The 57,411-nt window shown below is 64.4% G+C and carries 51 protein-coding genes and 1 tRNA gene (2 of these 52 running past the window's edge); 22 read left to right on the top strand and 30 right to left on the bottom strand.

The window, feature by feature from the left end; translation table 11 throughout:
• From OSH12_RS21075 to OSH12_RS21065, 3 genes are all read left to right on the top strand, one after another.
• Positions 1–354 carry the final stretch of a DUF4357 domain-containing protein gene (locus OSH12_RS21075; protein ID WP_266345594.1) on the top strand. Its footprint begins 825 nt before the window's first position, so 354 of the gene's 1,179 nt are visible here — the last part of the coding sequence; the start codon falls outside the window, past its left edge; the stop codon is at positions 352–354.
• A 65-nt stretch (positions 355–419) separates the two neighbouring features.
• On the top strand, positions 420–653 hold the full coding sequence (locus OSH12_RS21070) for an HTH-like domain-containing protein (RefSeq protein WP_266345593.1): 234 nt from the start codon (positions 420–422) through the stop codon (positions 651–653).
• Positions 653–2,752 carry a 3'-5' exonuclease gene (locus tag OSH12_RS21065; protein WP_266345592.1) on the top strand — a complete coding sequence of 700 codons (2,100 nt, stop codon included), beginning with the start codon at positions 653–655 and terminating at the stop codon, positions 2,750–2,752. Before OSH12_RS21070 ends, OSH12_RS21065 begins: the two co-directional genes overlap by 1 nt.
• 134 nt (positions 2,753–2,886) lie before the next feature.
• Here the strand turns inward: OSH12_RS21065 and OSH12_RS21060 are convergent, their stop codons facing one another.
• From OSH12_RS21060 to OSH12_RS20975, 18 genes are all read right to left on the bottom strand, one after another.
• The gene (locus OSH12_RS21060; RefSeq protein WP_266345591.1) at positions 2,887–4,191 is read right to left on the bottom strand and encodes a hypothetical protein; all 1,305 of its coding nucleotides are present in this window, start codon (positions 4,189–4,191) and stop codon (positions 2,887–2,889) included.
• Positions 4,192–4,283: 92 nt separating this feature from the next.
• Positions 4,284–4,778: a hypothetical protein gene (locus OSH12_RS21055; RefSeq protein ID WP_266345590.1), complete on the bottom strand. Its 495-nt coding sequence runs from the start codon at positions 4,776–4,778 to the stop codon at positions 4,284–4,286.
• A 63-nt stretch (positions 4,779–4,841) separates the two neighbouring features.
• Positions 4,842–5,828 carry a phage regulatory protein/antirepressor Ant gene (locus OSH12_RS21050; RefSeq protein ID WP_266345589.1) on the bottom strand — a complete coding sequence of 329 codons (987 nt, stop codon included), beginning with the start codon at positions 5,826–5,828 and terminating at the stop codon, positions 4,842–4,844.
• A gap of 731 nt (positions 5,829–6,559) precedes the next feature.
• Complete coding sequence (locus tag OSH12_RS21045) at positions 6,560–7,192, bottom strand: recombinase family protein (RefSeq protein WP_266345588.1); 633 nt, start codon at positions 7,190–7,192, stop codon at positions 6,560–6,562.
• A 399-nt stretch (positions 7,193–7,591) separates the two neighbouring features.
• Positions 7,592–8,515, bottom strand: a complete 924-nt coding sequence (locus OSH12_RS21040) for a metallophosphoesterase (RefSeq protein WP_266345587.1) — start codon at positions 8,513–8,515, stop codon at positions 7,592–7,594.
• A 735-nt stretch (positions 8,516–9,250) separates the two neighbouring features.
• Positions 9,251–10,276 carry an SIS domain-containing protein gene (locus OSH12_RS21035; RefSeq protein WP_266345586.1) on the bottom strand — a complete coding sequence of 342 codons (1,026 nt, stop codon included), beginning with the start codon at positions 10,274–10,276 and terminating at the stop codon, positions 9,251–9,253.
• Positions 10,273–11,250, bottom strand: a complete 978-nt coding sequence (locus OSH12_RS21030) for an eIF2B alpha/beta/delta subunit family protein (protein WP_266345585.1) — start codon at positions 11,248–11,250, stop codon at positions 10,273–10,275. The genes OSH12_RS21035 and OSH12_RS21030 overlap by 4 nt, the downstream gene beginning before the upstream one ends.
• The gene (locus OSH12_RS21025; RefSeq protein ID WP_266345584.1) at positions 11,243–12,211 is read right to left on the bottom strand and encodes a carbohydrate kinase family protein; all 969 of its coding nucleotides are present in this window, start codon (positions 12,209–12,211) and stop codon (positions 11,243–11,245) included. The genes OSH12_RS21030 and OSH12_RS21025 overlap by 8 nt, the downstream gene beginning before the upstream one ends.
• Positions 12,211–13,191, bottom strand: a complete 981-nt coding sequence (locus OSH12_RS21020) for an ABC transporter permease (protein ID WP_266345583.1) — start codon at positions 13,189–13,191, stop codon at positions 12,211–12,213. Before OSH12_RS21020 ends, OSH12_RS21025 begins: the two co-directional genes overlap by 1 nt.
• A complete protein-coding gene (locus tag OSH12_RS21015) occupies positions 13,188–14,168 on the bottom strand; it encodes an ABC transporter permease (RefSeq protein WP_266345582.1) in 981 nt (326 codons plus the stop codon). Before OSH12_RS21015 ends, OSH12_RS21020 begins: the two co-directional genes overlap by 4 nt.
• Before the next feature lie 80 nt (positions 14,169–14,248).
• Positions 14,249–15,235 (bottom strand): autoinducer 2 ABC transporter substrate-binding protein, encoded by a 987-nt coding sequence (locus tag OSH12_RS21010; protein ID WP_266345581.1) that lies wholly within the window; start codon positions 15,233–15,235, stop codon positions 14,249–14,251.
• A 72-nt stretch (positions 15,236–15,307) separates the two neighbouring features.
• Positions 15,308–16,060: an ATP-binding cassette domain-containing protein gene (locus OSH12_RS21005; RefSeq protein ID WP_266345580.1), complete on the bottom strand. Its 753-nt coding sequence runs from the start codon at positions 16,058–16,060 to the stop codon at positions 15,308–15,310.
• Positions 16,061–16,093: 33 nt separating this feature from the next.
• Positions 16,094–17,284 (bottom strand): carbohydrate kinase family protein, encoded by a 1,191-nt coding sequence (locus OSH12_RS21000; RefSeq protein WP_266345579.1) that lies wholly within the window; start codon positions 17,282–17,284, stop codon positions 16,094–16,096.
• A 539-nt stretch (positions 17,285–17,823) separates the two neighbouring features.
• Entirely contained in the window at positions 17,824–18,936 is a 1,113-nt protein-coding gene (locus tag OSH12_RS20995; protein WP_266345578.1) for a glycerol dehydrogenase, read from the bottom strand.
• Between the two features lie 109 nt (positions 18,937–19,045).
• Positions 19,046–19,840: an SDR family NAD(P)-dependent oxidoreductase gene (locus OSH12_RS20990; RefSeq protein WP_266345577.1), complete on the bottom strand. Its 795-nt coding sequence runs from the start codon at positions 19,838–19,840 to the stop codon at positions 19,046–19,048.
• A gap of 40 nt (positions 19,841–19,880) precedes the next feature.
• Positions 19,881–21,452 (bottom strand): GMC family oxidoreductase, encoded by a 1,572-nt coding sequence (locus OSH12_RS20985; RefSeq protein ID WP_266345576.1) that lies wholly within the window; start codon positions 21,450–21,452, stop codon positions 19,881–19,883.
• 61 nt (positions 21,453–21,513) lie between these two features.
• The gene (locus tag OSH12_RS20980; RefSeq protein WP_266345575.1) at positions 21,514–23,058 is read right to left on the bottom strand and encodes a UxaA family hydrolase; all 1,545 of its coding nucleotides are present in this window, start codon (positions 23,056–23,058) and stop codon (positions 21,514–21,516) included.
• Complete coding sequence (locus tag OSH12_RS20975; protein ID WP_266345574.1) at positions 23,058–23,750, bottom strand: GntR family transcriptional regulator; 693 nt, start codon at positions 23,748–23,750, stop codon at positions 23,058–23,060. Before OSH12_RS20975 ends, OSH12_RS20980 begins: the two co-directional genes overlap by 1 nt.
• A gap of 362 nt (positions 23,751–24,112) precedes the next feature.
• Here OSH12_RS20975 and OSH12_RS20970 point away from each other — a divergent pair, with 362 nt between their 5' ends.
• The 7 genes from OSH12_RS20970 to OSH12_RS20940 all read left to right on the top strand — a co-directional run bounded on the left by OSH12_RS20970 (position 24,113) and on the right by OSH12_RS20940 (position 31,294).
• Positions 24,113–25,225 carry an iron-containing alcohol dehydrogenase gene (locus OSH12_RS20970; protein WP_266345573.1) on the top strand — a complete coding sequence of 371 codons (1,113 nt, stop codon included), beginning with the start codon at positions 24,113–24,115 and terminating at the stop codon, positions 25,223–25,225.
• Positions 25,226–25,299: 74 nt separating this feature from the next.
• Positions 25,300–26,328 (top strand): sugar ABC transporter substrate-binding protein, encoded by a 1,029-nt coding sequence (locus tag OSH12_RS20965; protein WP_266345572.1) that lies wholly within the window; start codon positions 25,300–25,302, stop codon positions 26,326–26,328.
• Between the two features lie 56 nt (positions 26,329–26,384).
• Positions 26,385–27,896, top strand: a complete 1,512-nt coding sequence (locus tag OSH12_RS20960) for a sugar ABC transporter ATP-binding protein (RefSeq protein ID WP_266345571.1) — start codon at positions 26,385–26,387, stop codon at positions 27,894–27,896.
• The gene (locus tag OSH12_RS20955) at positions 27,893–28,906 is read left to right on the top strand and encodes an ABC transporter permease (RefSeq protein WP_266345570.1); all 1,014 of its coding nucleotides are present in this window, start codon (positions 27,893–27,895) and stop codon (positions 28,904–28,906) included. Before OSH12_RS20960 ends, OSH12_RS20955 begins: the two co-directional genes overlap by 4 nt.
• Positions 28,903–29,898 carry an ABC transporter permease gene (locus OSH12_RS20950; RefSeq protein WP_266345569.1) on the top strand — a complete coding sequence of 332 codons (996 nt, stop codon included), beginning with the start codon at positions 28,903–28,905 and terminating at the stop codon, positions 29,896–29,898. The genes OSH12_RS20955 and OSH12_RS20950 overlap by 4 nt, the downstream gene beginning before the upstream one ends.
• 57 nt (positions 29,899–29,955) lie before the next feature.
• A complete protein-coding gene (locus OSH12_RS20945) occupies positions 29,956–30,378 on the top strand; it encodes an RbsD/FucU family protein (protein WP_266345568.1) in 423 nt (140 codons plus the stop codon).
• A 67-nt stretch (positions 30,379–30,445) separates the two neighbouring features.
• Positions 30,446–31,294: an amidohydrolase family protein gene (locus OSH12_RS20940; RefSeq protein WP_266345567.1), complete on the top strand. Its 849-nt coding sequence runs from the start codon at positions 30,446–30,448 to the stop codon at positions 31,292–31,294.
• 274 nt (positions 31,295–31,568) lie between these two features.
• Here OSH12_RS20940 and OSH12_RS20935 read toward each other — a convergent pair whose 3' ends face one another.
• On the bottom strand, positions 31,569–31,769 hold the full coding sequence (locus OSH12_RS20935; RefSeq protein WP_266345566.1) for a DUF2934 domain-containing protein: 201 nt from the start codon (positions 31,767–31,769) through the stop codon (positions 31,569–31,571).
• A gap of 231 nt (positions 31,770–32,000) precedes the next feature.
• On the opposite strand from OSH12_RS20935, the gene OSH12_RS20930 reads away from it, so the two are divergent.
• Entirely contained in the window at positions 32,001–33,077 is a 1,077-nt protein-coding gene (locus OSH12_RS20930; RefSeq protein ID WP_266345565.1) for a sensor histidine kinase, read from the top strand.
• A 147-nt stretch (positions 33,078–33,224) separates the two neighbouring features.
• On the opposite strand, the gene OSH12_RS20925 is transcribed toward OSH12_RS20930, so the two are convergent.
• The 7 genes from OSH12_RS20925 to OSH12_RS20895 form a co-directional block, all read right to left on the bottom strand.
• Complete coding sequence (locus OSH12_RS20925; protein WP_266345564.1) at positions 33,225–34,250, bottom strand: aldo/keto reductase; 1,026 nt, start codon at positions 34,248–34,250, stop codon at positions 33,225–33,227.
• A 272-nt stretch (positions 34,251–34,522) separates the two neighbouring features.
• The gene (locus OSH12_RS20920) at positions 34,523–34,801 is read right to left on the bottom strand and encodes a hypothetical protein (RefSeq protein ID WP_266345563.1); all 279 of its coding nucleotides are present in this window, start codon (positions 34,799–34,801) and stop codon (positions 34,523–34,525) included.
• A 156-nt stretch (positions 34,802–34,957) separates the two neighbouring features.
• Positions 34,958–36,388: a basic amino acid/polyamine antiporter gene (locus tag OSH12_RS20915; RefSeq protein WP_266345562.1), complete on the bottom strand. Its 1,431-nt coding sequence runs from the start codon at positions 36,386–36,388 to the stop codon at positions 34,958–34,960.
• Between the two features lie 233 nt (positions 36,389–36,621).
• Positions 36,622–36,897 (bottom strand): hypothetical protein, encoded by a 276-nt coding sequence (locus OSH12_RS20910; RefSeq protein ID WP_266345561.1) that lies wholly within the window; start codon positions 36,895–36,897, stop codon positions 36,622–36,624.
• Positions 36,898–37,074: 177 nt separating this feature from the next.
• Positions 37,075–38,322: an NAD(P)/FAD-dependent oxidoreductase gene (locus OSH12_RS20905; RefSeq protein ID WP_266345560.1), complete on the bottom strand. Its 1,248-nt coding sequence runs from the start codon at positions 38,320–38,322 to the stop codon at positions 37,075–37,077.
• A 316-nt stretch (positions 38,323–38,638) separates the two neighbouring features.
• Positions 38,639–38,714: transfer RNA gene (locus tag OSH12_RS20900), tRNA-Ala, on the bottom strand.
• Between the two features lie 115 nt (positions 38,715–38,829).
• On the bottom strand, positions 38,830–39,222 hold the full coding sequence (locus OSH12_RS20895; protein ID WP_266345559.1) for a TIGR02300 family protein: 393 nt from the start codon (positions 39,220–39,222) through the stop codon (positions 38,830–38,832).
• Positions 39,223–39,454: 232 nt separating this feature from the next.
• Between OSH12_RS20895 and aroA the strand changes: the two genes are divergently transcribed.
• From aroA to trpB, 8 genes are all read left to right on the top strand, one after another.
• Positions 39,455–40,816 carry a 3-phosphoshikimate 1-carboxyvinyltransferase gene (gene aroA / locus OSH12_RS20890; protein ID WP_266345558.1) on the top strand — a complete coding sequence of 454 codons (1,362 nt, stop codon included), beginning with the start codon at positions 39,455–39,457 and terminating at the stop codon, positions 40,814–40,816.
• Complete coding sequence (gene cmk, locus OSH12_RS20885; RefSeq protein ID WP_266345557.1) at positions 40,813–41,436, top strand: (d)CMP kinase; 624 nt, start codon at positions 40,813–40,815, stop codon at positions 41,434–41,436. The genes aroA and cmk overlap by 4 nt, the downstream gene beginning before the upstream one ends.
• Before the next feature lie 286 nt (positions 41,437–41,722).
• Positions 41,723–43,423 carry a 30S ribosomal protein S1 gene (rpsA, locus tag OSH12_RS20880; RefSeq protein ID WP_266333722.1) on the top strand — a complete coding sequence of 567 codons (1,701 nt, stop codon included), beginning with the start codon at positions 41,723–41,725 and terminating at the stop codon, positions 43,421–43,423.
• A 198-nt stretch (positions 43,424–43,621) separates the two neighbouring features.
• Positions 43,622–44,626, top strand: a complete 1,005-nt coding sequence (gene sppA, locus OSH12_RS20875; RefSeq protein WP_266345556.1) for a signal peptide peptidase SppA — start codon at positions 43,622–43,624, stop codon at positions 44,624–44,626.
• Positions 44,623–44,907: an integration host factor subunit beta gene (ihfB, locus tag OSH12_RS20870; protein ID WP_266345555.1), complete on the top strand. Its 285-nt coding sequence runs from the start codon at positions 44,623–44,625 to the stop codon at positions 44,905–44,907. The genes sppA and ihfB overlap by 4 nt, the downstream gene beginning before the upstream one ends.
• 124 nt (positions 44,908–45,031) lie before the next feature.
• Entirely contained in the window at positions 45,032–45,364 is a 333-nt protein-coding gene (locus OSH12_RS20865; protein ID WP_266345554.1) for a lipopolysaccharide assembly protein LapA domain-containing protein, read from the top strand.
• A gap of 191 nt (positions 45,365–45,555) precedes the next feature.
• Positions 45,556–46,248 carry a phosphoribosylanthranilate isomerase gene (locus OSH12_RS20860; RefSeq protein WP_266345553.1) on the top strand — a complete coding sequence of 231 codons (693 nt, stop codon included), beginning with the start codon at positions 45,556–45,558 and terminating at the stop codon, positions 46,246–46,248.
• Positions 46,245–47,468: a tryptophan synthase subunit beta gene (gene trpB / locus OSH12_RS20855; protein ID WP_266345552.1), complete on the top strand. Its 1,224-nt coding sequence runs from the start codon at positions 46,245–46,247 to the stop codon at positions 47,466–47,468. The genes OSH12_RS20860 and trpB overlap by 4 nt, the downstream gene beginning before the upstream one ends.
• Positions 47,469–47,578: 110 nt before the next feature.
• Here the strand turns inward: trpB and OSH12_RS20850 are convergent, their stop codons facing one another.
• Positions 47,579–47,971: an endonuclease domain-containing protein gene (locus OSH12_RS20850; RefSeq protein WP_266345551.1), complete on the bottom strand. Its 393-nt coding sequence runs from the start codon at positions 47,969–47,971 to the stop codon at positions 47,579–47,581.
• A gap of 56 nt (positions 47,972–48,027) precedes the next feature.
• Between OSH12_RS20850 and trpA the strand changes: the two genes are divergently transcribed.
• The 3 genes from trpA to OSH12_RS20835 all read left to right on the top strand — a co-directional run bounded on the left by trpA (position 48,028) and on the right by OSH12_RS20835 (position 51,426).
• On the top strand, positions 48,028–48,870 hold the full coding sequence (trpA, locus tag OSH12_RS20845; RefSeq protein ID WP_266345550.1) for a tryptophan synthase subunit alpha: 843 nt from the start codon (positions 48,028–48,030) through the stop codon (positions 48,868–48,870).
• Between the two features lie 14 nt (positions 48,871–48,884).
• Positions 48,885–49,805 carry an acetyl-CoA carboxylase, carboxyltransferase subunit beta gene (gene accD, locus OSH12_RS20840; protein WP_266345549.1) on the top strand — a complete coding sequence of 307 codons (921 nt, stop codon included), beginning with the start codon at positions 48,885–48,887 and terminating at the stop codon, positions 49,803–49,805.
• Between the two features lie 301 nt (positions 49,806–50,106).
• The gene (locus OSH12_RS20835) at positions 50,107–51,426 is read left to right on the top strand and encodes a bifunctional folylpolyglutamate synthase/dihydrofolate synthase (RefSeq protein ID WP_266345548.1); all 1,320 of its coding nucleotides are present in this window, start codon (positions 50,107–50,109) and stop codon (positions 51,424–51,426) included.
• Positions 51,427–51,530: 104 nt separating this feature from the next.
• On the opposite strand, the gene trxA is transcribed toward OSH12_RS20835, so the two are convergent.
• From trxA to addB, 3 genes are all read right to left on the bottom strand, one after another.
• Positions 51,531–51,851: a thioredoxin gene (trxA, locus tag OSH12_RS20830; protein ID WP_266345547.1), complete on the bottom strand. Its 321-nt coding sequence runs from the start codon at positions 51,849–51,851 to the stop codon at positions 51,531–51,533.
• A 76-nt stretch (positions 51,852–51,927) separates the two neighbouring features.
• On the bottom strand, positions 51,928–55,437 hold the full coding sequence (gene addA / locus OSH12_RS20825; protein ID WP_266345546.1) for a double-strand break repair helicase AddA: 3,510 nt from the start codon (positions 55,435–55,437) through the stop codon (positions 51,928–51,930).
• Positions 55,434–57,411 carry the 3' portion of a double-strand break repair protein AddB gene (gene addB, locus OSH12_RS20820; protein WP_266345545.1) on the bottom strand. Its footprint extends 1,142 nt past the window's final position, so the window shows 1,978 of its 3,120 coding nt (coding positions 1,143–3,120); its start codon lies beyond the right edge, outside the window — the gene reads right to left on this strand; it ends in the stop codon at positions 55,434–55,436. The genes addA and addB overlap by 4 nt, the downstream gene beginning before the upstream one ends.

Here is a 57,411-nt window from a genome sequence, read left to right as displayed (position 1 = left end):
TTGGGTCAAGGAAAGTTCCGAACAGAGGTCCTGGCTCGCTGGGATGGAAAGTGTGCCGTGACTGGATGCTCGCTGGCCACCGTGATCCGAGCCTCTCATGTGTTGCCGTGGCGGGACGCAACAAATGAGGAGCGGCTCGATCCCGACAATGGATTGCCGCTGGTTGCTACACTCGATGCTCTCTTCGATGCCGGGCTGATCTCCTTCGACAATGAAGGTCTGCTTCTAGCAGCACGGCAAATGGACGGGCACGCCGATCTGCTGCAGCGGGGCATGCACTTATCCCGGAAGCTGACAGCTAGGATGCAGACGTTCCTAGCGACACACCGGGCAGCGTTCGGCTTCCCCGATTGAGCTTAGACCAGTCTCTGCAACGAACCGTTTTGAACAATGTTCGCAACTATTCGGGAGAGGTGAAAATGACGATTGATGAAGCTGCGACAGAGCTGGCCCGCATGTATCACCAAGGCATCCCCAATCGGGAACAGGCCCTGTCCGTGCATCTGTGCGGGATAACGTTCGCGACACAGCTTGATGGCATGCCTCTGAAAGAACTAGCCACGCGCGCCGGCATTCCTGTCAACTATGCGACCGAAATCAGAAAGGGCATGAATCTGGCTCGGTATGTCGAGACCAAGAAGGCTGAGGCCTGATGCCCACCATCCTCGCCGATACCTTCACTTCCTCCCTCGCCCGCCTTGCCAATGACGAGCAGAAGCAGGCGAAGCTAACGGCGTTCGATCTGCAGACCAATCCTGACCAGCCGAGCCTTCAGTTCCATCGCATTGACAAGTCGAAGGACCCGAACTTCTGGTCGGTACGCGTCAGCCGCGACCTCCGCCTCATCGTGCACAAGTCGGGCGACAGCTTGATGCTGGCCTACGTGGGCCACCACGACGAAGCTTATAAATGGGCCGAGCGACGGCGGATCGAGACGCATCCGACGACGGGTGCCGTCCAGATCGTCGAAGTGCGCGAACGCATCGAGGTCGCGCCGCCCGCGCAAGCCTCCCAAGAGAGCCTGCCCTTCGAGATTGTCAAAACGAGGGTGGCTCCACCTGCGCCTCCACTCTTCGAGAAGCTGACTTCGGGTGATCTGCTTTCCGTTGGCGTGCCGCAGGATTGGCTCTCCGACGTGGCCAGAGCCAATGAAGAATCGTTCTTCGTACTCGCCGGTCATCTGCCTCAGGAAGCATCGGAAGCACTGCTGGAGTATGCGGCGACCGGGATCCTGCAAAGAGCGGCAGCGCCCGTAGCCAACCCGATGGCGCATCCAGACTCAATGCGTCGCTTCCGCGTTCTGGAGGGGGTCGACGAGTTGCAGGCAGCCCTCGATGCGCCGTTCGAAAAATGGGCCGTCTTCCTTCATCCTCTCCAGCGCGGGGTGGTCGAGCGCGATTACTCGGGACCGGCCCGCATTGCCGGATCAGCAGGGACTGGAAAGACGGTGGTTGCTCTCCACCGCGTTATGCGCATTCTCCGGACGGATCCAAACGCCCACATTCTGCTGACGACTTTTTCCGACCCGCTGGCTGGGGCGCTTCGACGAAAGCTGGCGGTTCTTTCCGTCGATCACCAGAGCCTCGAAAGCCGTGTGACCGTGGCTTCGTTCCGTCGGATCTGCGAGGAGCTCTATGCGCTGACCACAGGCCGCAAAGCTCATATCGCCGACCGCGACCAAGTTCGTGAGTTGATCGAGAAGGCCCGACAGGATGCTGGTGTTCAAGGCTTTACCTCCCGCTTTTTGGCTTCGGAGTGGGAGAATGTCGTTGATGCCTGGCATATCGGCGACGCCGCTGGTTATGCCGAAGTGCCCCGCATGGGCCGCAAGAACCGACTAGGTCAGAAACAGCGCGAAGTGCTGTGGCAGGTATTCTCGCGAGTACGGGAGGCGTTGAAACAACGCGCGCTGTTCACGCTGGCATCGCTGTTCGAGGCTGTCACGACAACCTACGCCGCACGCTCGGACAAACCCTTCACCCATGTTATTGTCGACGAGGCGCAGGATCTCGGCGTTCCAGAACTTCGTTTCCTTGCGGCGATAACTCCAGACAAGCCCGATGCCCTATTCTTTGCCGGCGATATCGGTCAGCGCATCTTCCAGCAGCCATTCTCCTGGAAAGAGCTTGGCATCGATGTACGGGGGCGATCCTTCACGTTGAAGGTCAACTATCGGACATCGCAACAGATTCGGGTGATGGCCGACCGACTGCTGCCGCAGATGATCCGCGATGTCGACGGGCTAGAGGACGACCGGCGGGGTGCAATATCGGTTTTCGACGGACTGGACCCAACTGTCGTGATTGCCGAAGACGCGCAGGCCGAGCGCGCAGCTGCCGCAGCCTTCCTCAAGGCAGCACTGGCTGATGGCATCGCCCCGCAGCAGATAGCTATCTTCGTTCGGTCTCCAGAGTTGCTGCCCCGTGCTCGGGCCATAGCGGATGCCGCAAGCCTGCCATTTCGAACCGTGGCTGCACAGAAGCCCGGCGACGACGCTCTGGCTCTCGTAGGCATCATGCATCTGGCAAAGGGATTGGAGTTCCGGGCAGTCCTCATCATTGCTTGTGACGAGGGCGCCCTTCCGCTGGCGGCTCGTGTGGAAGACGTAGCCGACGAGTTCGAGCTAGACGAAGTCATAGCGACAGAACGACAGTTGCTTTACGTGGCAGCCACGCGAGCCAGGGACCGATTGTTCGTGTCGGGTGTGGCCCCTGGCTCGGAGTTTCTCGAAGATCTGATCTCCAAGCATTGATCGCCCGAAGCCTGCAGATCGCGAACAATGCCGAGGCGTGGGGCACATACCGGCGCGTGACGTGTCGTTCAGAACCGGCTCCCGAGACCGAGGCCTTACGGGTCTTATATATGGTAGGAGGGGGGTGGAGAGGGTCAGGCCTTCAAGGTGACGGGAATGCTCGTGCACGTGACCTCCCGAGATGCCACCTCCATCATCATCCTCCCCTCCTCAGCCCTTGAACGGGGAAGGAGCAGACCATCATGGAGGCCGAGAGCAACCAGCTTCTTCGCCTTCATCTCCTCCAGCACATGAATGAGGATCTGGCTCTCGGTGTGCATGAGCATCAGGCCGATACCTGCACCAAAGCACGGGCGGAGCGCGGGATGCTTCCGGAGGATGGCATCCTTGGTGCGCTTGACGGTCCAGCCGGGCGGCAAGATGGCCGTTGCGTCGCTGTCGTCGGCGCTCGTTACGAGTTCCTTCGGCCAAGCAGAGCGGTGGAAGTCATCCATGAGCAGGCAGTTCATGGCCATCTTCACAGCCCTGCGGTGTCCCTCCAAGCCGGGGATGGCATAAAGGTCTCCATCCGGCGCAGAGACGCCAGCATGAGAGTAGGCCAGCCGTGGGAACATGGAAGAGAAGTCGAGATTGGCGACGGCCTCTCCCTCGATCCGTATTCCCTGCCGCCGGTCCTTCCTGAGGTTCTGCCAGAAGCCGCCGAAGAGCCGCCCGTTGCGGTCGAACCGAGGGGCCCCTTCATCGTCCGTCAACGTGAAGTGACGGGCCATGGCGCGGCTATGAGGATCGACAGGGCCGTGACCATCATAGATGAATGCAATGTCAGCCTCCCCGAGGAAGGTGTTCACTCCGCGCACGGTGTTGCGTATGGCGATGGTCTCCGCCGTGTCGGTGTAGTCGACCAACTCCCTTGAAACTACCAGTCCATCACTGAAGCGATGACGGGTCTTGCGGGAGGCGATGACGACCTCCTCACCCGCCTGACGACCGAAGTCAGCCAGCGTGATGCCGGCAGTCCTCACGGCCTTTGCAAAGGACTCTGTAGGCACCAGAGACGACGCCTCACGGCGTTGCGGGGAGTTCCGCCATGCCGCCAGCCCGAGATCATCGAGGCCGTGCAGGAGCGTCCGGAAGGGCTTGCCGAGGGCGGGATTGTCATAGCGGGTCTGGCCACTTCTTCCGTTGCCGGTGAGGATGGCCAGCCGTCCCGTCTCCGGTGGCACAAGGACCGCGTGGGCTAGGTTCGCCACGGTCGTCTCCACGGCGGACAGATGGTGACGCTGATCGATTTCCCTGAATTTCCGGGTGCGGGTTCCTGCTGACTGTTCGCGGCCGTCGAGGGCCGTGGTGATATCGGCCACGAGCTTGCACAGCGCTGGGCCCTCTGCGCCTCGCCAGTCGTCAAACCAGCGGTGGCGTTCGAGTTTCTGAGGAAGCATGGGTCGTTCTCGCTCGGATTGTTGCGGAAAAGAAAACGGCCCCTCGGAGTGAACCGAAGGGCCGCGATGAAATGACGAAGGTAACGGGAGAGCTAAGGGTTGAAGGAGACCAGCTCATCGGTGAGGCCGAGGGCGGCAGCTTCCATGCCGACCTCCACGAGCTGCTTGCGGGCGTCGCCCAGGAGGGTGTGAAGGCGAAGCAGGTGCCAACGCCGGGTAGCGTCCGTCATCGGCTCCTCGGCGGCATAGATGTCCTCCTCTTCAACATCGTCCTCGGCCGCGTCCGCCGCTTCCCGCGCATAGAAAGCGCGCTCTTCTGCGTTGAGGCAGCGACGCTCGGCGAGTTCCAGCAAGAGCTTTGCCGGGAATGCCACCGAACGTGCCCACGTGCGCAGACCACTGTCGGCCGTCACCGCCGTGAGATACATCCGGAACACGTCTTCTTCCTGATCATATTCGATGCTGATCTCCTCGTGTTCGCTCAGCGGCGCGCGCCCGTTCAGTTCTTCAAGGGAGGCGTGGAGGCCACCGGCTCTCATCTCCTGGCCGGTGAAGGACAGTCCGGCATTCATTTCTGGGTTGGTCATAGTGATCTCGTTCTTGTTGGGATGGGGTGATGATGGGTAGGCGGCTGAACCGACCAGGAACAGCTACGGGTGGTTGCGCGCGTGCGCTCGAAACGTGGAGCGGGCATCGACCCGGCGGTAGAGCGCTGCAGACCGTTTTGACCGGGCCTGTGTGCTCCTAGGGTGGGCGGTAATTTCAGGTTGTGGTTTGCGTGAGTACACGGGAGGTTCCCGTGCTTTGGGAGGAGAGCGCGGTGCTCCCCTCCCGTCTGTTTCGTTACAGCCAGGCCAACTCCAGAGCGGGGCTCTGATTGAAGCAGTCGTTCGCCCAGCAAGGCCGCTCGGTGTCCAGGCGGTGTGCGTCCGGACCGAGTTGCCGTACCGCTGGGTGATCAGCTTGAAGTAGCCGCTTCGAGCAAAGGCGGCTCGGAGCAGCCACTGGCCGCGCCGACCCTTGCGCAGCACGCCCTCGGCATGGAGATGAGTGTGCAGGGCTTGAGCCGAGCGGAAGCCGAGGTGATTGGCGACCTCCGTCGAGCTGAACGTACCTTCCGCCGACATCAGGCTATCGAAGGCGTCAGCCTTCGGCGCCATGTGTTCCAGCTCCGCATTGGCCAGTTGCAGTTCGGCCTCGGTCCGTTCGCGCTTCTCCGCCTCGTCGGCAGCGAGACGCAGGGCCTCGGTCAGCGTGGTCGGGATAGCAGGCACTGCCGACCGCTCGGACCGGAGCAGCGCCTCCATCTGATTGAATGCGTCGATATAGGCGAGCTTGAAGTGCAGCGCCCTCGGGCCCGTGAAGCCCATCGCAAAGAGCGTGAAGCCGTCCCGTGTCAGGTCGAAGGAGCGGTACTCGCGGCCGCCGGAAACTGCAGAATACGGGCAAAACGCAAATTCCCGTTCTGCTGCAGGAGCCGCCATGAGCAGATCGTCAATAGAGCGAATGACGTCAGCATGCCGCTTGTCGAAGTAGTCTGCCACGTCACGGCTGTTGGCGAAGACGCCACCATCGCGGACGATGACGACAGGCAGGGCAATGGCATTGGAGGTGGAGATCTGCGTGAAGGCGTTCATTTGAATGTTCCTGTTCGACCTGCGGGGCGCAGGTTCGCGTTGTGAGGTTTGCTAGGGTGGGGGGTAATCGGCCTTGCAGCCCGGAAGCGGCAGCCAGATCGAGGTTCCGAAGGGCGTGTTGGCGCGCTTGACGGCGGCCGAGCGAGATCCGCTCAATGCAAGTCACGGGTCGTGCAGTCAGCGGGAGTCGATGAGGGCGCAACGCCCGTGGGGCAGATGGAGCGGGAGGTGACAGCTCACGGAAGCGCGGAGCCGCAGAAATCCATCACGTAGCGGAAGCTGTCCGCCTGTGAGAATTCCTAGGGTGGTCCCTAACCAAGAAGTTGCAGCTTATCTCTTTGCAACTGCCTCGCATTCGGTCCGAGTCCGGCGCGCCAACAAACAGTGCCTATGGCCGAACACGGGAGCGCGAACGGATCGGCAGGGCGACGCCCGCTAGAATTCCATGGGGAGGGACGGTCGGTATATCCGCGAGACGCGATCACTCGTCGACATCTGTCCGGCTTGACGAGGCTCGATATGCCGAAAGCGTTGCCTGCGATGGATCAGGGGTCCTGTGCGACCTCCCCTAGCGGAGGGCGGCCTACCTGCGATGTATGTGCTGCGGTCAATACGGGCCGTCGAAAACCCGGCGGCAACGTTCGGAGGATGTGCCGCTGGCGGCTAGCTCGCATCGGCCTGTGGCAACTCCGGTGGATACGGACGGATCTAGATCCGCCGGTGAAACGGCATCACCCGGCCGGTGCTGCCTCCCTGACGATCCTGTCGACCGTGCTGACGCCGATGCCCAGCTCCTTGGCAATCTTCACCTTGCCCTTGCCCACCGCGCGCGCCTCCAGCACGGCGGCATGAACTCGGGACCACTCGGCCGCCTTCTTCTTGTCCTTCTCGGTGCCTCTGGCGGGACGTCCGAGTTTTGTGCCGTTGGCCTTGGCGCGGGAGAGACCAGCGTTAACGCGCTCGCGGATCATCTCGCGCTCGAACTCGGCGAACACGCCCATCATCTGGAACATCGCCTTGCCGGCCGGCGTAGACGTGTCGAGGCCCTGCTGGTGCAGGTAGAGGTCGACGCCCTTGGCGTGAAGCTCGCCCAGGAAGGTGAGGAGGTCGGTCAGCGAGCGACCGAGGCGGTCCACGCTCCAGGCGGCTATGAGGTCGATCTCGCGGCGGGCGACCGCCTTCAACATGGCATCCAGGCCTGGGCGCTTGTCCCGTCCCTTGGCACCCGAGATGCCGGCATCCTCGAAGGTGGCGACCACCTGCCAGCCATGGCGTTGTGCGACCGCCTCAAGCTCGTGCCGCTGGTTCTCGACCGTCTGGCCGGTGGTCGAGACGCGGAGGTAGAGGGCGACGCGCTTTGGCATCTTGGGGTTCCTTACCGGGCACGATGGTGCTCATGCAATGGCAGGAGTCTAGGCGGCGCCTCATACTGAAATCAACTGATTTTCGTATGGCAAATCGGCCCTCCTGAACACCGCACATTTCCTCGGCTTCAGGCACGCGACAATGTACGGGTTTTCCGTATGGGTACGAAGAGCAGTCTCGTCTGGCTGCGATCCAGCTTCTCGATGTCGGCGATGGAGCCGCCCCCCCCCAACAAACGCAGTGTCCGCCTTTCAAGAGGAACGCTTCACGTGATCCATGGGCGGGGTACGGGGGGACGGAGGAACGCTACTCATCGAGGTCAGCTAAGAGATTTTTCTGCCGATACAAATCGATCACTGCCATGGGGTGATGGGTTAGCTTCGGTGGAGCCAACGGCTTCATGGAGCTTCAGGCTGTACCCACATCAAATTTTCGGACTGTAACTCGGCCTCACCAGACCAGCGGTAAGCGGCAAGGACCCCATCTCGGGCCACGCTGAAATCCAAACAAGACGCTCGCGGGCTGAGAATACGCGGCTCGCCCGACATCCAGTAATGACCGAACAAGACGGGCGTCTCGTCTGCATAGTGGAAGGCGGTGGGGACAGGACTCATGGGCAGGTCCGCCTCGCGCCCTTCCATCCCCAAAGCAGCGGACCGGAATGTAATTGCGGATGGATCCCACCAGCGCAGCCGCACGTCGTATCGAAGGTGCCCATCCTTATCGTGGAAGGTATGGCCTTCTGGTAGCCGGGCTTCGGGCCCTTTCAGAAGAACTTCTGCCGCTTGATAAGCGGCACTCCCCCGGTCGTGGACTTCATGCAAACCCTGCTCCGTCAAGCGAGCCTGCGCATCCACGCAGCCGGCCAGAGCCTTCCGTGAGGCTTGATGCCAGCAAGCGTGGACCACGCGCAGCCCGTTCAGGTCCAGCCACAGCGGCAAAGTCATAAACCATGCGACCGCCTCAGCGTGGGCGCTTGAGCCGGCCCCGACCTGCTCCAGAAAGACGCTATGCTGGTGATTGTTCTTGGGAGTTCTGGGCCGAAGGTGACTGCCCTTCCCGTCAGCGGTCGCCCAAGCAATTGCATTGAACTCGTGATTGCCCATGACGGCTTGAGCGGAGCCCATCTCCACCATCGGCCGCGCGACGGATAACACCTCTCGTTGCTGCGGGCCCCGGTCAATGAAGTCTCCCGCGAACACCACCGTGCGCGTGGGATGTCGATAGACGCCATCGCGTCGCTCGTAGCCCATAGCCCCGAGAAGCCGTTGCAGAGCATCCGCATGGCCGTGGATGTCCCCAATAACGTCGTAGCCTGCCATGCCCCTGTATCCCCTGCCCCACTGCCGGCATGCGTACTCGACGCTCCGTATCGACATTCTGCTGGATCCAGCACCTCACCGGCAAATCCAAAAGCCGGTGGATCAGTTGGATGATGCTCACACGTGAGCCTTCGTCCACGGCGTCCCTAGCGCAAAGCCAGCTTCTTCTGACCGGCGCGACAAAAGTCATTCCAATGAAAGCCCCCCCGGGAGGCGGGTCTTTTCGGACTGTTGCTCGCGCCCAACACGACTGCTATACAGACGTCATCGGACTCTCGAAATTCTTCAATGATTTCAATGTACTGATGGCGGATATGCCCGATCCTCTTCTGGGCACCAGTTCTGCAAAAAGCCCCGTATTCCGAATAGGATGCGGGGCTTTTGCTTTTTGGGATCCACCCGTCCCAGCGACGCCGAAGCGCATTTCGAAGGGTCGGAACCCGGGCGCCCACAGCGTATAAATACGCCGCTATCAGGCTCTCCAATTCGAGTTGAGGACCGCTTCTGTGGTCGACGCCCCCGCGGTGGCCCAAGAGGGACAATGTTCCTCTCGGGTATGGTCCCCGCGGTAGAAATGGCAGAAGAGCTCAACGCCTACAGGCAGAACGCTTCAGCTCGGACGGACCGATCCCGCGTTCGCGCGCTGCGTTGACAAGCATGTGGCGCACATCGTCGGGTAGCGCTTCCCCCCGCTGGAAACTCCGGGCCCGGCAAGGCGCTGAAGGGCCTTCTATTTCAGCTTTCCATTGCTCTCGATTGGGCGGCCAGATGTATTTTTCCGTTCTGGCAGCCCGCTCGCGGCTCTTCCAGCTTCAATCCCAGGCGATTTGCAGCGTGGAGGCAGGCGTATTGCAGGGTGAAGGTTTGATCGAGGAGCTGGGAGAATGCCACGGAAGCATCGTCCGCCTTGGCAAGCTCCTCATCGCCAACCGTCAGCAAGAAGGCCGTCGACAGCGTCTCGAACGCTTCGACGATTTCGCGGCCACGCCTCTTGGCGGCAGGTGACGAAGCAACGACGACGAGCGTATCTTCCGGCTCCAGCATGAAATTCATGCCGTGGACGAAATTCTCAGACTCCGCCGAGATGGCAACCAGCCCGCCAGCTTCATGGAATTTTGCAGCGGCGTAATCGGCCGTGCCTCGATCCTCTCCTGCACCCAGAAAGAAGATCTTGCCTTCCGACCGGTATGCGTCGGCGATGGGACGAGCCGCGGTATCGGCTTGCGCAAGTCTCGCGGCGATATCGGCAACGCTTGACGCCAAGGTGTCCGCAGGCAGGCCAGCCTGGCTTCGTCCGATTTCGGCGAGCGCCAGCAGCGTAATGGCATAGTCCAGCGTGTGCGGCGTCTTTCTGGATAGCGGCGCAAACGGCAGGATGACGGCGGCCGCGCTGGCCTTCGCGAGGGCGCTCTCGGCATTGCAGGTGACCGCGATGACACGGGCTCCGCTTGCCCTGGCGACATCTGCCGCTTCCACGGTCCGCTTTGTGCCACCCGAGATCGACGAGAGCACAACCGTGTCGTTCTCCTCGAAGCGCGTGAAATGGGCGAGTTGCATCGATGTGCGTGGCTCGATGGCAATCCCAAAGCGCCGAAAGACCTCGAGCAGCGCCTCGGGGGCAAAGGCGGAATCTCCGCAACCGCCCACCAGAATCCGGCCTTTTGCACGGGGCAACGCATCGGCAGCCGCAGCCAGAAGCGGCTGGAGACCTGGCAAAAGGTCCGCCTGCGCCGCAATCTCGTTCTTCATCATCGTGTTCATCGCGAGTTCTCGCCGATTCCAAATGTCAGACGGCCCAGGGACCAGATTGCCGACGGGGGCACGACGCCATATTCCGTGAAAAGAGCGGTCGTGAGGTCTGCCGGCACAACGTCCAGCTCGGGCGCGGTGGTGGTCGCGCGCTCCAGCCCGTCGATCGAGAGTCCGCCCTTGAGGATCGTATCGTAGCTCCGCAAGGCGGGTGTCGGCCGGTGGCCGCCATAGCTGCGCTGATCCAGCTTCATCAGATCCGTCGCGCCGTAGATCTCGACACCCATCGCCGCCGCCAGGCGAGCGATCATGCGGCTGCCGATCGTGTTGAGGAAGCTCCCATCCGCGCGCAGGGTCTCGACGCCGAACAGGGCCGCGTCGCACCGCATCAAACCATGCTCAATGGCGGCATCCGGGATGAAATCGACAGGCAAGCCGTGCGGCAGGAACTCCTCGAGATAGCGCGCGCCGCCGGCAATGGCCCGGCTTTCAGGCACGACGATCCGCACATCGCTCCTGTGCTCGACAAGAGCGATGACGATGGCGGAGACCGTGCTCGAATAGTCGAACGCCATGATGCCGCGCACATCGGAAAGATGGCGCACCGCCGTCTCCACCAGCGTTTTCTTGCGGGTGGCCGCGGCTTGATCCCAATTGGCGACAAGCGTCCTCAAGGTCTCCGCCTGCCGGTCGGCGGGGATGTCGTCCAATCCCGCCAGCAGGATACGGAGGCTATTGCCGATGACCGGCGTGTCATGGCCTCTCGTTCGCGAGATAAAATCCGCGACCAGCCTTGCGCGCCGCACGCCGTCATCGCCGCTGTCAATCAGGTGCAGGATGAGCTGGTTGGCTAGCTGAACGTGACGGCTCGCGCCGAGCACGCCCTCGTCGACGATCTGCCAGAGAAAGTGCATCGTGGTCTCGTCGGGCGGCGTCAGTCCGAGCAGTTCGAGCTCGCCAATATGGTCGAAGCGGCGCTCAGGCATGCAATTCTCCACTCAATTCTGACGTCTCGGCTGACGTCTCGCGGGAACGGCCGATCCGTTCCTGCATGAATGCCTCGACCGCCGCGCGGTCCGGCATCCCGGTCTGTGAACCCACCTCAAGCGTCGCCAGGGCGGCGGCCGCGTTGGCGCGTGTCATGGCGTCCACCGGCTCCACGCCCGTCAGCCGCGCTGCGAGATACGCGCCGGCAAAGCAGTCTCCAGCACCGGTCGTGTCCACGGTGCGAACCTCGAAACCGGGCACCTCCTCCACGCTGCCGGTCGCCAGCCGCCGGCATCCTCCAGCGCCGAGCGTCACGATGATTTCGCCGTTCTGGCGCAGATGAGCCGGAACCAGCGCTTCGCCCAGCGCGCTCTCGGCCTTGCCGAGTGCTTCGCGGTTGAGAAACAGCGTGTCGACCATGGGCAGGATCGAGCGGAGAAGGTGCGGATTGCGCACGATGTCCGGCGGCTCCAGATCGAGCGATGTGGAAATACCCCGCTCGGCCGCCATGCTGAGCGCGACCCGGGCAAGCTCGGGCTGGCCATAGGTCAAATGGAGATGGCGCACACCCTCGAAAGCATCCGCCGTCACCTCGCCGGGACGCGGCAGGTAGGCATCGGTTTCAAGCTTGATCAGCGACTTCTCGCCCGAGGGCGAGAGCATGACGACGCACATGAAGGTATCGGCGTCGTCGCGATAGACGAGATGATCGACATCGACGCCTTCGCCCCGAATCTTGCCGACAGCGAAAGCTCCGGACGCATCCCTGCCAACGGCCGCGAGCAGCCTGCTGTTCAGGCCGAGGCGCGCGACGGCGACCGCGCAATTGGCGGACATGCCGCCCGGCATCTGGCCGCGATTGCGGCCAGAAACTTTTTGGTCGAAGCCGGGGATTTCCGGAACCGAGATGAACATATCGACATCGAGATCCCCGATGCACAGAACATCGATCATGGACATTACGCTCTCGCGCCTTTCACCCGGCGCCATAGCGACAAGCGCGATACGGACACGATCAGGAGAACGCCGATCAGACCCAGTTGCCAGGCTGCGGAAATATTGGCGAGCTGCAGGCCGATCTGCAGGGTGGTGACGATCAGGATGGCGATGATCGTGCCGGGAACGCCGCCCGTTCCGCCGAAGATATGGGTACCGCCCAGAACCGCGATCGTCACGGCAAGCAGCTCCATGCCTTTGCCCGCGTCCGGTCGCGCCGCCAGGAACCATGACATGGCGATGATGCTGCCGAGTGCTGCGAGCACACCGGACAGGACATAGAGACCGACGCGAATTCGGACGACCGGCAAGCCCGAGAGATGGGCTGCGCGATCGTCATTGCCGCAAGCGACGATATGGCGACCGATCGTGGTTCGCGTGATCATGACATGCAGGATGACGGCCACCGGCAGCAGGACGAAGAGAAAGGCGTTCGGCAGGCCCAGCGTCCGTCCTTGCCCGAGCCAGCCGAATTCGGCGGGCAATCCGCCGATCGGACTGCCCAATGTCGTGGCAAGGGCCAACCCGCCAAACGCGAACATGGTCGCAAGCGTCGCCATCAGGGAGGGAATACGCAGGACGTTGACCAAAACGCCGTTCACGAATCCAAGCAGCGCGCCGAGCATCAAGCCGAGCGCCGAGGCGAGCCAGATGTCGACGCCGAGGACGAAAAGACCACCGACCGCGACGCCAACGAGCGAGACAATCGAGCCCACCGAAAGATCGATACCGGGCCCACCGCCGAGGATCACCAGGGTCTGCCCGAGCCCGAGCAGGCCGAGGATCGGCACATATTGCAGGAGGTAGGGAACGGTGCTTGCGCGCAGGAAGTAGGGAGATAGCAAGCTCATCACCACAATGGCGACGAGCCACAAGGCGAGCAGCATGAACAGGCGGGCCCGCAAGGGGTCGCCGGCACGAAGTCCGGCCAGGCGTGACATCATTGGGCCCTCGGATTGTTGCGATTGCGCAGAGCGTCGGCGGTCAGCACGCAGATCAGAAGCGATCCGATGATGACGGTTTCCCAGAGAGAGGAGATGCCCATAAGCACCAGGCCGTTCTGCATGATGCGTATGAAGACGACGCCCAGCAGCGTGCCAAGCAGGCTGCCGACGCCACCCCGAATGCTTGTGCCGCCAAGAATGGTGGCGGCAATGGCTTCGAGCGCGATGGTCGTGCCGATATTGATTTCGACATTGCGCATGCGCGCCACGTAGAGCAGCGCGGCGAGGCCCGCGAGAAGGCCAAGAAACGCATAGGTCAGGATCTTGGTGCGGTCGACATTGATGCCGACGAGGCGGGCCGATGGCTCGCTGCAACCGATGGCGTAGAGATGGTTGCCGTAGGGCAGTTTGCGCAACAAGACCCAGGCAATGGCATAGACGACGGCGATCACCAGCGCCGATGCCGGCAAGAAGCCCAGCCAGCCATTGACCAGCGGGGAAAGCGTGCCAGGCAAGCCGGAGATCCATGCGCCACCGATGACGAGGAACATGATCGCCGAGAAAATATACATCGAGCCGAGGGTGGCGATGATCGGCGGGACCTTGAGCTTGGTCGTCACGAAGCCGTTGAACGCGCCCAGCGCCGTTCCCGCCATCAGACCCAGCGGTGTCACCACATAGACCGGCAGGCCGGCCTGATAGGCCTTGCCGATCACGATCGCCGAAACGGCGACGATGCCCCCGACGCTGACATCAATGCCGCCCATGATGATCACGAGCGTCATGCCGGCCGAAACGATCGAGAGCTCAAGGCCAGCGCGCATCGTCTGGACGAGATTGTTGACGCTCAGGAAATAGGGGGAAGCCACCGTGAAGACGGTGCAGACCAGAATGATCGCCGCGATGAGGGCCAGTTCGCGCGATGCGGTCGGAGATACAAAGCGCAGCGCGGGCCGCGTATCCGCCACGGAAGCCATGTGAGATCCTTGCGAGAGGGCCGGCCGCCATGCAGGAATGCACGGCGGCTCGGGATTTCGTGTTCAGAAGTCGCGAAGACCTAGAAGTTGAACTGCGCGATGTTTTCCTTGGTGAAGACCATCGGGTCACCGAGAAGCAGGATCTTCTCGTCCTTCAACCAGCGCACCTTGGCGTCCAGACCCTCGATCTTCGGGCTTTCCTCGAAAGCCACGCCGTCAGCGACCTGCTTGCCTGCCCAAACGGTCAGATAGCCAAGGTCGGCCGGGTTCCACAGCACCGAATACGTCATCGCGCCGCTCATGACGTAGTCCTTGACCGTGTTCGGCGAGCAGAACCCTGCCGTGACGATCTGGCCCTGCTTGCCGGCGGCTTCCACGGCCTGGCCGATGCCTGGGCAGGTGGTGGAGGCGATGCCGATGATGCCACCGAGATCGGGGGTGCGGGTCATCGCGTCGGTTGCGAACTGGAAGGCGCGCGAGGCCGTACCATCGGTGTGGTCAACCGACACGATCTGAAGCTTGGGATACTTCGTCGTGGCGCGCTCCTTGATCGCCGCGATCCAGGCGTTGAGGCTTGCGATCGTCGGCGCGTCGGAGATGATCGCGATCTTGCCTTCGGCGCCGATCCGCTCGACCATTTCGTCGAGGATCGTGAAGCCGAGATCCTGATCCATCGCCTGAGCGACGTAGAATTCCCGCTCGCTGCCGACGGCATCGGCATCGGAGGTAATGACGTGAATGTTCTTGGCGCGGGCGCTTGCGATGGCCGGCTTGAGCGTTTCGACATCGACGGGCGATACGCCCACGACATTGACGCCCTGGCTGACGAAGCTCTCGAATATCCTGAGCTGGTCGGCGGAGTTCGTGCTGGTCGGCCCCTGCTGGATGTACTCGACGCCAAAGGCTGCCGCGGCCTTCTTCGCCCCCTCTTCCATCGCAACATAATAAGGGATGCCCTGGATCTGCGGGACAAAGGCCACCCGAACCTTGTCCGCCGCCGACGCCGTGACAGCCAACGCCGTCGCGGCGAGGAGGCCGAGTATGCTGCTCTTCAAAATCCTGTTCATTCTGGTTTTCCCTCTGGTTGATGTCGTTGCATCGTGGCGGACCGCTTTAGGCGTCCGTTGGATTTCTCGCGCTCACGAGGCGGCTGCGCGCACTTCGTGGGCACCGGTGATCAGGCCAATGATTTCCTGCGGGGTTGTCTTCGCGGTTTCTCGCACCGCGATGCAGCGTCCATGACGCATGACCGAGATACGGTCGGACACCTCGAAGACGTCCTGAATATTGTGGGAGATCAGCACGACGGACTTTCCCTGTGTCCGCAACGTCTTGATGAATTCGAGGACCTTCCGGACCTCGGCGACGGCCAGGGCAGCCGTCGGCTCGTCCATGATGATCAGTCGGGCATCCATGTTGAGGGCACGCGCGATCGCCACGCCCTGACGCTGGCCGCCGGACATCGATTCAACCCAGGAATCGATGCTTGGCACATGCACGTCGAGCTGTTGCAGCAGTTCTCCGGTGCGCTTTCGCATGGCCTGCCGGTCCAGGAACGGAATGCCGAGGACCGGCTTGCGGATTTCCCGCCCCAGGAAAATATTGTCGACGACGGTCATCTTGCCCGCCAGGGCGAGCTCCTGAAAGATCGTCGCGATGCCGCTTTCCCACGCATCCTGCGGCGAGCGGAAGCGGACGAGCTTGCCTTCCATCTCGATCGTGCCCTCGTCGGGGGCATGGGCGCCCGACATGGTCTTGATCAGCGTCGACTTGCCCGCACCATTGTCGCCGACCAGGGCCATGACCTCGCCAGAGCCCACTTCGAAATCAACGTGGTCGAGCGCGGTCAGCCCACCGAAGCGCTTCACGATTCCGATCATCTTAAAAACCATGACGCAGTCCTTCTCTTGCAGGGTCTTGGCGTGTCACGACGCTTGTTGCAGTTGGAAATCGGACACCGCTTCGAGCAGTTCCTCATGGCTTGATGTCCGGCCCTGGGCGCCCTCGGCCGTCACCGTCAAGCTGGCGCTCGCCGCCGCGTGCCTGGCCGCGGTGCTGAGCAAGGCGCCATTCAACCAGTAGGCGAGGAACGAACCGGCAAAGCTGTCGCCCGCGCCCGTGGTGTCGACCGGTCGAACCGGCAGGGCCGGCACAGTGAAAGGAACCTGGCCATCTCCCGGGAAAACGACAGCGCCGAGAGGGCCGAGGGTCAGGACGAAATGCCCGCGCGTGCCGATCTGCGCCAGTTGCGCGCCCACCGCATTGACGAGATCCTGGCCGGAGGCGCGGATATCGAAGATGTCGCGCACGAGTTCATCGCTGGCGAAGACGAGATCCAGCCGCTCGATGACCTCCAGAAAGCCGGAGGGGGTACGCGCGCTGCCTGGCAGGCCGGCGGAATGAAGGGAAACCTTCCATCCCTCCTGATGAAAGCGATCAATCGAGCCTCGCAGGCGCTCGTAGTGATAGCCTTCGATATGCAGGCACGAGGTGCGGTCGGCACGCTCGATGGCGAAATAGTCCGTCAAGTCCATCTCGGACAATTCGAACGGCTCGTTCACGATGGTGCGGCTGCCGTTCGGCTCGATGAAGACGATGCAGCGCGAAAGCCTGTTGTTGGTCGGCCGACGAATAGCGAGCGCATGAACACCCTTGGCCGACAACTCCGCGATCGCCCAATCGCTGTCGGGATCGTCGCCTAGCGCGGTAGCCAGTTCGACATCCATGCCGAATGTGCCGTTCGCGCCGATACCAGCCGCCGCCACCGCCAGATTGGCCGCGGGACCGCCGAGCCCCTTCTCGATGTGATGGGCCGTAATGCGATCATCGCGATGCGGCAAGACGTCGACACGGCACATGTAATCAACGCTGATGTAGCCAACCACGATGAGGCGCGGCATCGCTGCCCGATCCACCTGGGGCCGAGCCGGACTGTTTGCCGATAGCGACCGGGCAAACGCGCTTGGGCGATAGGCGAGCCGACGAACGGCATCATCAATCCGAAGCTTTGTCGCCGGCCGTACGTTTGCGGTGCCATTCAGATAGTTCGACACCGTCCCGACCGAGACTTCGGCGGCACTTGCAACGTCAGAAATGGTTGGCCGTTTGCGTCGCATTTCATCCTCGATCATTGAAGCGCTTCAATCATCACAGAGAAAATAGACGTAATCAAGCCACTTCTTAAGGCGGTCGAGCCCAATTCATGCCCAGGTGACGTAGCAGAAATTGAATATTCTTCAATACTGGCTCTATTTCATACTGAACCAAGGGCCAGAAGCATCGGCGCGTGGCGCGGACATGCCTCGACAATGCTGTGGCGGCTGCCGCCATGCGGCACACCGCACCGATGGTCGCCAGCGGCACAATCGATTGGGTTAGCCATGGCCCGACCGACGGGCGCTTTTTCCGGCATGGTGAGGTGCAGGCGCGATCGCAGGCGGCGGGCTGCAGGCGCCGGTCGTGCTCGACGGGGATGACGCCGAGCACGGCCCCGAGCTGACCGGCACCCGGGGCACGAGGCGAGCGACGGCAATCAGCCTGACAATTTGGGCCGATATGGGCGGGAACCCCTGCCCCGGTCGAGAGCAGTCAGGACCGGGGATCCGTCGTTTGGGCCGCGGGCCTTGGGTCCGCGGATTTTGGAAGGTGGAAGGCGTCAGACGCGCTGACGGCGGTGGGTTTCGGCCAGCGCGCTCGCCGTCCAGATCGCATCGGTGATCTTCGTCGCGGACAGTTCGACAGGGACCGAATGGATGACATTGGCCGGGTCCATCGCCGCCTCGCCGACCTCAGCCATTTCGGCCGCCGTCACGTCCTTCAGGCCGAGATCCGCCAGCGTCGTCGGCAGGCCGAGATCGATGCAGAAATCGAGCGCCTCCTTCAATTCCTCCGGTGGCCGGTTCTCCAGCACGAGCAGGCAGATCACGCCGAAGGCGACCTTTTCGCCATGGAAGAAATGATGCGTCGGTTCGAGCACCGTCAGCGCATCATGCACGCCATGCGCGGCGGAAACGCCGCAATTCTCGAAGCCGAGGCCGGAGAGAAGCGTGTTGGCCTCGATGATGTTCTCCACGGCCATGGTCAGCCGGCCGGCCTTGGCGGCGGCGAAGGCGGCGCGGCCATCGCGCATCAGGACATCATGGCAGGAGCGCGCGACGCCATAGCCGGCGACGGTCGCGGCATAGCCGTCGCCAATATAGTTGCGCGAGCGCGATTCGATGTTGGAGCGCGCCTCGTAAAACGTGGAAAGGGCATCGCCCATGCCCGAGACGAGAAAGCGCGCCGGCGCTTGCACGATCAGCGCGCTGTCGACCAGCACGACATCCGGATTGCGGCCACAGCGCACGACGCGGTCATAGACGCCATCCGGCGAATAGATGACGCCGATCGAACTGGTCGGCGAATCCGTCGAGGCGATCGTCGGCACGGTGACGATGCGCGCGCCGATGTGGAAGGCGGTGATCTTGGCGGTATCGAGCGCCTTGCCGCCGCCGATGCCGATCACAGCCTTCGCCCCGGCGGTTTTGCCGGCCGCGACGCAGCGTTCGATCTCGCCTTCCGAGGATTCGCCGCCAAAGCGGACGAAATCGACCTTCACGCCGGCCGCCGTCAGGCTCGCCTCGAGGGTCGGCCGCAGGCTGTCCCAGAAGAAGCCGTCGATGACGACGAGCGCGGAATCGCCCAGCGGCGCGGCATAGCGGCCGATATCGGCAATGACACCAGGGCCTTGGACATAGCGCAGCGGTCCTCCGTAGCCTCGTTGAGACATGGCGAATACTCCAGTGATTTCAGTGTTTTGAGACGTCTCGAAGGAGTCGGACCGGAAGTGGGAGGGAACTTCCGGCCCGACAGGCCAGCCGGCGGGGGGAGTTCCCGCGCTAGCGCAGTGTCAATCCGCCATCGACGGTGACGATTTCGCCGGTGGTGAACGAGGCGGCGTCGCTGGCGAGATAGACAACCGAGCCGGCCAGCTCGTCGACCGTGCCGATCCGGTTCATGACCGCGCCCTTGGCCCAATGGTTGGCGACGACGTCGGGATGCTCGCGCAGAACTTCCTCGGTCAGTTCGGTCATGATGTAGCCCGGCGCCAGCGCGTTGACGCGGATGTTGTGCTCGGCCCATTCGGTGGCGAGACATTTCGTCAGCATGTGGACCGCCGCCTTCGACACATTGTAGGCGGCGTGGCGGAACGGCCAGTTGACGATGCGGCCGGACATCGAGCCGATATTGATGATCGAGCCGCTCTTCTGCGCGATCATCATCTTGCCGATCGCCTGGCTGACGAGGAAGACGCCGTCGAGATTGACGTTCAACGTCTGCCGCCACTGCTCCAGCGGATAGTCCTCGGCATTGCCGGGCAGCACGATGCCGGCATTGTTGACGAGGATGTCGGCCCGGCCCCAGCGCGCCGCGACCTCGGCCGCCAGTCGCTCGACGTCGGCGGGAACCGAGACGTCGGCCTGGATGGCGAAGCTGTCGCCGCCCTCGGCGTTCAACTCGTCGGCAAGGCTCTGCGCCAGGTCGATCGACGAACGCACGACGATGGCGACGTCGGCGCCCTGCGCCGCGAGGGCCTCGGTCAGGGCGCGGCCGATGCCGCGCGAACCGCCGGTGACGATCGCCTTGCGGCCGGTGAGGTCGAACAGGCGCGTGTAGTCCCGCTTTGCGGACATGGTTGTTTCCTCCAGAGGCAATGTTTTTCGGGTGGGCGCCTTATGCGGCGGCTCTTCCGTCGGCGGTGGGCTGCGTCGCGGCGGGAACGGTCTCGCCGAGCTCCTTCAGGATGTGCTCGCCGGTCCGCAGCGCCTGCGCGACGATCGTCAGCGAGGGGTTGAAGCCGGTCGAGGACGGCAGGAACGAGGCATCGACGACATAGAGATTGTCGACGTCCCAGACCTTGCAGTTGGTGTCGAGCACCGAGGTCGCGGGATCCTTGCCGAAGCGGGCCGTGCCGCATTGATGCATCGCCACCGTGATATCCATCTTCTGGGTGATGATGATCGGATAGCCGAGCGAGCGCATGTGGCGGGTCCAGATTTTCACCAGCTCGCCATGCGACTTCAGATTGTTCTCGGTATAGGCGACGCGGATCTTGCCGTCGGGATCGACGCTGATGCGGTTGTTGGGATCGGGCAGATCCTCCGACATCAGCCACCAATCGACGCTGCGTTCCGAAAATAGCGCCATCAGGGCCTCGGGTGCCCAGCGCAGGTTCGCCGTCAGCATGCCGGCTTGCAGCTTGCCCAGCCCCTGGACGTTGCCAAGCGGATAGGGTCGCTCCTTGTTGGCGAGATAATAGTCGTTGATCGCCATCGACTTCTGGAACGTGACGCGGTTCTTCTTGAACGGCGAAACGGCCATCATCGCCGTGTTGTTGTGGGCCATGTAGTTGCGGCCGAGTTGGTCGGACGTGTTGTTGCCGAGGCCGTTCGGATGCTTCTCATTGGCCGAGCGCAGCAGCAGCGCCGAGGAATTGATCGCGCCGGCGGACGAGATGAAAATCTTGCCCGTGATCGTGCGGATCTGGCCCTCATGCTCCAGCTCAACCGAGACGACGCGCTTGCCGGACGGATCGGTGATCAGCCGCCGCACATAGCTCTCCGTCACCAGCGTCACGCCACCCTTGGCGAGCGCCGGATCGACCAGCCGCACTTCGGCATCGCCCTTCGCGCCGATCTTGCAGGCGAAGCCATCGCAGGTGGCGCAACGGATGCAGCTGCCGCCCTTGTGATAGTCGATGGCGATCGGCAGCGGGAACGGATGCAGGCCCTTTTCGCGCAGCTTCTTCTCGAAGAAAGCGATCTCGGGCTCGTGGCCGATGGCCGGAAAGGGCATGGGACCGCTGCGCGGCGGCTCGATCGGATCCAGGCCGGCCTGGCCATGGGTGCCCATCAGTTTTTCCGCGCGGGCGTAATAGGGCTCGAATTCGGCATAGGAGACCGGCCAGGCCGGGGCGACACCCGCCTCGTGCTGCAGGTCTTCGAAGTCTTCCTTGCGGAAACGCACCGTCGCGGCGCCGAAGAACTTCGAGTTGCCGCCGACATAGTAATAGGTGCCGGGGTTGAACAACGCGCCATTCTTGTCGCGCCATTGTTCCTTGGCGGCGTATTTGCGCTTGTGGAAGACGGCGTCGACGCTCCAATTGTCCGACTCGCGCGGCAAGCGGGTGCCACGCTCGATCATCAGGATGTTGCGGCCGGGGGCTGCGAGCGTATTGGCCAGCGCACCGCCGCCGACACCGGCGCCGATGATGACGATGTCGTAGCTGTCTTTGAGATCGCTCATATTTTTCCTCTCCCTGGATGCCGGCTCTGGTTGGTGTGGTGACCGGCTTCCAAGTTTCTCCTCACATCACGGCGCCGACTTGCCAGGGCACGAATTCATTGTCCCCGTAGTCGTGGATTTCGCTCAGCGTCTTCTCGCCCGAGGCGGTCGCCAGGATGATCTCGAAGATGCGCTGGCCGGCCGCTTCGATCGTCTCGTCGCCGGTGACGATCGTGCCGCAGTTGATGTCCATGTCGTCGCGCATGCGCTGGTACATGGGCGTGTTGGTCGCGAGCTTCAGCGAGGGCGCCGGCTTGAAGCCGGAGACGGATCCGCGCCCCGTCGTGAAGCAGATGATGGTGCAGCCGCCGGCGACCTGGCCCGTCACGGCGACCGGGTCGTAGCCCGGCGTATCCATGAAGACGAAGCCGTTCTGGTCGATCGGCTCGGCATATTCGTAGACGGCGTTGAGGCGCGAGGTGCCGCCCTTGGCGACGGCTCCCAGCGACTTTTCCAGGATGGTGGTCAGCCCGCCTTCCTTGTTGCCGTGCGACGGATTGTTGTTCAGCTCGGCCTTGCCCCGCGTGGCGTAATCGCGCCACCACTCGATCCGGTCGAGCAGCTTCTGCGCGACGGCGGGCGTTGCCGCGCGGCGGGTCAGCAGGTGTTCGGCGCCGTAGATCTCGGGCGTTTCGGCCAGCACTGCCGTGCCGCCATGGCGGACCAGCAGGTCGGCGGCGAAGCCCAGCGCCGGATTGGCGGAAATGCCGGAATAGCCGTCCGAGCCGCCGCACTCGAGCGCCAGCGTGATGTGCGAAGCCGGTTCGGATGTGCGCTCCATCGCGTTCATCGCCGGCAGCATGGCCTCGATGGCCTGGATTGCCGAGGCGATGGTGGCGCGGGTGCCGCCTTCGGTCTGGATGGTGAGCGTGCGGAACGCCTCTCCCGGCTCCAGCCCGTGCCGCTTCAGGAGCAGCGGAATCTGGTTGGTCTCGCAGCCGAGGCCGATCATCAGCACGGCGCCGACATTGGGATGCGTCGCATAGCCGGCGAGCACGCGGGTCAGGTAGCTATAGCCCTCGGCTTCGGTATTGATGGCGCAACCGCCGCCATGCGTCAGCGCGATGACGCCGTCGACATTCGGAAAGGCGTCGAGACGGCCCGTCGCCGGGGCGAAATGTGCCGCGGCCGCTTTGGAGACGGTGGCCGAGCAGTTCACCGACGAGACGATGGCGAGGAAATTGCGCGTGCCGACACGCCCGTCCTTGCGGCGAAAGCCCATGAAGCGGGCGCGCTCGGCTTCGGCTACAAAATCCGGCTCTTCCGCGCCGGCGCAGAACTCGTGGCGCAGTTCGAGTTCGGCCATGGCGAGGTTGTGCGTGTGAACATGCTGGCCGGGCGCGATATCCGTGCGCGCAAAGCCGATGGTCTGGCCATATTTCGTCACCGGGGCGCCCCTGGCGATCGGCTGCATGGCGATCTTGTGCCCCTGGCCGATGCGATCCAGCACCACGATGCCGTCGACAACGGGTGTCTGGGCCGGGTCCACCGTCAGCCGGGCAATCGAGACGTTGTCGGCGGGATGCAGCCGGATCAGAGGCGAGATGCCAGAGGGGGTATCGAGCATCAGAGTTCCTTGCGCTTGAAGAATTTGCCGTCCTCGTACATGGCGCTCATCACGGCAAAGGACGCGTCGAGGTGGATCTTCATCGCAAGCTCGGCCTGATCGGCGTTTCGCCGCTCCAGCGCCCGGACGATGGCAGCGTGCTGTTCCGTCACCTCGGCCAGATGGCCCGGTACCGGCGCGCTCAATTGGCGCATCCGGTCGAGATGCGCCTTGACCAGATTGATGAACTTCCACATCCGCGGATAGCGGCTGATCTCGGCAATGGTCGCGTGGAAGGCGTCGTCGACGATGATGTAATCGTTGAGCGCATCGCGGCGCAGGATGTCGCGCATCTCGGCGATGAGGGCGTCGAGGCGGGCGATCTGCGGATCGGTGACGAATTGCGTCGCCCGGCGAATGCTCTCGATTTCCAAAGCCCGGCGGATGACGAAACCCTCCTCCGCCACCTCGTAGGAGATCTTGCTGACATAGGTTCCCGAATGCGGAAACACGTCGACGAGATCCTCGTCGACAAGACGTTTCAGGGCTTCACGCACGGGGGTCCGCGACACGCCGAACTGCGCGCAGAGCTCTTTTTCGGAGATCGCGGCACCGGGCACCATCGCTAGGCGAACGATCGCTTCGCGCAGCAACCCATATATCTGCTCGGCTTTCTGGATCGGCCGATCGTTGGACTCTTTTGGCGGATTCAATGGGTTTTTCCCGATATTCATTGGTTTTCCCTGAGTTTTCAGGGGGTGTTGACATCGTGGAATTAGTCTGGCTTCAATAACTCATATATCGGTTGGTGAAGCAAGAGCGTTTTCACGGCGGGCATGGAGAGACGACTGGAGCGAGTCGGTCCCTGTCGCATCCCGCCATTTGCCAGGCTTCGACAAAAACCGAAATGACGGAGGAAACACGAAACGGACCGGCATCCCGCCGGGCTGAAGGACGCGTCGTGCCCAGTGGCCGGCGCACCAAATCCCAACATGAAGCAGTACCCGACGCGGCCCATCTGTGCCGCGAACGGGTTTGCTTATCCAGAATTCCAGCACCCGAAAGCACGTCCGCGATGGCCCTGATCACCTATCTGACCCGTATCGAGTTCGACGAAGGCGCGGTGGCAAAGCTTCCGGCGATTCTGGAAGGACTCAAGGTGGCGCGTCCGCTGATCGTGACCGATCGCGGGCTGGTTGCAACCGGGCTTATCGACCGGGTTCTGGCGCTGTTTCCGACGCGCCCCACCGTCTTTCAGGATACGCCGGCGAATCCCACCGAAACGGCGGTGCTTGCCGCCGCCGATCTCTATCGCGAAGCGGGTTGCGACGGCATTGTCGGCCTCGGCGGCGGATCGTCGATCGATCTCGCCAAGGCGGTTCGACTGCTATCCGGTCATGAAGGCCCGCTGGCGCAATATACCGCCGTCGAGGGCGGCGCTGCGAAGATCCACGGCAATATCTGTCCGATGGTCGCCGTTCCCACGACCTCGGGCACCGGCTCGGAGGTTGGCCGTGCCGCGGTCATCATCACCGCCGAGGGCCGCAAGCTCGGCATCGTCAGCCCGCACATGCTGCCTTCGGTGGCGCTCTGCGATCCCGAGCTGACCTATGGCCTGCCACCCTATCTGACGGCGGCGACCGGCATGGATGCGCTGTCGCACTGCCTCGAAACCTACATGGCCCCGTCGATCAATCCGCCGGCTGACGCGATCGCCATCGATGGCCTCAAGCGCGGCATGGGCGCGATCCGCCAGGCCGTCGCCGATGGTTCGGACCGTCGTGCGCGCTGGGAAATGATGATGTGCGCGCTGGAAGGCGCGATGGCCTTCCAGAAGGGCCTCGGCGCCGTCCATGCGCTGACCCATCCGCTCGGCGCGGTGCGCGAGCTGAACCTGCATCACGGCACGCTCAACGCCGTGCTGACCCCCGCCGTGCTGCGCTTCAACCGCGAGGTGATCGGCGCGAAGTGGGACGTGCTGGCGGAAATCCTTGGCGGCGAACCGGATGTCGTGATGGCGGAGCTTTCGGCTTCGATCGGCCTGCCGTCCGGCCTCGATGCCATGGGCGTTACCGAAGCGATGATGGAGCGCGTCGCCGGCGAGGCCCTCAAGGATCATTGCCACGGCACCAATCCGCGGATCGCCAGCCGCGAAGACTATCTCGAACTGATGCACCAGTCGCGCTGAGCGTCCGGTGGCCTGAACCCGGGGCCGGTCCTGAAGAGACCGGTTCCGATCTCAATCCCTGGGAGGAAGAGACCATGACGACATTGGAAGACGACAACAGCCCGCAGGCAGCCCGCCTGCGTCTCTCCCGCCGCGGTTTCCTGAGCGGCGCCGCCGCCCTGACCGTCGCGGCAGCACTCGCCCGTCCGGGCCGCGCCTATGCTCAGGATGCGCAGTTCTGCGCGTCGCTCGGCTGGACGGTCTGGGAATCGGGCCGCCACATCGTCAACGGCTACCAGGACGCGATCAGTCGTCTCGGCGGCACGCTGACCATCGCCGACGCCAATTACGACGTGAAGAAGCAGGCCGATCAGATCGCCGCTTTCGTGGCGTCGAAGCCGGCCGCGATCTTCATCACCCCGGCCGATGCCGCCGCCATTGCGCCGGCCGTGCAGGCAGCGGTCGCTTCCGGCGTGCCGATCTTCTGCGGTGACAGCTATGTGCCGAACACCACCGTCACCTCGACGGCGATGTCGAACAATTTCGGCCTCGGTGCCTATGGCGCGCAGTACATCGTCGATCGCCTGAAGGGCAAGGGCAAGGTCGCCCTCGTCAGCCTGCCGTCCAATGAATCGTGGGACCAGCGCACGCTGGGCGCCAAGTCCGTCTTCGTCCGCTACCCGGATATCCAGGTCGTCTACGAGATCGCTTTCGCGCTCGGCGGCACGACGACGCCACGCCAGGTCGTCGACAACATCCTGACCGCCAATGCGGAACTGGATGCGATCTGGTGCGCCTGGGACGGCGCGGCATCGGAAGGCACGCTGGCGATCAAGGCGGCCGGCCGCGACACCTTCATCACCGGCATCGACGGCGGCCAGCAGTCGTTCGAATACATCCAGGCAGGCTCGCCCTTCGCCCTGACCATGGCGCAGAGCTTCTACGAGATGGCCTACATGAATGCGTTCTACGCACATGAAGTCATCGCCGGACGCAAGGCGCCGCGCTTCGTCGTCACGCCGTCCTATGCCGTCACGCAGGAGAGCCTCGCCGACATCGAGATCCCGGACAACTACGACCAGCCCGGCGAAGCCGCCAAGCTCGGCTGGCAGCGCGTCCTCTGATCTACCGGCGCGGCGGCTGCCAGTCGCCGCGCCCCTATTCCCGAAGAGGGCGATACATGGCGAATGTTTTGAGGATGCTCGGCATCCATAAACGCTTCGGGCCGGTCAAGGCGCTGGGCGGAGTCGATTTCGAGCTGGAGGCCGGCGAGATCCATGCGCTTCTCGGCGTCAACGGAGCCGGCAAATCGACGCTGATCAAGATCCTGTCGGGCGTCTACACGCATGATGAAGGCACGATCGAGATCGACGGCCAGCCCGTGGAACTGGGTTCGCCGCGCGCCGCGATCCTCGCCGGCGTCGCAACCGTCCAGCAGCATCCGGAACTGGTTCCCGACTGCACCGGCGTCGAGAACATCTTTCTCGGCCATGAAGGTCGCAAGCCCGGCCTCTTCGCCCGCATTGACCGCACCGCCATGCGCGCCGCGGCGCAGAAGCTGCTGCAGCGCTTTCCAATCGAGATCGATCTCGAGGCTCGGGTTGGAGAAATGCCGGCGGTCGATCGCGAGATTGTCGCGATCCTGCACGCGCTGCGCAACGAGAACACCCGCATCCTCATTCTCGACGAGCCGACCTCGACGCTGACCGAGCGCGAGAAGGCGTCGTTGTTCCAGCTTATGCGCTCGCTGCGCGCGGCCGGCATCGCCATCATCTACATCACCCATCGGCTGGAAGAGGTCTTCGAGATCGCCGACCGCTTCACCGTCTTCCGAGGCGGCCGCAACGTGGCGACCTTGACCTCGCAGGAAGCGACCGAACGCGGCATCTCGATCCCCGAGCTGTTGCTTGACGAGAAGGCGGGCGACCTCTTTCCCGAGCGCGACGGCAAGGCCGACGGCGACGTCCTGCTCGAGGCGAAGGGACTCGGCCGCAGCGGGCTGTTCTCCGGCGTCGATTTCGAACTGCGGCGCGGCGAGATCCTCGGCATCTTCGGTCTCGTCGGCTCGGGGGTCGATGAGCTTTCCAAGACCCTGTTCGGCGCGATCCGTCCCGATGAAGGCACGATGCAGGTGAAGGGCAAGGCCGTTCGCTTCCGCGGTCCCCATGATGCGCTCAAGGCCGGCATCTTCCTGGTGCCGGGCGACCGCCGCACCGAGGGGCTGGCGATGACGCAGGACGTGGTGTTCAACACCACCGTCGCCCATCTCGGCCGTGCGTCTCGCCTGGGCGGCCTGCTGAAATTCGGCCGCAACCGCCTGGATACCGAAGCGCTCGCCCGCGACGTCGGCCTGCAGCCCTTTGAGCTCGACCGGCCGGTCAGCGCCTTTTCCGGCGGCAACCAGCAGAAGATCGTCATCGCCAAGGGCCTGTTCCGCGATTCCGACATCTACATCTTCGTCGAGCCGACCGTCGGCGTCGATATCGGTGCCCGCGCCAAGCTCTACACGCTGATCCGGGAGCTCTCGCGCCGGGCCGGCGTCATCGTCATGTCGTCCGATTGCGACGAGGTCCATGGCCTCGCCGACCGGGTGATGGCGCTCTACAAGGGCCGCCCCGTCGAGACAGGCGGCTGGAACGCCAGCCGCGATCAACTTCTCTCCGCCGGCATTATGGGAGCGCGCGCCGCATGAAAACGCTCGCAAAGAATCCGATCTATCTTCGCATCCTCGCCTTCGTCGTCCTGCTGGCCGTGGTGGCGGCGATCTTCCAGAGCCTGACGCCGGCCTATCTCTCCAGCAACAACATCCACGCCCTGCTGCGCCATATGGCGGTGCAGGGACTGGCCGCGCTCGGCCTGACCTTCGTCATCGTCGTGCGCCAGTTCGACCTGTCGTTTCCAGGCGTCGCCTCGCTCGGCGCAATGACGCTCGGATGGTTGATCGCCAGCAATTTCGGCGTCGGGGCCGGCATTGCCGGAGCGGTCGCCGTCGGTCTTGCCTGCGGCCTCGTGAACGGCATCGCGGTCTCGTATCTGCGCCTGCCGGACATCGTCGCCACCATCGCCACCGGCGGCCTCGCTATTGGCCTGTCCTATTTCTATTCGAATGGCACCTCGATCTCGAAAAACTTCTTCAAGTCGGGAATCCTCGACCTGAACGACGCCAAGTATTTCGGCCTCGACGCGCCGGTGGCGATCCTGGCGCTGACGGCCGCCATCGCGGCGCTGATACTGCATGGTTCGCGCTTCGGCCGCGCCTTTTATGCGACGGGCGAGAACCGGGTTTCGGCCGTCTATTCCGGTATCCGGGTCAAGGCCTATGTGCTGGCCGCCTTCGCGATCTGCGGTGCGCTGTCCTGCCTCGCCATCACGCTGCTGGTGGCATCCTCGGGAGCGGCCAATGTCACGGCTGGCAGCCAGTTGCTGATGCCGGCCTACGCCGCCGTCTATCTCGGCGCGGCGCTGTTCGGCGCGGCCTCGGTCCCGGCCACCATTGCCGGCACGCTGCTGATGTCGGCCATGCTGAACGGCTTCACCCTGATGGCAGTGCCATATTTCTATTCCGACGCGATCGTTTCGACCGTGTTGATTGTCGCCATCGCCGCCTTCGATCCAAAGGTGAGCGCGGCTCTCAAGCGCCTGCGCCCGGCCCGCTCGCCGAAAGCTCTGGCATCCACATCCCTGCGTGAGGTGCGGTCATGAGCGCCGTCCTGTCCTCCACTGCGTCCCGGCCGCCGCGCGGCGGATTTGATGCGCGTCGCTTCCTCGTTCGCTACGGCCTGTTTTTCCTGCTGGTCGCGCTGGTCGTGGCCTTTTCCTGGATGCGTCCGAGCTTTGCCAGCGCCGCCAACATCAACGACATCCTGCGGACGGCCTCGATCTCGGCGATCATGTTCCTGGGCCTCACCTGGATCATCGCGGCGGGCGAGATCGACGTTTCGTTCATGTCGGTGGCAGCCCTCGGCACGATGATCGTCGCGGGGCTGATCCAGACGGGAGCCGGTTGGCCGCTGGCTTCGGCCGTGGCGGTATTTTTCGGCCTCGTCTTCGGTTGCCTCAACGGCCTGCTGGTCGCGGTCATGCGTCTTCCGGCGCTGGTAATCACCATCGCGACCGGTGGCCTCGCCGGCTCGATCGCCGCGGCGATCGGCAAGGGCACGTCGATTCCGTTCAACTCGGTCGGCTTCGTCGGCATCGTCCTGAATGCCAATGTCGACATTGTGCCGGTCCTTGCGATCCTCGTCATCGCTCTCTACGGGCTCGCCCTGGTGCTTCAGGACCGGACGACCTTCGGCCATTACATCTATGCGATGGAGCAGAACCGCGAAGCGGTGGTCGAGGCGGGTGTTCCGGCCAGCCGTCTGCTCTTTCTTCTCTATGGTCTCTCGGGCGTTCTCTCCGCGGTCGCCGGCGTGTTTCTCGCCGCCGATCTCTCCTCGGGCCAGCCCTATATCGGCGCGTCCTATTTCATCGACGGCCTGACCGCGGTGCTTCTGGGCGGCATGGCGCTCAAGATGGGCAAGCCCAACGTGATCGGCACCCTCGTCGGCGTGTTGCTCCTGGCGTCCCTGCTCAGCGGCGCGGCCCTGCTCGGCTGGACGGACTCGCAGCGTCAGATCGTACGGGCGGCCCTGCTGATAACGGGCGTCGCCCTGGTGGTCTGGACCCGCCGCAAGACCCGCGCCCAGCTCTGACCTCTGGCGCCAAAGTTTAGTCCGCTTCGATACCTTCCGACGATTGAAAGAGTTCTGATGCTGAAATCCATCCATCCGTTGCTGAACGGCACCCTTCTCGCGCTCCTCGACGACATGGGTCATGGCAACGAGATCGTTATCACCGACGCCAACTTTGGTGCCGACAACGTTGCCACGCGCCTGGTCGACCTGCCCGGCACCTCGGCAACGGAATTGCTCGATGCCATTCTGACGGTCTTCCCGCTCGACGATTTCGTCGAGCAGCCCATGGCAGTCATGCAGGCGCCGGCGGAGACGCAGCCCATGTATGACGCTTTCCAGGCCAGCGCCGACCATGCCGAAGGCAGGTCGATCGGCATCGAGATCATGGATCCGGCAGCGTTCGTCGAGCGGACGCGCGACGCCTATGCCGTCATCGCAAGCGGCGAGCGTCGCCTGTACGGCAACGTCCTGCTGCGCAAGGGCGTGCTGCGTCCCTGAAATCCACAGCCGCTCCGGACGAAGCGGAGCGGCTGTTCTTCCATCTCCGCACAGGAAGGCGCCCGCCATGCTCGACAGTCATCAGCACTTCTGGAAAATCGCGCGTGGCGATTATGGCTGGATGGGGCCGCATGTCGCCCCATTGCTGCGTGATTTCCTGCCCGACGATCTGCGCCCGCTGATGGCGAAAGCCGGCATCACCCGGACCATCGTCGTGCAGGCGGCCGAGACAGAAGCCGAGACCGATTTCCTGCTGGATCTGGCGGCGAACACGGATTTCATCGCCGGCGTCGTCGGCTGGCTCGACATGGACGACGCGGCCTTTCCCGAGCGGCTCGCGCACTATCGGAAAAATCCTTACTTCGTTGGTCTTCGCCCCATGCTGCAGGGGCTGGAAGATGACGCCTACATTCTACGGCCGCGCGTGCTGAAGCATCTCGGCCTTGTCGCCGAGGCTGGGCTTGCCTTCGACATACTGACCTTCACGCGACACCTGCCCCATGTCGCCAAGGCTCTGGCGGCAACGCCGGGGCTGCGTGCCGTGGTCGATCACATCTCCAAGCCGGAGATCGCGGCGGGCAATCTCGATCCCTGGCGCGAGCGCATCGCCGAGATCGCGGCGTTTCCGAACGTTTCCTGCAAGGTGTCCGGGATGGTGACGGAGGCCTCGCCTGACGGCTGGACGCTGGAGCAGTTGCGCCCCTATGTCGATCATGTTGCCAAGGTCTTCGGGCCGGAACGGCTGATGTTCGGCAGCGACTGGCCGGTGGCGACACTTGCCGCGAGCTATGGCGAGGTCAACGACGCTGCCCGGACACTTCTTGAAGCTCATTTCGGCATCGAGGACATGGCGAAGATCTTCGAGACCAACGCCGCCACCTTCTATCGCGTCGACGGCGAGGCCACGGCGACCTGAGGACGTAGGTCCGCACGAGGGCTTGCCCTGCCTCGTTCGAGCCGCCTTGCCCCTCACCTCTCCCTGAGGGAGAGGTCGGAGCGCAGCTCCGGGTGAGGGTTTAGGAAACCATCCGGAGAGGCCGTAAACCCTCACCCGCCAGCCTTTGGCTGTCGACCTCTCCCTCAGGGAGAGGTGAAGGAACGGACCGCGCTACTATCGGAGATCGGGCACAGCGCCGGAAGGCTAGCCTGCCGCGAGCCGTGCGCCTTGAACGGAATGTCAGCCGCTCCGATCAGAGTTCCGAGGCGATTTTTTCGGGCGAGGATTGCTCGCCCGCCACGGCGCTCTGGCTCTTGGCCGCCTCCGGATGGCGAGCTTTGAGATTTTCAATAGCCTGCTGCCAGTGGCTGGCCGCCCGACCTTCCGGACTTCCCTCTTCCAGCCAGAGCCGGTGCGCCTCGTCCGCGATTTCCTGTTCGGTCAACTGGGTCATCTTCGGTCTCCCTTCGGGAACGCGGCGTTGCGCCGGCGCCCCTGAATCAATCCCATCCGAGGGGATCCGTTCCGACGCCGACGCGACCAAAAAACTGTGAAGTCGGAGCTAGGAACGAGGGAAGATAAACCAGCCAAAACGGGCCTTTTCGCTCGGAGATGCCGGGGATGAAGAGCCATCCGGCTCAACCGGCGACTTGCCCTTCCGCTCGCGAAAGCGCTTCATTCCGCGATGAACGCGCTCAAAAATGTCGCTGACGCTCAAACGCTCGCGCAAGCCATCGTCAACACGATTCCCGAGCCCTTCCTGGTGCTGGACGAGAACTTTTCCGTGTTGGCGGCGAGCCGCTCATTCTACAAGACGTTTGGAGCGGAGCCTCACCTGACGCTGGGCTCGACCTTCTATGCGCTGGGCAATGGCGAGTGGGACATTCCCGCGCTTCGGCTTCTACTCGAGACGATCATTACCGAGCAGACGGAAATGAACGATTTCGAGGTCGAGCACGACTTTCCCGGCCTTGGCTGGAGGGTCATGCTGCTGAATGCGCGCAGGGTTCTCTATGACGACAGCCCCGCGACGACGATCCTGATGGCCTTTCGGGATATCACCGTGACGCGCGCCCTCGACCGCGAAAAGGCGGCTCTTCTCGCTCGCGCGGAGGAGTTGCTGCAGCAAAAGGACGTCTTGCTGCAGGAAATGCGGCATCGGGTCGCCAACAGTCTGCAGATTATCGCCAGCATCCTGATGCTGAAGGCGAAGGCCGTCACGTCGGAAGAAACCCGGTTCCACCTCCAGGATGCCCGCCAGCGCGTGTTGTCGGTTGCCGCGGTGCAGATGCATCTGCATGCCTCCGACGGTATCGACCGGATCGAGTTCAGCACCTATCTGTCGACGCTCTGCTCCAGCCTGGGGGAATCGATGATCGGCGAGAGCCAGCCGATCGAAATCCGGGTCATCGCGCAAGCCGGGACAGTCGAGTCTGCCAGGGCCGTCAGTCTGGGCCTCATCATCACGGAGCTGGTGATCAACGCGATCAAATACGCGTTTCCCGTCCGCCGCACCTCGGCGCTGATACTCGTCACCTACGAGATCGATGGCGCCGACTGGAGGCTGACAGTCTCCGATAATGGTGTCGGCAAGCCGCCAGGCGACCAACCCGCCGCCGCCAATGGCGGTCTGGGCACGATCATCGTCCAGGCGCTGGTCAGCCAGCTTGATGCCCAGTTGAAGATCGAAAACAGCCCGACCGGCGTGTCGGTATCGATCACACGGGCCACCTTTACGTCCACCATGCCGAAGGCCACGTAGAGCGCATTTCCCGAGCGGAGCCACATCGATCGTCGGGAATGCGGCTCCGGCTCGCTGATTGGGTGCGAGCGAACCGCACGCTTCGCTCGAAGCGCTCCAGCCCAGACCCGCAGAGCAGAGGCAAAAATGCCCTGCGGGTGGCATGGGTCAGGCCGGTGTCGGCGCGTCGGGGCGGAGCAGCCCTGCCATCTTCAGATCCGACCAGAGCGCCGCCGGAATTTGACGGTCGAACGCGGCGCGGTTGCGACGGGTTTCCTCGGCCGAGACGGAGCCCATCACCAGCGACGCCACCGCCGGATGGCCGAGCGGGAACTTCAGCGCCGCGTCGGCGAGGGTTACGCCATGCGCCTCGCACACCTTCTGGATTTCAGCCACGCGAGCGAGAATTTCCGGCGGCGCATCGCGGTAGTTATACTTGGCGCCCGGCACGGGGCCGGTGGCGAGAATGCCGGAATTGAACACGCCGCCCAGCATCATGCCGATGCCCTTTTCCTGCGCCAGCGGCAGGAAGCTGTCGAGCGCCGGCTGTTCCAGCAGCGAATAGCGACCGGCCAGCAGCATGGCGTCGAAATCGCCGGCGCGGGCAAAGCGCTCGCACATGTCGGCCTCGTTCAGCCCAACGCCGATCGCGTCGATCACCTTCTCGGAACGCAGCTTCTCCAGCGCCTTGTAGGCGCCCTCCATCGCCGCCTTGAAATGGCCCTCGACGGCATCGGCGCCATGCGAATAGACGTCGACGTCGTGGATCAGCACGATCTCGATCCGGTCAACACCGAGGCGGATCAGCGATTGCTCCAGCGAGCGCATGGCGCCGTCATAGGAATAGTCGAGGCGGGCGGGATGCGGCTGACCACCGACGAAGTTCGGCGGCTGGGTATTGCCATCCGCCGGCTGGTTGAGCGGGTCCATCCAGCGGCCGACCTTGGTCGATAGCGTGTAGGACTTTCGGGGCGCGCCGCGCAGCACGGTGCCGATGCGGTGCTCGGCCAGGCCGTGGCCGTAGAAAGGCGAGGTGTCGAACAGCGTGACGCCGGCCTCGAGCGCTGCCTCGACCGCGCCGCGCGCGGTGTTGTCGTCGAGCCGGTGAAAAAGGTCGCCCAGCGGGGCGGAGCCGAAACCAAGCGTCGTTACCGGAATCCCCGTGCGTCCGAGCGGCCGCGTTTCAAGTGCCATGGCGTTTCATTCCCTTTGTCTTTTTGGAACGCGGGGAAAGGCTGCCATCAGGCGGCGACAGCGCCGGTCGGCGCGCGCCCGTCTGTGGCGAACACGCCCCCATCCTCGCGGCGACAGGTTCCACGCTCTCCGCCACCCGCGTCAAGGGAATGCGCGACATCGGACGGGAAGAATTTTCGTGGCGGCGCGCGAAAGGAGCCTCTCGACAGCAAGAAGGCCGCCCGGAGGCGGCCTTGCTCGCGTGTGTCAGCGTGTTTCGCTGAGGCTGGAGGTTACTGGCTGGTCTGGCCACCGCCGTCCGAATAGCTGCTGTCTTCCTGGAGGCCGATGCTGCCATTGTCATTCTTGGTGACGATCACATGCTCGCCGCCCCAGACGCCCCGCAGCAAGGAGGGTTGGCTAACCGCGAAGGTGCCGGCACCCTGCACCGAGACCGTTCCGGCGGAAGGATTCACATTCGTGACCACGCCACCATAGGTCTCGGCAGCCAGCGCCGGACCAACGGCCAGAAGGCCGGCGACGGGAAGAAGGAACAAGATCTTGCTCATCATTTTCATCCGTTGTTTGCCCCACGAATGAAACATGGCGCGGCGCGACGGATCGACAATCGGTCCGGATCATCATGAACAAATTTTAATCCTGCATCCATATAATGGAGCCGGCACTCCTATTTCGATACGCCCCGAAAATCGGCGGAGAAGCTGGGTTCAGACCCCGATCGCCCCGGTCGCCAGCCCGTAGATGGCGGTAATGGCGCCGGCTGCGGCAAGCAGGAAAAGCCCCCATTCGACGGGCGTGAAAACACGCTTGCCCTGCTCGCGGCGGGCGATCCAGAACAGGATCGTTCCCGGCGCGTAGATCACGGTCGATAGCAGCAGGAATTTGAGCCCGCCCGCATAGATCAGGCCGACCGCGTAAAGCGTCGCCAACGCCGCGCGCAAGAAATCGAGGCGGCGGGCGGCGGGGTCGGTGGCGTAGGTTTCGCGCGTCCAGGCCAGCTTCAACGCGTAAGCCGCCACCAGCAGATAGGGCAGCAGGATCATCGAGCTCGTCAGCTTCAGCGCCAGCAGGAAGGCTTCCTCGGCGAAGAAGGTGAAGACGAGGAAGAGCTGGATCAGGCTGCTGGTCAGCCAGAGCGCGGCGGACGGCACCTGGTTGCGGTTCTCGCGCGCGAGGAACCTTGGCATGCTTTCCATCCGCGCGGCGGAAAACAGCACTTCGGCGGCCAGCAGCGACCAGGAGAGATACGCGCCGAGCACCGAGATGATCAGCCCGATGCTGACGAAGACGGCGCCCCAGCGCCCGACCACCGCCTGCAGCACGCCCGCCATGGACGGATTGCGCAGCGCCGCGAGATCGGGCCGGAGCAGCACGCCATAGGAGAGCATCGTCACCAGCACCAGCAGGCAGAGCACGCCGACAAAGCCCAGCACCGTGGCGACGCCGACATCGTTCCGGTTCCTGGCATAGCGCGAATAGACGCTGGCGCCCTCGATGCCGACAAAGACGAACACCGTCACCAGCATGGTGCCGCGCACCTGCGCGAACACATTGCCGACGGTCGCCGCCTCACCGCCCCAGAAATTCAGCGCGAAGATATCGGCCTTGAAGCCGAAACCGACGAAGACGAGGAAAATCAGGATCGGGATGATCTTGGCGACGGTGACGATGGTGTTGAGGCCGGCCGCCTGCTTGACGCCACGCAGGATGAGAAAATGCACCACCCAGAGAATCAATGACGAGCTGACGATCGCCTGGATCGTGTTGCCCTCGCCAAAGGCCGGCACCAGCGCCCCCAGTGTCGACTTGATCAGCACGAAATAGGAGACGTTGCCGAGGCAGCAGACGGTCCAGTAACCGAGCGCCGACGCGAAGCCGAGATAATTGCCGAAGCCGGCCTTGGCATAGGCGAAGACACCGGCGTCGAGGTCAGGCTTGCGGCGCGACAGGCTCTGGAACACCAGCGCGAGCATCAGCATGCCGGTGCCGGCGATCGCCCAGGCGATCAGCGCCCCGAAGCCGCCGGTGACCCGCCCAAAAGTCTGCGGCAACGAGAAGATGCCCGCCCCGACCATGGAGCCGACCACCATGGCGCTCAGATTGGGCAGCGACAGTTTCTGCGCCGTCGACGATGTCATGCGATCCCCCCGGAATGGCGCCGCCTGCCTGCCGCAGAGTCAGGCGGTGACATCGCTCATCCCTGCTTTGGATGGCGAATTCAACCGAATTCTACTTGCGGGTCTACTTGGGGGAAAGAAACGACGCCTTGAGGGGAGGTAAACGACGCCCCGGGGCGGACGGCACATCCGTCCCGGGAATCAAGGATCGGTCAGGACAAGCTGTCGTCACGAAAGGAACAGGCGGGATCGTATCAATAGCCGCCGTCACCAGCTCCGGCATAGGACGAATCTTCCTGGATGCCGACGGAGTTGTTCTCATTGATCGTGACGATGACATGCTCGCCCGGCGCCAATCCGCGCAGCAAGCTTGGCTCACTGACCTGGAACGTCGTACCGCCCAACAGTTCAACATGACCGCTGTTCGGGTCGGTCCGCGCGACCACACCATTGTAGGTCTCCGCTGCCAGGGCAGTGCCGGACACAAACATAAGGCCGGCGAGTGGGATGAAGAGCAGGTTCTTTTTCACGACGTTTCTCCAACTTGAGTTGGCAGCGCCCCTGCCGCCCATTGCCAGGCGACAGGTGTCAAGATGGGGTCTTTCGACCGAAGCACCAGAAAATCTCAAGGGATTGTGAAACGCCGTGTTGGCGCTCTTCGCGGTGCGATGGCGCTGAAGCAACGCGGACCCAAGTGTCTGCCCGGATCAGCGATCGAGGGCAAAATCCTCGAACCAGGCGCGCGGCTCTCCGGCGACCATCGCCGCGATCATGCGCGAGGCCATGAAGCTGAAAGTGATGCCGTTGCCGCCATAGCCATAGGCGGCCAGCATGCCCGGGGCGCCGGGGACGGGGCCGATCAGGGGCAGCCCGTCCACCGTCTCGCCGAAGGCGGCCGTCCAGGCGCTGGAAACCTCATAAGCGAGCTGCGGCTGCAGCGTCCGCATCCGTTTGACCAGCGCCGCCGCCTTTTCCGGCATCCGGCGTTCCCGTTCCGCCGCGTCGAGAATTTCCGCATCCTCGCCGCCGACGATCAGCCGGTTTTCCGCGTCGAGACGGGCGTAGAGATAGGGCTCGCCGGCCTCCCAGATCAGCGCCCGGTCGCGCCAGAGCCGCGCCGCGTCCTGCGGCGGCGTCGCGATGCACCAGGTCGAGACGATCCGGTGCAGGTCCGAGGCCACGAAATCAGGCATGTCGTAGCCGGTCGCCAGGATGATGGTGCCAGCCTCGATGAAAGCGCCGGAGGCAAGCCGCGCGGCGCCACCCCGAGAAAGCCGGTCATATCCCACCACTTCATCCGCCACGAACCGGGCGCCGCGCTCGAAGGCGCGCGACAGCAGGCCATGGGCAAGGAGAAGCGGATCGGCTTCGGCGGCGCCGCCGGCCATCAGCGCGGACGGGCGATCGATGCCGAACCGCGCCATCAGCGCCCCTCGATCCAGCGCCTCCCCCGGCAGCCCCGCGCGCCGCCGCGCCAAAAGCTCGGGCAGCAGGCTGTCGGGCGCGGCGGACGGCTCGGCCAGATAAAGCGACGGGCGTGGCGCGTAGCGGCAAGCGAGCCCCAACCCCTCCACCAGCGCGCCAAGATCATGAACCGCCGCCAGGCTGCGCCTGTAGATCGATGCAGCCTTGTCGAAGCCATAGAGGTCCGCCAGTTCGACCAGCGGCGTGTCGATTTCCCAAAGCAGCATGGCCGTGCTGGCGGCGGTGCTGCCGCGACCGGGCATGGCGCGATCGACGACCAGCACGGAAAGGCCCTGCCGGGTGAGCGCCTCGGCCGTCATCGCGCCGGTGATGCCGGCGCCCACGATCAGGACGTCGCAGGCGGTGCCGCCCGAAAGGTGAATCGTGGCCAGTTCTGTCTCGGGCTTCCGCCAGGGCGCCGCGCCGGACCGGACCGGATGGATTCCCCCACCGCCAGAATCGGGATCGGATTCGGAATCGAACGAGATCATCGCGCCGCCACCGCCCCGGCACGATGGCCTGTGCCGGAAGGGGCCAGAACGCGACGGGTCCAATGGACGGCTGAAAATTGTGCTGTCGGCAAAACCGCTCCCCCCTGTCAGCGCAAACGGCAGCACGCAACAACGGTTCCAGCCCTTTTCACGAGGCGCGAGTTTTGAGACGCGGGTTGCCAATGCGGCGCGAGCGAGTCCGCCGGCAGGTCGAGCGATGTTCGTGAACGTGGGGCGCGCCCTGGTGGGGGCTAGAAAAACGAAAAGCCGCCCGGAGGGGCGGCTTTCGTTCACTTCAGTTTCCTGAAGGGGAGGATGGTGGAGCCAATCGGAATCGAACCGACGACCTCTTGAATGCCATTCAAGCGCTCTCCCAACTGAGCTATGGCCCCACTGTCTCGAAGTCGGAGGGGTTGGGACCCCCCCGGAACGGCGCAACTCTTAAGCCGCGCTCTTTTTCAAATCAAGCGCCAATTCAAAAAATCGAACCGGTGCCTGTGGATAGCTTTAGGACTCTTCGTCCTCGACGCCACCGATGATATCGGCCACGTCGTCGCCATCCTCTTCCTCGTCCTCGATGAAGACGTCATCCGCCTCGTCATCGGCGATCTCGACGTCGTCGTCGTCATCGCCTTCGACGGCAACCTTGCCACCGGCGGCTTCTTCATCGGCTTCTTCGAGGCTGACGAACTCGGCGCCCTTGGCGACCTCGTCCTCGACCTCTTCTTCTTCTTCGTCCTTCACATTGGCCGGACGGGCCTTGGCCGGACCGGACTCGAAGAACGACCGGGGATACGAAACGCCCGTGAAGGGCGAGACGATTGGATCTTTGTTCAGGTCGTAGAACTTCTTGCCCGTCTCCGGGTCGACCCGCTTAGTGCCGAGTTCCGCTTTCGCCACGTCGTGCCTCATCGGTTAAAAGAGCCGGTGTCCCATAATGAGTAGAATCGGCGCTGTCAAAAGCAATTCTGAGCCGCGCCCCAACTTGCCATCCGCTCGCCGCCCCCTTCGCACGCAACTTGGGTGACGGCGAGGGACAGCCGTGCTATCCGACGACCGTCCATTCTGGTCTCTGAGCCCGCATGCGCGACCCCGAATTCGCCCTTGCCGAATGCCCGAGGAGCCCGACCCTATGCCGTCCGAACGTCCTTCGCCCGTCCCGCTGACCGCGACGGCAACCGGCCCCCTCAAAGGGCGCGTCCGCGTACCGGGCGACAAGTCGATTTCGCATCGTGCGCTCATGCTGGGGGCGCTGGCAATCGGCGAGACGACGATCCAGGGCCTGCTGGAAGGCGACGACATTCTGGCGACCGTCGCCGCCATGCGCGCCTTCGGCGCCATTGTGTCGCGGACGGAGCCGGGCCACTGGCGCATAAAGGGCGTCGGCGTCGGCGGCTTTCTCGAGCCGGAGGACGCCATCGACTTCGGCAATGCCGGCACCGGCGTCCGCCTCGCTCTCGGGCTCGTCGGCAGCCAGGCGATATCCGCCACCTTCACCGGCGACGCGTTGCTGCGCGGCCGGCCGATGGGGCGCATTCTCGATCCGCTGCGCCGGATGGGCGTGCAGGTGCTGGCCAGATCCAAGGACCGGCTGCCCCTGACCATCAAGGGCCCCGACATCACCCTGCCTATCGAATATCGCCTGCCCGTTCCTTCGGCGCGGGTGAAATCGGCCATCCTGCTCGCCGGGCTCAACACGCCCGGCATCACGACGATCGTTGAGCCCACGCTGACGCGCGATCACACCGAGCGCATGCTGACCGCTTTCGGCGCCTCCATCGAAATCGACAGCAACGAGGATGGCGAGCGCATCGTCCGCCTGGAAGGCCGGCGCGACCTGAAGGCCCAGCAGATCGTCGTCCCCGGCGATCCGAGCTCGGCCGCCTTTCTGATCGTCGCGGCGCTGCTGATCGAGGGCTCCGACCTGACGATCGAAGCCGTGCTGCTGAACCCCATGCGCATCGGCCTGATCGAGACGCTGGTGGAGATGGGCGGCGATATCGCCATCGACAATCGTCGCACGGTCGGCGGCGAGGCGGTCGGCGACATCCGCGTCCGCGCCAGCCGCCTGCGCGGCGTCACCGTGCCGCCGGAACGCGCGCCCTCGATGATCGACGAATATCCGATCCTCGCCATCGCCGCCGCCTTCGCCGAGGGCACGACGGTCATGGAGGGCCTGGCCGAATTGCGGATCAAGGAATCCGATCGGATTGCCGCCATCGCGGCCGGCCTGCTCGCCAATGGCGTCACCGTTGAGGAAGGGCCGGAATCGCTCGCCGTCACGGGCGGCGCCGCCCGGATCGGCGGCGGCGCGACTGTCACCACCCGGCTCGACCACCGCGTCGCCACAAGCTTCCTCGTACTGGGCCTCGCCGGCCAGGCGCCGGTGACGATCGACGATTTCGGTTCGATCCAGACCAGCTTTCCCGAATTCCAGGCCCTGATGAACGGGCTTGGCGCGCATTTCGAAAGGGCGGGGCCCGCCGCAGCATGATCATCGCAATTGACGGACCGGCCGCCGCCGGCAAGGGCACCATCGCCCTGAAACTGGCGAAGCATTACGGGCTGAACCATCTCGACACCGGTTTGCTCTATCGCGCCATCGGTCGGCTGATGACCGAACAGGGACTCGACCTCGACGACGCGGCGCAGGCCGGCGAAGTCGCGCGAAAGCTCACGCCGAAGGATTTGCACCATGCCGACCTGCGCGGCCGCGAGGCGGGCGAGCTCGCCTCGCGCGTTGCCGTGCATCCGGAAGTCCGCGCCGCGCTGGTCGATTTCCAGCGCGATTTTGCCCGCGCGGAGCCCGGCGCCGTGCTCGACGGCCGCGACATCGGCACGGCGATCTGCCCGGAAGCCGATGTGAAGATCTTCGTCACCGCCTCGCCGGAAGTCCGCGCCCGCCGGCGCACCGACGAGCTGAACGCCAAGGGCCGCGACGTGCCCTATGAGCGGATCCTGGCCGAGATCCTGGAACGCGACGAACGGGATTCGCACCGCTCGGCCGCGCCGCTGCGGCAGGCCGACGATGCCGTCCGGCTCGACACCACGGCGCTCGACGCCGAAGCCGCCTTCCAGGCCGCCTTGGCGATCGTCGAGGCCGGACACGAGTGATTGATCGGTTCTCGTCGTCGGAAGGGCGGAAACCGGCCAGTTTTACCTTGCCGAAACGGCCCTGAAGCTATATAGAGCGCCACGTCTGTGACGTTTTGGCGTTGGCACGCATCCCCGGATGTGGCGTCGGCGCTGAAATTTCATGGAAAAACACCCGAATCCCGGTCCGGAAGCGTCGGTCCGCCTCATGCGGTTGCCCCGATTTCCGTCGATGGGCAGGATCGTGATCTTGGGTTTCAGCAACGCCAACCGCCGACGCACGCCAGAAATGGCACCAGGAGAATTTATGGCTGTTACCAATCCGTCCCGCGAAGATTTCGCCGCCCTTCTTGAAGAGTCCTTCGCCAACGAAGACCTCTTTGAAGGCAGCGTCGTCAAGGGCACGATCGTTGCCATCGAGAAGGACCTCGCCGTCATCGACGTCGGGCTCAAGACCGAAGGCCGCGTCGCTCTCAAGGAATTCAACGGCCCGGGTCGCGACAACGCGCTCAAGGTCGGCGATGTGGTTGAGGTTTATCTCGAGCGCGTTGAAAATGCCCTCGGCGAAGCCGTTCTCTCGCGCGACAAGGCTCGCCGCGAAGAGAGCTGGATCCGCCTCGAGGAGCAGTTCAACAAGAACGAGAAGGTCACGGGCGTCATCTTCAACCAGGTCAAGGGTGGCTTCACCGTCGATCTGGACGGCGCCGTCGCCTTCCTGCCGCGTTCGCAGGTAGACATCCGCCCCGTGCGCGACGTCGGCCCGCTGATGCACACGCCGCAGCCCTTCCAGATCCTCAAGATGGACAAGCGTCGCGGCAACATCGTCGTTTCGCGTCGTACCGTCCTTGAAGAGACCCGCGCTGAGCAGCGTTCGGAGCTCGTCCAGAGCCTCGAAGAAGGTCAGATCATCGAAGGCGTCGTCAAGAACATCACCGATTACGGTGCGTTCGTCGACCTCGGCGGCATCGATGGCCTGCTGCACGTCACCGACATCGCGTGGCGCCGCATCAACCATCCGACCGAGGTGCTCTCGATCGGCCAGACCGTCCGCGTGCAGATCATCCGCGTCAACCACGAGACGCACCGCATCTCGCTCGGCATGAAGCAGCTCGAGGCCGATCCGTGGTCGGGCATCGAAGCCAAGTACCCGGTTCAGGCCAAGTTCTCGGGCCGCGTCACGAACATCACCGATTACGGTGCGTTCGTTGAGCTGGAGCCGGGCATCGAAGGCCTGATCCACGTCTCCGAGATGTCCTGGACGAAGAAGAACGTTCATCCGGGCAAGATCGTCTCCACCTCGCAAGAGGTTGAGGTCATGATCCTCGAAGTCGATCCGGTTAAGCGTCGTATCTCGCTCGGCCTCAAGCAGACCCTGTCGAACCCCTGGGAAAGCTTCTCCGAGAAGTTCCCGATCGGCACGATCGTTGAAGGCGAAGTCAAGAACAAGACCGAGTTCGGTCTGTTCATCGGCCTCGACGGCGACGTTGACGGCATGGTTCACCTGTCGGATCTCGACTGGAACCGTCCCGGCGAGCAGGTCATCGACGAGTACAACCGTGGCGATATCGTCAAGGCGCAGGTTCTCGACGTCGACATCGACAAGGAGCGTATCTCGCTCGGCATCAAGCAGGTTGGCGGCGATCCGTTCGTCGAAGCTTCCGGCGAGCTGCGCAAGGGTGCCGTTGTCACCTGCGAGATCACGGCTGTGACCGAAGGCGGCCTGGAAGTCCGGATTGCGGATTCCGACCTGACCTCCTTCATCCGTCGCGCCGATCTGTCGCGTGATCGTTCGGAGCAGCGTCCGGAGCGTTTCGCCGTTGGCGAGAAGGTCGACGCACGCATCACCAACTTCGACAAGAAGGCCCGCAAGGTTGCCGTCTCGATCAAGGCGCTTGAAATCGCCGAAGAGAAGGAAGCGGTTGCCCAGTTCGGTTCGTCGGATTCGGGTGCGTCGCTCGGCGACATCCTCGGCGCAGCCCTCAAGGCACGTCAGGGCACCGACGAGTAATCGTCACCGCCCAACGAATAAGGAAACGCCCCGGCTCGTCCGGGGCGTTTTCGTTTTGGCGGTGTTTTTGCGAAATCGCCTGTCCAGACAATCGCTTGGCACGGACTTGTTTGATTTCGTGGTGCAAAACATATAACCCGTTCCAGGTCCTCGAGACTGACTGGGTCTTCGAGGCCGAGATCGACCGGGAGCGCTTGGATGAGCATCGACGCCGACCAGATCCTTGATCGCCGACGCCTGCGGCGAAAGCTGACCACCTGGCGCGTGCTCGCCTTCGTGGCGGCGGCCCTCGCCATCGTCGGCGGCGGCCTGTTGGCCGTCGGCCCGGACGGCCTCACCGGTAAGTCTCGCCCGCACATCGCGCGGCTGACCATTTCCGGCTTCATCTCGGAAAACCGCGCCGAACTCGACCTGATCGACAGGATCGGCAAGAGCGACGCCGTCCAGGGCGTCATCGTCTCGATCAATTCCGGCGGCGGTGCCACCGCGGGCGGCGAAGCGCTCTATGAGGCGATCCGCAAGCTCGCCGCCAAAAAGCCGACCGTCGCGGCCATCCGCACCGTCGGCGCCTCGGCCGCCTATATGAGCGCCATCGCCGCCGACCATGTCGTCGCCTATCGCACCTCGATCACCGGCTCGATCGGCGTGCTGTTCCAGTCGCCCGAAGTCAGTGGCGCGATGGAAAAGCTCGGCATCAAGCTGACCGAGGTGAAGTCGTCGCCGCTGAAGGCCGCGCCCTCCCCCTTCGCACCGCCGACGCCGGAAGCGCTGGCCGTGATCGATGACATGATCCGCGACACCTACAACTGGTTCGTCGACATCGTCGCCGAGCGCCGCAGCCTCGACCGCGCCAAGGCCTTGCTGCTTGCCGATGGCCGCGTCTATTCCGGCCGCCAGGCGTTGGAGGCCGGCTTGATCGACGAGATCGGCGGCGAGGAAGCCGCGATCGGCTGGCTGACGACGAAAAAAGGCGTCACGGCCGAGCTGCGCGTGATCGACTGGGAGCCCGCGAGCAGCGCCAGCCCCTTCTCCTTTTCCAGCGCCGCCTTCATCTGGCTGGCGCGCCAAGCAGGCTTTTCGCCTGAGCTGCTGCAGGCTTCCGGCCTCGCCGGCTTACTGCCATCCAGACTCCAGCTTGACGGTCTCCTATCCGTTTGGCACGCTCCATCGGGTCTGAACGACGCTGAGGGGGCGCCGCGGTGATCAAGTCCGAACTGGTGCAGAAGATCGCCGAACAAAATCCTCATCTCTATCAAAGGGATGTGGAGCATATCGTGAACTCGATTCTTGACGAGATCATCGATGCGTTGGCCCGTGGCGATCGGGTCGAGCTCCGTGGTTTTGGAGCGTTTTCCGTCAAGAACCGACCGGCGCGACAGGGGCGAAACCCGCGCACCGGTTCGAAAGTCGAAGTTACGGAAAAATACGTGCCTTTCTTCAAGACTGGCAAAGAGATGCGCGAGCGTCTCAACGACGACGAGTAGATCGCGGCTGGTTCAATCGACGCGTCCGTTTCGATTGAACCAAACGTGACTCGAGCGCTCTATTGGCGCATGATCTTGACCGGACAGGCTACGGACTTCCGGCGCCCTGCTTGAGGCGGTACTGATGAAAAAGATTCTTGCGATCGTCATCCTCGTTCCGGTCGCAATCATCGCGGTGGCGCTTTCGGTGGCCAATCGCCACCCCGTCGCGCTGTCGCTGGATCCGTTCAATTCCGTCGATCCGGCCGTCGCCATTTCCATGCCGCTCTTCGTGCTGGTTTTCGGCGCCATCGCCGTCGGCGTGGTGCTCGGCGGCGTCGGCACATGGCTCGGACAGGGCCGATGGCGCCGCCAGGCCCGCCACCTCCGGCACGAGGTTCGGGACGTCAAGCGCGAGAACACGCAGTACCGCGCCGCGACAAGCCCGGGCACGACGCTTCCCGCGCCGCGCGGCTGATCCGCTCGTCGCGACCTCTGCGCCGCCCCTGCCTTCACGACCGGCCCATCCCGCACGGGACGGCCGCGCGTCGGCCCGCCGTCCCTCGCGCGAAGCAGGGCAAATCAGGACTTTTCTTGGACTTGGCCTCACTTTCGTGCCAAACGTTCCGGCAAGTTCGACCGTGAAAAAATGCTCAGAACCGTGACACCATGACCGTCATCGTGAAAATCTGCGGTCTATCGACCGAAGAGACCCTCGACGCCGCGCTTGCCGCCGGCGTCGATATGGTCGGCTTTGTGTTTTTTCCAAAAAGCCCGCGCGCTGTTTCGATCGAACGCGCCAGCGTTCTCGCCAGCCGCGCCCGTGGCAAAGCCGAGATCGTCGCGCTCACCGTCGACATGGACGATGCCGCGCTCGCCGGGATCGTCGACACGGTAAAGCCGGACTGGCTGCAACTGCATGGCAGCGAGAGTGTCGAGCGTGTCGCCGAGGTTCGCGCCCGCTTTGGCCTGCCCGTGCTGAAGGCGCTGGGCATTCGCGACGCCGGGGATGTTTCGCGCGCAGCCGACTATGCCAGCGTGGCCTCCCGCCTTCTGCTCGACGCCAAGCCACCGAAGGGCGCGGCGCTTCCCGGCGGCAATGGCGTTTCGTTCGACTGGCATCTTCTCGATGCGCTTGACCCCGGCCTTTCCTATATGCTTTCCGGAGGGCTCGACGCCGACAACGTCGCCGAGGCGCTCGCGCTGACGCGCCCCTTCGGGATCGACGCATCCTCGGGCGTGGAAAGCGCGCCCGGAATCAAGGATCCCGACCGGATCCGAGCCTTCATCGCCGCGATCCGCGGCTTTCGACCCAACCCTGACCAAGGCCGGATCATCGCCGGCGAGAGGATTTCGTCGTGACCGTTTCCGGTGAGCCCAATTCCTTCAAGACCGGCCCGGACGAGCGGGGCTATTTCGGCATCTATGGCGGACGTTTCGTCGCCGAGACGCTGATGCCGCTGATCCTCGAGTTGCAGCAGGCCTATGACGACGCCAAGGCCGACCCGGCCTTCAAGGCCGAGTTGCAGTCGCTCTCGACCTATTATGCCGGCCGGCCCTCCAAGCTCTACTTCGCCGAAGGCCTGACCCGGCATCTCGGCGGCGCGCGCATCTTCTTCAAGCGCGAAGACCTGAACCACACCGGCAGCCACAAGATCAACAACTGCCTCGGCCAGATTCTGCTCGCCAAGCGGATGGGCAAGACCCGCATCATCGCCGAAACCGGCGCCGGCCAGCATGGCGTGGCGTCCGCCACCGTCGCTGCCCGCTTCAATCTGCCCTGCGTCGTCTACATGGGCGCCACCGACGTCGAGCGTCAGGCACCGAACGTTTTCCGCATGAAGCTGCTTGGCGCGACCGTCAATCCGGTCACCGCCGGCAACGGCACGCTGAAGGACGCGATGAACGAGGCGCTGCGCGACTGGGTGTCGAATGTCGAGAACACCTATTACATGATCGGCACGGCGGCCGGTCCGCACCCGTATCCCGAGATGGTGCGCGATTTCCAGGCGGTGATCGGCATCGAGGCCCGCGAACAAATTCTGGAGCAGGAAGGTCGCCTGCCGGACATGATCATCGCCGCTGTCGGCGGCGGCTCGAATGCCATCGGCCTGTTCCATCCGTTCCTGGATGACAAGGACGTCGAGATCGTCGGCGTCGAAGCCGGCGGCCATGGTCTGGAATTCGAGAACGGCCACGCCGCCTCGATGACCGGCGGCCGCCCCGGCGTGCTGCACGGCAACCGCACCTATCTGCTGCAGGACGCCGACGGCCAGATCCTCGAAGGCCATTCGGTCTCGGCTGGCCTCGATTATCCCGGCGTCGGACCGGAGCACAGCTGGCTGCGCGACACCGGCCGCGTCAACTACGTTCCGATCGTCGATCAGGAGGCGATCGACGCCTTCCAGGTCTGCACGCGTGTCGAAGGCATCATCCCGGCGCTGGAATCGGCCCATGCGATCGCGCAGGCGATCAAGATTGCGCCGACCATGTCGAAGGACAAGATCATCATCGTCAATCTCTCCGGCCGCGGCGACAAGGACGTCCACACTGTGGGCAAGCTGCTCGGTATGGATGTCTGATTGATGCTGCGGGCGAGGCAAACGACGCTTTCTTCACCTCTCCCTGAGGGAGAGGTCGGCCCAACGGGCCGGGTGAGGGTTTACGCCCTCTCCGGAAGCGCCGTAAACCCTCACCCGCCGGCTTCGCCGTCGACCTCTCCCTCAGGGAGAGGTGAAAAGCGGTCTGTCGCCAATTCACGCAGAATGGCTTCTCCAACGCCTGGCAAATCCTCGTATATGTCGGTATTCGTCACGCGCAGGATGTGGAACCCGAGCGATGTCAGGACGTCGCTGCGCTTCGCGTCATGCTGCCGTTCCCCGTCGCTGGAATGGGTAGCGCCATCGACTTCGACGATCAGCCTGCCGGCGAATGTCACGAAGTCGACGACATACCGGTCGATTGGCTGCTGCCTCCTGAACTTCCAGTCGAGCAGCCGCCGGCCGCGCAACACATACCAGAGCCGCGCTTCCGCGGAGGTTTGTGACGATCGCAGTGCACGTGCCCTTGCCTTGAATCTGTCCATCGCAACGTCTCCACGTCGTCTTGACGTCACAATGCATCGAGCCTAGGCCCATTGTCATGACTGAAACCCGTATCGATCGCCGCTTCGCGGCGCTGAAGACCGAGGGCCGGCCGGCGCTCGTCACCTTCATGACCGCCGGCGACCCGGACCCCGCCACGACGCTGGCGCTGCTCAAGGCGCTTCCCGCCGCCGGCGCCGATGTCATCGAGCTCGGCATGCCGTTTTCCGATCCCATGGCCGATGGCCCGGCGATCCAGGCCGCAGGCCTGCGCGCCCTCAAGGGCGGCCACACGGTCCACAAGACCCTCGACATCGTCCGCGCCTTCCGCCAGAGCGACGACACGACGCCGATCGTCCTGATGGGCTATTACAATCCGATCTACAGCTATGGTTCGGAACTCTTCGTCACCGACGCCCAGGCGGCCGGTGTCGATGGCCTGATCATCGTCGACCTTCCGCCGGAAGCCGATGACGAGCTTTGCATTCCGGCGCTCAAGGCAGGGCTGAACTTCATCCGCCTTGCGACGCCGACCACCGACGACAAGCGGCTTCCCGCCGTGCTCGAGAACACTTCGGGCTTCGTCTACTACGTCTCGATCAACGGCATTACCGGTTCGGCAGCCCCCGACGCCTCGCGCGTCGCCGAGTCCGTTGCAAGGATCAAGCGTCACACCCATCTACCGGTTGCCGTCGGTTTCGGCGTCAGGACAGCCGAACAGGCAGCAGCGATCGGCGCGAATGCCGATGGCGTCGTGGTAGGCTCGGCCATCGTTTCGGCCATTGCCGCCTCGCTCGACAGCGAGGGCCGCGCCACGGCCGCTACCGTACCCGCCGTCCTGACCCTCGTTTCCGAACTTTCGGGCGGCGTTCGCGCTTCCCGGAAATCGGTCGCAGCCTGAACAAGGATTAAGCGATGAACTGGATCAACGACGTCGTTCGTCCGAAGATCAAGAGCCTCTTGAACAAGCGCGAGGTTCCCGAGAACCTCTGGATCAAGTGCCCCGAGACCGGCGAGATGGTGTTCCATCGCGACCTCGAGGCCAACCATTATGTGATCCCGAATTCGGGCTATCACATGCGCATGAGCGCCCCGAAGCGGCTTGCCTACTTCTTCGATGAGGGCAAGTACGAGTCGATCCCCGTCCCGGACGTCGCCATCGACCCGCTGAAATTCCGCGACGAGCGCCGCTATACCGACCGCCTCAAGGACGCCCGGACCAAGACCGGCCTGCAGGACGCCATCCTCGTCGGCGCCGGCACCGTCGAAGGCGTGCCGATGGTCACCGCCGTGCAGGATTTCGACTTCATGGGTGGTTCGCTCGGCATGGCCGCCGGCGAAGCCGTGGTGGCGGGCATGGAAGCGGCGCTGGCGCGCAAGCAGCCCTTCGTCATGTTCGCAGCCTCCGGCGGCGCGCGCATGCAGGAAGGCATCCTGTCGCTGATGCAGCTTCCGCGCACCACCGTCGGCATCCTCGCCCTGCGCGAGGCGAAGCTGCCCTACATCGTCGTGCTGACCAATCCGACCACCGGCGGCGTCACCGCCTCCTACGCCATGCTGGGCGATATCCAGATCGCGGAGCCCGGTGCGCTGATCGGCTTCGCTGGCCCGCGCGTCATCGAGCAGACGATCCGCGAAAAGCTGCCGCCCGGCTTCCAGCGCTCGGAATTCCTGCATGAGCACGGCATGGTCGACCTGGTCGTCCACCGCCATGAACTGCGTTCGACCATCGCGCGGCTCTGCGGCATTCTCGGGCCCCAGGCCGTGAAGCCGGCCAAGGTCGACGCCGGCAAGGCGAAGGCCAAGCCGGCGCAGGACGTCGCGCTGGCGTCCTGATCGCGGCGTAGCACGCAACACAACCATCACAGTCGGCGGCCTTCAGGCCGCCGCCTTCACAACGGGGCAATGCCTCTAAAAGTCGCCCGGTGGATCGGCTTGAGCAGGCTACATCTGGTTTGAAGCACTCTTCACCTCTCCCTGAGGGAGAGGTCGACGCACGCAGTGCGGCGGGTGAGGGTTTACGGCCTCACCGGATGGTCCCTAAACCCTCACCCGGAGCTTCGCTCCGACCTCTCCCTCAGGGAGAGGTAAGAAGCGGGATTCCGGCTAAACTGGGTCTTGCTCTATGGATCGCCTCATGGATCGCAGCAGCGTCATTCTGGAGCGCCTGTTCCAGCTCCACCCGAAAGAGATCGACCTCTCCCTCGACCGGCTGAAGCCGCTGATGGCGAAGCTCGGCTCGCCCGAGACCAAGCTTGGCCCCGTCTTCCATATCGCCGGCACCAACGGCAAAGGTTCGACCACCGCCTTCCTGCGCGCCATGCTGGAGGCGGCCGGACTGACGGCCCACGTCTACACCTCGCCGCATCTCGTCCGCTTCCACGAGCGCATCCGCTTGGGCCAGAAGGGTGGCGGTCGCTTTGTCGACGAGGACGAACTGGTCGAGACGCTGCTCGCCATCGAGACGCTGAATGACGGCGCGCCGATCACCCATTTCGAGATCACCACCGCCGCCGCCTTCAAGTTGTTTGCCGACCACCCGGCCGATGTGACGCTGCTGGAAGTGGGCTTGGGCGGGCGCTACGACGCCACCAACATCATCGACCATCCCGACGTCGCGGTGATCACCCCGATCTCGGTCGACCATGAGAAGTTCCTCGGCAATTCCCTCGACGGCATCGCGCATGAAAAGTCCGGCATCATCAAGTTCGGCCGTCCGGTCGTCGTCGCGCCGCAGCCGGGGATCGTGCTCGACGTGATCGAGCGCGACGCCGCCCGTCTCAAGGCGCCGACCTTCATCGGCAACCAGGACTGGGTGGCGCATGCCGAGCGCGGGCGTCTGGTCTATCAGGACGAGGACGGGCTACTCGACCTGCCGCCGCCGCGCCTGCCCGGCCGGCACCAGTTCGTCAACGCCGGCACCGCCATCGCGGCGCTGCGCCGCTCCAGCCTCGACGTGCCGGTTGCCGCGATCGAGGCGGGTCTGCAGAACGTCGAATGGCCGGCGCGAATGCAGCGGCTGACCAGCGGCAAGCTGGTCGACCAGGCGCCGGCCGAGGCCGAGCTCTGGCTCGACGGCGGTCACAACCCCGGCGCCGGCGCCGTCATCGCCGAGGCGGTGGCCGATCTGGAAGAACGAGTCTCGCGGCCGCTCTACCTGATCGCCGGCATGCTGGTGACGAAAGACCCGGTCGGCTTCTTCCGCCCCTTCGCCGGACTGGCGCAGCACGTCTTCACCGTGCCGATCGAGGGTTCAAATGCCGGTCGCGACCCGGGCGAGCTTGCCGCCGCCGCCGAGGCCGCCGGGCTCTCCGCCGAGGCGACGCCGAGCGTCGAGGCAGCGCTGGCTGCGATCAAAAAGATGCTGCCGCCCGGCATCGCGCCCAGAATTCTGATCTGCGGCTCGCTCTATCTCGGCGGCACGGTGCTGGCGGCTAACGGAACGCTACCAGCGTGATCGAAAACGGCCGTTGTTAACCCGGCCGTTAACCCCATCCTCGACCCAAACGAAAACGGGGCCCAGCGGGCCCCGTTTCCATATTCGGACGATGTCGGAAACGATCAGATCGCGCCCTTGATCCAGTCGGACAGGCGGCTCTTCGGCGCGGCGCCGACCTGAATGGAAGCCGGCTCGCCGTCCTTGAACAGGATCAGCGTCGGAATCGAGCGCACGCCATAGCGCACGGCAATCTCGGGATTCTCGTCGATGTTCAGCTTGGCGATGGTCACCTTGCCTTCCAACTCGGTCTGGATCTCTTCGAGCGCGGGCGCGATCATGCGGCAGGGACCGCACCATTCCGCCCAGAAATCGACGACAACCGGGCCGGATGCCCCCAGAACGTCGGCGTCGAAGGAACTATCCGTTACTTTGGCAGTCGCCATGGCAAGCCTCAAATGGGATGGAGGAGAGTGGTTCTAAGGTAGGAACCCGTCTCTTGCCGGTCAAGGCAAAGGGATTTCATGCAGCGGTAATGGCAGCCATGCGACTATCGAGCAACTCCGACGGGATCGCCATCAACAGCGGGATCTCGGTCCAGAGCAGCGCGGTCTCGATCGGCCGGTCGGGATAGAGCGTCGAAAGCAGCGCCCGATAGAGCGCCAACTGCGCCAGATGCGCCTCCGGCACATCGGCAAGCTCGCGCGGCGCCGGCCGGTTGGTCTTGTAGTCGACGATGACGACCCGGTCCGGCAGCACGACGAGCCGGTCGATGCGGCCGGAGATCGAGGCTATCCCGCTCCGGGTCTCGATTTCACCGGCAATCGGCACCTCGGCCCGGCTTTCCGGTCCGAACAGGGCGGCGAAGCTGTCGTCGTCGAGGACCGGCAGGATCCGATCGACCAGCGCCTGACGCTCCGCTTCGCTCCAGTCCTTGCCGACGACTTCCAGATAGCGCGCCGCGATGCCGGCCCGCTGCGCCGGCGGCTGGTCCGGCAGCGCCTGCAGCAGCCGGTGGATGATCCGGCCGCGATCGAGCGCCGTCAGCGCGGCGGGATCGAGCCGCGCATCCAGCGCCGTCACCGGCGGAAACGCCGGCTCCGCCTCGGCAAAACCGACGGCGGCCGAGGGTGTCAGCCGCTTCGGCATCGGCGGCGCTGGCGGTGGATTTTCCGCCAGCCAATCCGGCAGCGGCTCGACGGCGCGCTCGCCCGCATCGGCGGCATCGGCAAGCGGCGGCACCGCGGCGCGGCTCCAGTCCTGCCGCCACTCGACACTGTCAAAGCTCTCGGACGGAAGCTCGACCGGCACCGTACGACCATCGACACCGAGCGCCTTGCCGACCAGTTCATGCCAGAGCAGGTCGGCGCCGGTATTCGCCTTCACCGTGCCGCAGACGATCAGATGGTCGCGGGCCCGCGTCAGCCCGACATAGAGCAGCCGGCGATATTCCTCGCGCGCCTTGTCGCGCAGCGTGCCGAGGGCATCCTCGACGATCTGCGGCTTTCTCGCGCCCGGCGCGACCCAGACCAGCGGCGCGCCATCGGCAGCGTCGGGATCGTCGGCCAGCGCCACGATCTTGGGGTCATGGCTCGCATGCACCGGCTTCGAGCCGGTATCGACGAGAAAAACGATGTCGGCCTCGAGCCCCTTGGCGCCGTGCACGGTCATGACGCGGATCTCGTCGCGGGCGAGATCGGCATCGCGCTTGATCTCGGTCGCCGCCTCCCGCATCCAGCCGACAAAGCCCTGCAGCGACGGCACCGAGGCCTGCTCATGCGCGAGCGCCTGCGCCAGGAACTCGTCCAGCACGTCGTCCGCCTCCGGCCCGAGCCGGGCCAGCAGCCGCCTGCGGCCACCATCCGGGCCGAGGATGCGGGCAAAGAAGGCGTAGGGGCTCATGAATTCGGCCCGGCTGCGCCAGGTCTTCAGCCGGGCGGAAGCCTCGATCGCGGCCGGATCCGTCGCGCGGTCGAGCGCATACCAGAGCGAGCCGCCACGCGGATGCGCCAGTTCGAACAGCTGCTCCTCGGTGAGGCCGATCAGCGGGCTCTTCAGCAGAGCGGCCAGCGCCAGATCATCGCGCGGCTGCAGCAGGATCTCGGCCAGCGCCAGCAGGTCGAGCACGGCGATATGGCTGGCTAGCGCCAGCCGGTCAGCGCCGGCGACGGAGAGGCCGGCCGCCTTCAGCGCGCGGTTGATGGCGTCGGTCTGCGGCCCGCGCTTGCGCGTCAGCACCAGAATTCCGCCCTCGCGGATCGGTTTACCCGTCGCGGCGATCGTCGCCTTGTCGCGCTTCCAGCCGGCGACGGTCTCGGCGATGCGCTCGGCCAGCCGCACTTCCGGGCTCTTGTCGTCGAGGCGATCGAGCGGGGTGTGCCAGTCGTCCGGCTGCGGCGGCTTGTCGGCCTCGATCGGCGGCCAATAGGTGACACGACCGGGATCGAGCCGGCGCGCCGCCGCGTGGACCGGAGCCGCCTTCGCCTGTGTCAGGCCCGTATGCGCGTCCTCGGTACGGAAGATCTCGTCCACCGCGGCCAACACATCCGGCGTCGAGCGAAAGGAGAGCTGCAGTTCGAGTTCATGGAACAGCGCGCCAGCCTCGCGCGCGCCCCGGCCGATGGTCTCGCGCTGTCGGGCGAACCATGCGGGAACCGCGCCTTGGAACGAATAGATCGACTGCTTCTCGTCGCCGACAGCAAAGAAGGTGCGGATGATGTCGCGCGCGCTCTGGCCCGAGAAGAACTCGCCCGCCAGCCGCTCGATCACCTGCCACTGACGCGGGCTGGTATCCTGCGCCTCGTCGACGAGGATGTGGTCGAGTCCGCGATCGAGCTTGTAATGAACCCATGCGGCAGCATCCGAGCGCGACAGCAGATTGGCGGTCTTGACCACCAGATCCTGGAAATCGAGCGCGCCGCGCACCTGCTTGGCGCGTTCATATTCGCCGATCACCGCGTCGCCGAGCGTCAGCAGGGCGCTCGTCACCGCATAGGCCTCGGCAGACGCGATGCGGTCGAGCAGGAATTCGATGCGGTCGCGCTCGTCGCTGAGATTTTCCTCCAGCCCCGGCCAGCCGTCGCGGATCGCCTTGGCGGCGAGGCCGCTGACCTCGCGCAGCTTGCGGCCGTCGCTGGTCATCAGATAGGCGAGCCAGGCGGTCGCCCGGCCTTCCATCGTCTCCGCCGTCAGGATCGGCGCCAGACGCGCCGCGCTCTTCTTGTCATTGGCGCCGCTGGCCGAAAGCCTGTCGACCAGCTGCCGAAGCTCGGCATCGTCGAGCGGGATTTCCGAGCCGAGGCGGTCGCGCAGACTTTCCGCCGTTTCGCCCGAGCCGAGACTGAGGGCGCGGCGGAGATCACGCAGGCCGCTCACGAGGTCGCCGGCGCCGACGATGAATTCGCGCACCGCGTCGCGCGACGAGACGATCGCCGCCAGCGCCGCCTCGATGCCCTGATCGCTCGCCGCTTCCAGGACGCGCGCAAAGGCCCGGCCATGCGCGGTATCGGCCTCCAGCGAGGCGCGCGCGATCACCTGGCGTTGCGCATCCGCGATCAGGATCGACGCGCCGCGATCGTCCAGAACTTCAAAACTGCCGGCGACATTCGCCTCGAACGGGAACTGGTGCAGCAGCCTTTCGCAGAAGGCGTGGATGGTCTGGATCTTCAGCCCGCCCGGCGTCTCCAACGCCCGGGCGAACAGCCGGCGGGCCGTGACGAGGTTCGCGGGCAGGACCGCCTCGCCCTGATAATCGGCAAGGATCGCCGACAGTTCGGCGTCAGGCATCGTCGTCCAGCCGGCGAGGATCTCGAACACGCGGCTCGACATTTCCGCCGCCGCCGCCTTGGTGAAGGTCAGGCAGAGGATCGAGGCCGGATCGGCACCGTTGAGCAGCAGGCGAATGACGCGTCGGGCCAGAACGTAGGTCTTGCCGGAGCCGGCATTGGCCGAAACCCAGGCCGAGGCTTCGGGATCCGTCGCCCGCGCCTGCGTGTCTTTCGTCCTGGCATCGACCGAGATCACGCTGCTCATTCGCCGCCCTCCTCGGCGTCGCCCAGCGCCCATTCGCGGATGCGGGCGAGATGATCGTAGGGGCTCTCGAAGCGTGTCTCGAACATCGGCCGCGCCCGCGAGACATAGGCGCGCTTCGGATCGTCGAAGGCTTCGATCAGCGAATACAGCCGCGTCTTCGCCTCGTCGCCGAGTTCGTCGGCGGACTTGTCCTTGGTCACGGCCGAGGAAAAGGGCTCGCCCTTGCCGACCTTGCCGAGCCCGACCCAACCGAGCGTGGTCACAGAGACGCCTGCCTCGACATCCTGAAAACCGCCGCCGCGCGCCATCGCCACTTCCAGCGCCAGCTGCGGCGCGAGGCCGGTCGAAAGCTGCTTGGCGCTCGGCGGCGAGCCGGTCTTGAAATCGAGGATTTCCAGCGAGCCATCGAGCCGGATATCGACGCGATCGGCGCGGCCGGTCAGCTTGAATTCGCCGGCCGGCGCCGGGAATGCCCAGGCACCACCGATCTCGGCCAGCCGGCGGGCAACGGCATCGCGGCCGGCCTCCCAGCCGATGAACCACTCGGCGATCGCCACGAAGCGCGGCCACCACAGCGCATAGACAGCGGGGAAAGGCTCGATCCGGGCGAAGACCCGGCGGCCAATGATCGTCAGTGCCGTCAACGCCGAGGCGTCGAAGGGCCCCTTCCATTCCTGGATGAAATCGCCCAGCGCGTCATGGATCAGCGTGCCGCGCAGCGCCACGTCCGGCACGACACCGATCGGATCGAGCGGATCGAGCTTCAGGATGCGGCGCGCATAGATCGCATACGGATCGCGGATCAGCGTCTCGATCTCGGTCACCGAAAGACGGCGCGGGCGAGCCTCGATCGGCGGCAGCGGCTCGGGACGGCGGATCGGCACCGGCCGGGCCGTGCGATCGAGCGCGCGCGCCCAGTCGACATAGCGCAAACCACGGGCAGCGAGCGCCTTCGCCTCGCTCTTGCCGAGTCGGGCCAGCAGGCGCTGCAACCAGCGCGCGGCCACCGTCGGCGTGCCGCCCCGGCGTTCGGCGCGGGTGACGACTACTTTGCCGGCTGACAAGGCGCTCGTAAAATCATGCGCCGACTGGCCGAGCTTGCGCTCCGGTGCTTCCAAACCCAGCTCTGCCCGCATCGAACGCGACAGCCATGGATCGGTCCGGGTCTCGGATGGCCAGACGCCCTCGTCCAACCCGCCCAGCACCATCAGATCGACGATCTGCAGCCGCGCCTCGAGCGTTCCCCAGATGAACAGGCGCGGGTCGGAGCCCGGCCGCGCCGGGACTCCGACGCCGGCCATGGTCGCATCGAGGAAGCCCGGATATTCATAGCCGGCCATGTCGAGCGCTTCGGCGTCGTCACTCATCAGGCCAGCGAGCAGGGTCGCCAACGCCTGGCCGGATTCCTCGGCCCAAAGGATGTCGTCGCTGCCATCCTCGCGCGCCGCGACCAGCTTGAGCGCTTCGACGACGGCTGCGGTCATCGCCTTGGCGTCGGAGGCATTCACGCCGTCCATGAGTCGGCTAAGCGGTTCGATCGCCTCCGCCATCCGGCCGGCAAGATCGCGCGCCGCCTGCCATTCGGACGGGCCCAGTCGCTTGACCGCCGAGGGGGCATATCGAGCGGTCGGCAGGTCCGCTTCGGCACGGTCCAGAGCCTCGACCAACCCTTCCAGCCCATCCGCAAGCAGCTGGCCACGGAACAGGACGAGGTCGAGAATGTCGATGGCCGCGCGGCAGGGCTGACGGCCGAGACCGAAGGAGGCGAGCGGATGCTTGGCCAGCGCCAGCAGGTCGAGCGGCGCGCCATTCGACTTCGCCGCCGCCACCAGCAGTCGGGCCAGCGTACCCGGCGACGAGGTCATCAGCGGCCGGCCGGCGGAATCATCGACCGACAGGCCGAAGCGGCCGAGCTCGATGGCGACGCGGCCGGCGAGGCGGCGATCCGGCGTCACCAGCGCCGCCGTGCGGCCC

This window comes from Kaistia terrae (genome assembly GCF_026344005.1).
GTDB classification, from domain to species: Bacteria; Pseudomonadota; Alphaproteobacteria; order Rhizobiales; family Kaistiaceae; genus Kaistia; species Kaistia terrae.
The sequence above is the reverse complement of the archived record's forward strand: the minus strand, read 5'-3'. Positions and strand labels throughout refer to the sequence as shown.

Bases quoted from the DNA above. Each gene is read 5' to 3' on its own strand.
- cmk (WP_266345557.1), top strand. From the start codon at position 40,813: ATGATCATCGCAATTGACGGACCGGCCGCCGCCGGCAAGGGCACCATC.
- OSH12_RS20945 (WP_266345568.1), top strand. From the start codon at position 29,956: ATGCTGAAATCCATCCATCCGTTGCTGAACGGCACCCTTCTCGCGCTC.
- OSH12_RS21025 (WP_266345584.1), bottom strand. From the start codon at position 12,211: ATGTCCATGATCGATGTTCTGTGCATCGGGGATCTCGATGTCGATATG.
- OSH12_RS21065 (WP_266345592.1), top strand. From the start codon at position 653: ATGCCCACCATCCTCGCCGATACCTTCACTTCCTCCCTCGCCCGCCTT.
- OSH12_RS20905 (WP_266345560.1), bottom strand. From the start codon at position 38,322: ATGATCTCGTTCGATTCCGAATCCGATCCCGATTCTGGCGGTGGGGGA.
- OSH12_RS21005 (WP_266345580.1), bottom strand. From the start codon at position 16,060: ATGGTTTTTAAGATGATCGGAATCGTGAAGCGCTTCGGTGGGCTGACC.
- trxA (WP_266345547.1), bottom strand. From the start codon at position 51,851: ATGGCGACTGCCAAAGTAACGGATAGTTCCTTCGACGCCGACGTTCTG.
- OSH12_RS20995 (WP_266345578.1), bottom strand. From the start codon at position 18,936: ATGTCTCAACGAGGCTACGGAGGACCGCTGCGCTATGTCCAAGGCCCT.
- OSH12_RS21060 (WP_266345591.1), bottom strand. From the start codon at position 4,191: ATGCTTCCTCAGAAACTCGAACGCCACCGCTGGTTTGACGACTGGCGA.
- OSH12_RS21070 (WP_266345593.1), top strand. From the start codon at position 420: ATGACGATTGATGAAGCTGCGACAGAGCTGGCCCGCATGTATCACCAA.
- OSH12_RS20965 (WP_266345572.1), top strand. From the start codon at position 25,300: ATGACGACATTGGAAGACGACAACAGCCCGCAGGCAGCCCGCCTGCGT.
- OSH12_RS21030 (WP_266345585.1), bottom strand. From the start codon at position 11,250: ATGCCTGAGCGCCGCTTCGACCATATTGGCGAGCTCGAACTGCTCGGA.
- OSH12_RS21055 (WP_266345590.1), bottom strand. From the start codon at position 4,778: ATGACCAACCCAGAAATGAATGCCGGACTGTCCTTCACCGGCCAGGAG.
- aroA (WP_266345558.1), top strand. From the start codon at position 39,455: ATGCCGTCCGAACGTCCTTCGCCCGTCCCGCTGACCGCGACGGCAACC.
- OSH12_RS21045 (WP_266345588.1), bottom strand. From the start codon at position 7,192: ATGCCAAAGCGCGTCGCCCTCTACCTCCGCGTCTCGACCACCGGCCAG.
- OSH12_RS20935 (WP_266345566.1), bottom strand. From the start codon at position 31,769: ATGACCCAGTTGACCGAACAGGAAATCGCGGACGAGGCGCACCGGCTC.
- OSH12_RS20985 (WP_266345576.1), bottom strand. From the start codon at position 21,452: ATGAGCGATCTCAAAGACAGCTACGACATCGTCATCATCGGCGCCGGT.
- OSH12_RS20980 (WP_266345575.1), bottom strand. From the start codon at position 23,058: ATGCTCGATACCCCCTCTGGCATCTCGCCTCTGATCCGGCTGCATCCC.
- OSH12_RS21010 (WP_266345581.1), bottom strand. From the start codon at position 15,235: ATGAACAGGATTTTGAAGAGCAGCATACTCGGCCTCCTCGCCGCGACG.
- OSH12_RS20860 (WP_266345553.1), top strand. From the start codon at position 45,556: ATGACCGTCATCGTGAAAATCTGCGGTCTATCGACCGAAGAGACCCTC.
- OSH12_RS21015 (WP_266345582.1), bottom strand. From the start codon at position 14,168: ATGGCTTCCGTGGCGGATACGCGGCCCGCGCTGCGCTTTGTATCTCCG.
- OSH12_RS20955 (WP_266345570.1), top strand. From the start codon at position 27,893: ATGAAAACGCTCGCAAAGAATCCGATCTATCTTCGCATCCTCGCCTTC.
- rpsA (WP_266333722.1), top strand. From the start codon at position 41,723: ATGGCTGTTACCAATCCGTCCCGCGAAGATTTCGCCGCCCTTCTTGAA.
- sppA (WP_266345556.1), top strand. From the start codon at position 43,622: ATGAGCATCGACGCCGACCAGATCCTTGATCGCCGACGCCTGCGGCGA.
- addA (WP_266345546.1), bottom strand. From the start codon at position 55,437: ATGAGCAGCGTGATCTCGGTCGATGCCAGGACGAAAGACACGCAGGCG.
- OSH12_RS21020 (WP_266345583.1), bottom strand. From the start codon at position 13,191: ATGATGTCACGCCTGGCCGGACTTCGTGCCGGCGACCCCTTGCGGGCC.
- OSH12_RS20850 (WP_266345551.1), bottom strand. From the start codon at position 47,971: ATGGACAGATTCAAGGCAAGGGCACGTGCACTGCGATCGTCACAAACC.
- OSH12_RS20940 (WP_266345567.1), top strand. From the start codon at position 30,446: ATGCTCGACAGTCATCAGCACTTCTGGAAAATCGCGCGTGGCGATTAT.
- OSH12_RS21050 (WP_266345589.1), bottom strand. From the start codon at position 5,828: ATGAACGCCTTCACGCAGATCTCCACCTCCAATGCCATTGCCCTGCCT.
- OSH12_RS20920 (WP_266345563.1), bottom strand. From the start codon at position 34,801: ATGATGAGCAAGATCTTGTTCCTTCTTCCCGTCGCCGGCCTTCTGGCC.
- OSH12_RS21035 (WP_266345586.1), bottom strand. From the start codon at position 10,276: ATGAACACGATGATGAAGAACGAGATTGCGGCGCAGGCGGACCTTTTG.
- OSH12_RS20865 (WP_266345554.1), top strand. From the start codon at position 45,032: ATGAAAAAGATTCTTGCGATCGTCATCCTCGTTCCGGTCGCAATCATC.
- OSH12_RS20990 (WP_266345577.1), bottom strand. From the start codon at position 19,840: ATGTCCGCAAAGCGGGACTACACGCGCCTGTTCGACCTCACCGGCCGC.
- OSH12_RS20960 (WP_266345571.1), top strand. From the start codon at position 26,385: ATGGCGAATGTTTTGAGGATGCTCGGCATCCATAAACGCTTCGGGCCG.
- OSH12_RS20915 (WP_266345562.1), bottom strand. From the start codon at position 36,388: ATGACATCGTCGACGGCGCAGAAACTGTCGCTGCCCAATCTGAGCGCC.
- trpA (WP_266345550.1), top strand. From the start codon at position 48,028: ATGACTGAAACCCGTATCGATCGCCGCTTCGCGGCGCTGAAGACCGAG.
- OSH12_RS21040 (WP_266345587.1), bottom strand. From the start codon at position 8,515: ATGGCAGGCTACGACGTTATTGGGGACATCCACGGCCATGCGGATGCT.
- OSH12_RS21000 (WP_266345579.1), bottom strand. From the start codon at position 17,284: ATGCGACGCAAACGGCCAACCATTTCTGACGTTGCAAGTGCCGCCGAA.
- OSH12_RS20950 (WP_266345569.1), top strand. From the start codon at position 28,903: ATGAGCGCCGTCCTGTCCTCCACTGCGTCCCGGCCGCCGCGCGGCGGA.
- OSH12_RS20925 (WP_266345564.1), bottom strand. From the start codon at position 34,250: ATGGCACTTGAAACGCGGCCGCTCGGACGCACGGGGATTCCGGTAACG.
- OSH12_RS20835 (WP_266345548.1), top strand. From the start codon at position 50,107: ATGGATCGCAGCAGCGTCATTCTGGAGCGCCTGTTCCAGCTCCACCCG.
- accD (WP_266345549.1), top strand. From the start codon at position 48,885: ATGAACTGGATCAACGACGTCGTTCGTCCGAAGATCAAGAGCCTCTTG.
- OSH12_RS20930 (WP_266345565.1), top strand. From the start codon at position 32,001: ATGAACGCGCTCAAAAATGTCGCTGACGCTCAAACGCTCGCGCAAGCC.
- OSH12_RS20970 (WP_266345573.1), top strand. From the start codon at position 24,113: ATGGCCCTGATCACCTATCTGACCCGTATCGAGTTCGACGAAGGCGCG.